Origin of the sequence: Hymenobacter qilianensis, from assembly GCF_014489555.1 — a bacterium.
Lineage (GTDB): Bacteria > Bacteroidota > Bacteroidia > Cytophagales > Hymenobacteraceae > Hymenobacter > Hymenobacter qilianensis.
Genome location: NZ_CP060784.1, coordinates 3,041,927 through 3,099,597 on the forward strand (window position 1 = coordinate 3,041,927; position 57,671 = coordinate 3,099,597).

A 57,671-nucleotide genomic window follows, 5' to 3' on the forward strand; every position below is an offset into this window, starting at 1 on the left:
TTAAACTTAACGATTAACCCCGCAAGCGTTGGGTCTGCGACACTAAGAGCACTAGGAATTAATTGATTTTGGACATTGTTACCCTTTGTTATATAGTTTTCAATGGATTCTAATACCTCGAGTTGAATTCGTGCTTCCGATAGCTCTTTATTATACCCACTGGCATCTTGCAGTGATTGGTGAATTTGTGAACTGACATCGGCTACCTCATTCTTGCGCTTGAATTCCTCAACTCCTTTTTCAACAGTTGATAACTCAATCCGCAAGCCTTTTAGTCGCTCATCAATGAATTTTATAGTATTAGAAGCTATTAAATTCTTGTCTTCGGTAGCCTCTTTGTTATAAACATCCATTAATTTATTTATAATGTCCTGTCCTTTATTGGGGACAGCATCCGTCAAACTTATAGTAACTACTGTTGATAACTTATTCACTGGATTTACCCGAAGCTTATCTACATAATCATAAGCTAATGTAGTAAGGTCATGGAATCTTACGATGATAGGTTTATTATAGGTTAGTGGCAGCCGCGCTGACGACGCAATTACCGTAAAAGTAGCGTACGGTTTTTTTATTAGTTCACCAAACTTATAAACAGATGCTTTTCCGTTATCTTCTAGTAAAAAAGTGTTGTTGTTTTTTGTTGTAATAGTGATAGGCTTTTCATATCCTTCCGGAGCTAAATTTTCTATAATTACTTCGAAAGGCACAGATTTCTTATATATTTCTTGTTCTCTAGCCCACCCCTTTATATAATAACTGGTTGTTAATGATAATTCGGCTAAAACACGCTGGACTAAGCTATGGGATTTTAAAGCTATAATTTCATTATCAATGTTTGTAGTATTGGGCATCATACCTAACTCACTTACAAGTCCGTTTTCTGAATACCGACTTACATTTCTTCCGTCCTTAATTAGCAACGTTCCGTTTACAACGTACTGCGCCGCAGAGCGATTTATATACAGAAATGCTCCCGTCAAACTCAAGGCCAGCCCAAGTAAAAACAAAGGCCAGTATTTCAAGTATTGAGAAAGCAATAGACGATAATTTGCTTCTTCAACCCCATCTAAATTGATTTTATTATCGTACATCTCATTGAATTTCATAATAACAAATTTCTAAATTTAGCAAAAAATCAAAAAGGAGCGCAACCCATACTCTTTTTTTAAGCAAACTTATGTGCAAGTGTGCTTACAAAGTGAGCTAAAATTATTTCCTTCATCCAGGTTAAGTGTTACTTGTCCCGTGAAGGAATGACTGCTGCATTCATTGTAATATTATTGGTGTATGAGTCACCTTTTTTTATCGCACAACTGCCTCATTATCCGGTGAATAAATAATTTATCATTTTCAAAAGTGTAAAGTTCCGTAGAATGGCCTAACCAAAGGCCAAACTGATCCATGGGCTGGAAAGTATAGATCAAACTTAACCCTTGAATAGGATAAGAGCAAATAATAATGCAATTGATTTGTGGTAAATTACAATAATGCAACTGTTATTAAAATAACACAAAATAAGCTTCTTTATTTACTATCGCTCTCGCTTGAATGGCTATCAAGAGTCTTACTACTCACGCAACAAACGCTAGATTAAAATTGTATTTAACAGTAGTATTTTTGTTATTAGATGAAAGGCGTAGCAAACACTCTAGATGATTCGTGGTCTTTACAAGCTAACTAATTTTAAATTAAGTGGTTTTATGGATATAAAGACAGTTAGATAAGGTTTTGTATTTTTTGCTTGTTAAGCCTCTATTGGCCCATCAAGTGAGAACCGACTTAGTACCGATCATTAACAGCTAATCGGGGGTGCTTTATAATTAAAAATACACTTAGATCCATGATTGAATAAGATTATACTTTCCGATATATGATTATAAATTTTGCTATATAGTTGCACTATTAGAATCTTTATCGATCTTTTCTACTAAAGACTCCGATAAAGTTTACTTAACAGAGGTAGCTGAAAGTCATAACCTACTGCAGGAAAGGTCAAGCAAACAAAACGGGTAGGGCGACCTGCTGTTTTGCTTTTAAGGCTTCTTGTGATTGTATTCTAACACTTAGAGCCTGAGTCGAACCGCTACATTGTGGGCTTCTCAACCCCACACTTTTTCCATCTACACCTTCTTCTGTGCGTCAGCGACTTTGGCGTAGCGCATTAGCGTTTTGAGGTCTTTGTGAGTAGTAAATTTCTGAAGTACTTCTATGGGCATCCCGCGTTCCAGGCTCTGAGTCACAAAGGTGCGCCGGCCTGTACAAAGGATAAGAGGTTATACTTTGGTACGCGCTCCATAATTCGTTTAGTGCCTTGATAATGCACCACAAGTGTTGATTTATCGAGACCACAGCGCTGTCCCAGTTCTTTCACATATTCATTGAACTTCTGCTAGGAGAGCTTGGGTAGCCCATTAGAATAGGGCTGTAGAATCGTTCGCGAGTATTGGTTAAGATCTAATCTAAGCCAGTCCCCCATTTTTATGGTGCGCAGCACTAACTGATCACTCTCAATATTCTCTGGGCGAATGGTGCTGAAGTCCGAATGCCTTAGCCCAGTGATACAACCTAAGGCAAATAGAAATAGGTCACGTACCTTGGCCAGGCGCGACTCCGCTGACAAGTCTGCTTCGAAGAGAATTTGCAGCTCGCTTTGGGTTAAGTAGATAACATCGGTCTCCGTATGCTTCAGGAGCTTGAATTTGCGGAAAGCAAGATTATCAGTCAATCCTTTTTTCCAGTGCATAACTCATCACTACTTTAACCCGCTTAAGATGGTTATTGACTGTGCCATTCGTCATCTCTAACTCTTTGGTCAGGAACTGAACAAAGTCATGGTAAAAGTTGGTGTCTAAATAAGATAGAGTCAGTTTGATGCCTCGTTTCGTCACATAGGCTTTAACGAAAGTTGAGGCTTTTTCAATGCCTCCGTATTCTAGTTTACTGCAGGCTTGTTGCCTTAGGCCCCACGATCTACAGAGCCCACAGCTCATCCCAGTTAGTAGTATAAGCCCCACTTTTAAAGTCAGCATTGCCAAGCCAGGGCACTGGCTGCTTGCCTTTGGGAATTACGGCCGTCGCAAACTGTACGGTGCCCGCCCCGAAGCGCTGATTGAGCTGGTCGAGGTCTTGCAGAAGCTTGGCGCGCGCTTCCCCTTTATTGGAGGTCGAGAACAAATTAAGCTGTTGCTGACCTGCCGTTTCCAGTCCGGCGAGCACCACCCCGGCCTTCGTGTAAGCCGAGCCGGGCTGCCAGATGCGCTTCAGGGCAATACGGGCGTGCCGTAGCAAATCGCTGGTATCATCAGTGGCTACGGGCAGGGATATAACAGTGGAAAAGGTGTAGGGTGGAGGCTCGATTCCGTACTTGTTTTTACTGATAAATACCGTCATCGTGTTGACGGCCGAGCCTTGCCGCCGCAGCTTCTCGGCAGCCCGTGAGGTGAAGGCCCCAACCGCTCCTAGCAAATCGGGGAAAGTGGAGAGGGGCTTACCAAACGAGCGGGTACAGGCAATGCTTTGACGGGTGGTTGTACCTTCATCGCAAGGTTGGAAGGCGTGGCAAGGAATACCTTGTAATTCACGCACCAAGCGGGCACCAACTACGCCGCCTACGTGCTTACGCACCCACGACTCGGAGCACCGGGCCAGCGCGGCCGCGGTCTGGATGCCGGCCTCGTGCATTTTAATAGCATACTGCTGCCCAATGCCCCACACATCTTCCACGGCAACCTGCTCCAGGGCCCACTGGCGTTTTTCTGTGGTATCGAGGCAAAAAATGCCCCCAGCTCTGGATTTTTCTTCGTTATGCGGTTCGCGAGCTTCGCCAGCGTTTTGGTGGGACCGATGCCAATGCAGGTGGGAATATGCGTGCGCCGGTAAACCTCTTGTTTGATGTTGGCAGCGTAATCAACTAGGTTGCCGCAGTAGCGCTCCATGCCGCGCAGATCCAGAAAGGCCTCATCGATGGAGTAAAGCTCGATATCCGGCACCACCGAGCTCAGGTAGTACATCACCCGGCGCGACATGTCGCCGTAGAGGGCGTAGTTGCTGGAAAATACCCGCACGCCGTGTTGTTCGAGTAGCGGCTTTACCTTAAAATACGGTTCGCCCATTCTGATTCCGAGGGCTTTGGCTTCCTGGGAGCGCGAAATGATGCAGCCGTCGTTGTTGCTGAGTACTACCACGGGTACACTTCTCAGCTTTCCTTGAAAAGCCCGCTCACAACTCACATAGAAGTTGTTGCAGTCAACGAGCGCGAACATACTGGCCGAGTTTGCCGGGACGGGTTTCGTTCACGATGTGCGTGACGACGCCCCAGACGGTGAACACGTCGGGGGTATCAATCGGGATGGCCGGGTAGGTTGGGTTATCCGGCACTAGCCACCACGACTGATCGGGGCGCTGAATGAGGCGTTTGAGCGTGTAGTCCATGCCATCCAGCGAGGCAATAACGACGTCATTGGAACGGGGCTCGAGCGTGCAGTCCACGGCCAGCAGGGAGCCGCTGCGGATGCCGTCCTCGCCGCCCATCATGCTGTCGCCATAGGCCCGAATCAGATAAGTAGCATCGGGATGAGGCAGCAATAAGGCATTCAAATCTAGGGCAGCAGATTCGTGATCCTGAGCGGGCGAGGGAAAGCCAGCCGGTACCAGACTTTGAATGAAGGGTAGCCACACGGGCTGGCGCAAAACAGAGACAACAACAAATTCACGCATAGCAACGCAGCAGTAGGTTCGCTGCAAGTATACGATGTGCTAATTAAATTAGTATAAGTATTGACAATATTTTTAGTAAAACAACTGCAACGTGTGGCAGCTAATGGCCTATAAGCCGCTTTCGCCCCGGCCCGCAGCTAGCCAACAGGCTTCACTACTGGTCTGCTTGAAGGCTGTATTCACTAAAAGAAAGATGTTACCTTAGGCGCATTATCCACTCCATTGCAACACACCAATGATGTTCAAACCCTTACAAAATGGCGCAGATTTGCCCATTACCATAAACTTGGATCAGGTCGTTGCGTTTCGCCAGACGGAGGCTGTTCCAGGCCTGATCGACGTAGCCATCATCATGACGCGCCCCGAAGCCGACATTACCATGAAAGGCATTCCGCAGGAAAAAGTGGAGAATCTGATCCGGGATATTCTGGACCGGGATGGGGAAATCAAGCCTAAACCCAAGCACATAAACTCCACCTTTTACAAAGCCGATGAGCGGTGGGAGCCGGGCGAACAGTATAATTAGCCGCCTGCCTGAGCATCTTGCCGAAATTCATCAAAAAAGCCCCCAGCGAATACCTGGGGGGCTTTTTTACGAAGTGTTTTACCACTGTGCACTTAGCCGGAAACCAATGGCAGAAGCCAGTCGAGGAGGAGTACGCCCAACAAGCCCACCACCGAAACGATGGTTTCCATGGCCGACCAGGAGCGCAGCGTATCGCGCACCGACAGGTTAAAATATTCCTTGAACAGCCAGAAGCCGCTGTCGTTGACGTGCGAAAACAGGAGGCTGCCCGCTCCGATGGCCAGCACCATCAGGTTCGGATTTACGGCTACCTGCGTCATGGTGGGCAGCATTACGCCGGCCGCCGTCAAGCCTGCTACCGTGGCCGAGCCCAGGCACACCCGAATGAGGCCCGCAATCAGCCAGCCCAGCAGCAGGGGCGGCAGGCCAGTACCTTGCAGGCCAGCCGCAATGACGGTGCCGGCGCCGCTGGCCATCAGCACTTCCTTCAGGGCGCCGGCGCCGCCGATGATGAGCAGGAGCAGGGCTACGTCGCGGATAGCGGCGCCGTAGGTTTCCATTATCTCAGGCATGCTTTTGCCCTGGCCACGGCCCAGGCTAAACGTAGCCACCAGCACCGACAGCAGCATTACGACGCCCGGATCGGCGACAAACGCCAGCACCGGGGCCAGCGGCCCGCTGGGGGGCAAAATTGCCTGCAAACTGAATACCAGCGAGAGCACCAGCACGGGCAGCAGCGAAGACAGAAAGCTGTTTAGCCGGCCAGGCAAAAGGCTGGTGGGGCGTGGCTCGCTCACAAACCCTGTCAGAGGCTGCGATACAATGCCGCGTAGCGTGCGACTATAAAAGATGCCGGCCAGGAGCACGGCCGGCACCGCCACCAGCAGCCCATAGACGAACGTGAGGCCTACGTCGGCCTTAAATAGCACAACCAGCGCGGTGGGGGCGGGGTGAGGAGGCAAAAAGCCGTGCAGGACAGACAGCGCGGCCAGCAGCGGCAGGCCCACGAACAGGGTTGGGAGGCGGTATTGGTAGGCTACGGAGAAAATAAGCGGGATGACCAGCAGAAAGCCCACGTTGTAAAACAGCGGAATACCGATGATAAAGCCCGTGGCCATCATAGTCCACTGAATATTTTTGGCCCCCAGCCGACCAACCAGCACGGCGGCAATTTGCTGGGCCGCGCCACTTTCGGCCACCAGTTTGCCCAGCATGGCGCCTAATACCACCACCAATACTACCGAGCCCAGGGTGTCGCCCAGACCTTTTTGCACGGCCGCCAACACCTGCCCCGGCCCGAGCCCCAGGGCCAGCCCCGCGGGAATGGTAACCAGCAAAAAGGCCAGAAAGGCATTCACCTTACCCCAGTTGATGAGGGCGATAAGCGCCAGCACCGCCAGCAGAATGATAAGTAGGGTCATGGGGGCAAAATAAAATGAGCGGACAGAGGAAAACTACTGCTGTCCGCTGGCTTTCGAACCTTTGACAATGAGTAAAAGCCCCACAAGAGGAGATTTTGCTGTTTTACTTACATTCCTACAGCTTATGTGAGGCTCGCCAGCAGAGCGGGAAATATCCGCCCACTTTAGCTCACTTCGCCGCGCAGCACTTCCAGCGGTGGGCGCGTCAGCACGTCGCGGCTATTGAGCAAACCGATAAGCGCGGTGAGCGCCGTGGTAAGCAAGGCCAGCAGGAGCAGCGGACCGATCTGGGGGGCAAAAGGCACCTCAAAAACGAACGCACCCAAGGCCCAGGCCGCCATTACCGCCAGCCCTAGTCCGGCCACCGCCGAGAGCAGACCCAGCAGCGCATATTCGACCAGCGTAATGCGCAGAATCTGGGCCCGGCTGGCGCCGAGCGTGCGCAGCAGCACGCTTTCCCGCACCCGCTGGTAGCGGCTCACCACCACTGAGCTCACCAGCACCAGCAAGCCCGTGGCCATGCTGAACAAGGCCATAAAGCGGATTACAAAGGAGATTTTGGTGAGAATCTCGTCCAGGGTTTGCAGAATCAAGCCCAGATCAATGGCCGATACATTGGGATAATCAGCGACCAGCTCGCGCTGCACCAAGGCCAGCGTGGCGTTGTCGGGCACGCGGGTGAGCAGCACGTGAAACTGCGGGGCCGGCTCTAGCACGCCCTTCGGAAAGACCACCAGAAAATTGGTTTGGACCCGGCTCCAGTCGACGGTGCGGGTGCCGCCCACGATGGTGACCAGCGGCGCGCCCTGCACGTTGAAGGTCAGCGTATCGCCGATTTTAATCTTGAGACGCTCCGTAAAGCCGTCATCGAAGGAAACGCGCGGAATACCATCCGGGCCAACAAACGGAGCCTTGCCAGCCGCCAGCGTTTCGGAGCTAATGAGAGAATCGCGGTACGTAACGCGGTACTCCCGCCCCAGCGCGCCCTTAGAGACACCGCTGGCCGTATCCTTTTTCAGCTCCGCCGCCGAGCGCCCGTTGATGGCCGATAAGCGCATCGTCACAACCGGAACTTGCTGCAATACGGGTAGTTTATTGCGCTTTACGAGCTGAGTGACGCCTTCGCGCTGGGCCGACTGGATATCAAACAACACCAGATTCGGCTGCCCATTGGTAGACGATATTTCCACCTGACTCAGCAGCAATCCTTGCAATAAATACAGCGTTGCGAGCAGAAATACGCCCAGCCCAATAGAAACAGTGAGCAGTAGCGTCTGATTATTAGGCCGGTACAAGTTGGCCAAGCCCTGCCGCCACACGTAGCTCCAGGAGCTGGGGAAGTAGCGCCGAACCGCCCGCCGCAACCCTTCGCCCAGCCCGGCCAGCACCGCAAACGTGAGCAATAAGCCCCCGCGAAGCCCAAAGCCAGCTTCCAGTCGCGGGTTTGCAGGTAAGCGAAGCCGGTGATAAACAGGATAATGAGCCCGTACACCAAGCCCCGCAGCGGATCAGAGCCGGCAGTGTCTTCTTCCAGCGAGGCCCGCAGCGTACGCAGCGGCGACACCCGCCGAATGCTCAGCAAGGGGAGCAAGGCAAATAATACGGCCACAAATACGCCCGTCAGAATCCCTTCCGCCACCGCCGACCACGAAATGCCCACGCTCACCGTGACGGGCAGAAAACCTTCCACCACCTTCGGGAGCAACAACTGCACGCCGGTACCCAGAGCAGCGCCCAAAATGGCCCCAGCAACCCCATTAGCGCCGTTTGAAGCAAATAAATCAGGACGGCCTGCCAGCCGCTGGCACCCAGGCAGCGCAGCACAGCCACGGCGGCCACCTTCTCGCGCACATACAAACTCACGGCACTGGCCACGCCCACGCAGCCCAACAACAGCGCCACGAAAGCCACCAGATTCAGAAAGCGGGTGACGTTGGTAAAGGAACGACCGGTCTGCCGCTTGCGCTCGGCCACCGTGTCGCTGTCGATGTTGGCTTGGTCGAGGCGGGCCTCCAGGGGCTTAATAGTTTGGTCGACGTTAGTGCCGGGCGCAAACTGATAATATGTACGATACTGCACGCGACTGCCGCGCTGCAACAGGCCGGTTTGCTCCACCAGTTCGCGGGGAATAAAAACCGTGGGCGCCACGGAGGCGCTAAAGCCAGATTGGCCCGGCGTCTTGCGCACCCGCCCCGCAATGCGGAAAGTCAGCTCACCTACTTTTATAGAATCGCCGGGGCGGGCGGCAAACTGAGCCAGCAGCGCATCATCGACCAGTGCCACGCGTTGGCTATTGGCACCTGCTTCCCGAAACGCGGCTACGGCAGTGGTCGGCTCCGTAAGCCATTCGCCGTAGTACGGAAAGCCCCCGTAAGGGCCCGCACCTGCGCCAGCCGCACGCCCTGACCTTTGGGAAACTGCACCAGCGAAGCAAATGCTACTTCGTCGCTGCGGCGCTGGCCGAGTTGACGCAAAGTGGTTTGGAGCGTAGAGTCGAAGGGCTGGTTGGCGGAGAGGACCAAATCGGCCCCCACCAGCTCGCGCGCCTGCTCGTCGATGCTGCGGGCCAGGTTGTCGCCGAAGCCGTTGATGCCCACCAGCGCCGCAATCCCCAGCACAATGGCCGAGGTAAATAGCAGCAACCGGGAACGACTGCGGCGGCTGTCGCGCCACGCCATGCGCCAAAGCCAGGGAAGATTAGACATGAGATAAAAGGGAAATTAGTGTTTGCAATAAGATAGGCGTTCCTATACTAGAACGTCATGCAGAGCGCAGCGAAGCATCTCGCTCGCGGTCGTTGCCACACATCAGGCGGTCATGCTGAGCGAAGTCGAAGCATCTCTCCTGCTTCGTTGAGCACCGATTGGAATTAGTCACAGTAGAGATGCTTCGACTCCGCTCAGCATGACGTTCTTCTTGGTTGAGTTTAGTAACCTCTCGTCAGCACGCGAGATGCTTCGCTGCGCTCTGCATGACCGCCTTTATAAAATGGCCTTTGTGTGCTCCCTATATTTCCACCCGTGCACCTACCTGATTAACCGTATCTGACACGACAGTGCCGCCTTTGATGCGGACGATGCGCTGGGTGCGGGCGGCTAGCTCCAGGTCGTGGGTGACGAGCACGAGTGTGGTGCCGGCTTCGCGGTTTAGCTCAAATAGCAGCTCTACTACCGTGGCGCTGGTGTCGGCGTCGAGGTTGCCGGTGGGCTCGTCGGCGAAGAGGATTTTGGGCCGATTAGCAAAGGCACGCGCCAAAGACACGCGCTGCTGCTCGCCACCCGAAAGCTGGGTAGGGTAGTGGTGACCGCGCCCGCCCAGGCCCACGCGCTCCAGTAGCTCCAAAGCCGTTTTTGTGCCCCGCGCACGCCGCGCAGCTCCAACGGCACCAGTACGTTTTCGAGGGCGGTCAGAGAGGGCAGGAGCTGAAAATTCTGGAAAACAAACCCTACGTGCTCGTTGCGCACGGCGGCGCGCTGGTCTTCGCTGAGATTGTCCAGCTGAATTCCGTTGAGCCACACGCTGCCCGCACTGGCCCGGTCGAGGCCGGCGCACAAACCCAGCAGCGTGGTTTTGCCGCTGCCCGAGGGCCCTACAATAGCAAACGTGTCTTGCGGCTGTAGTTCAAAGCTGACAGCCTCCAGCACCGTGAGGTCGCGGCCACCGCTGGCGTATGATTTGGTGAGATTTTCTACTTTAAGCACGAAGGATGGGCGTATGGATTGTTATGAAAGAGGCAATAAAATGAAAATGGGCGGTCATGCAGAGGCGAAGCCGAAGCATCTCGTGTGTTTATCAGGTTTAGTAACCCTGCGTCAGCAGGCGAGATGCTTCGCTCTGCTCTGCATGACGTTCTGAATACATTCTAAACGACGTTTTAATCTTTATAATACTTTCTGTCGTTACGCATATACTTCAAAAAGGCCCCCCACGCATGAAAACCCTGTTGTCCGTATTTAGTTGCTGTCTGCTCCTCGCGCTGACCAGTTGCGGCTCCGATTCGCAAACCGCCACGTCGGTGGCTACGCCGCCGGTTGCTGCTGATAAAAAGCCCCCACGGCACGCTCCCGCACCATTCTGTTCTTCGGTAATAGCCTCACAGCGGGCCTAGGAGTAGAGCCGGAAGAGGCGTTTCCGGCGCTGGTAGGGCAAAAGATTGACTCCGCTGGCCTGGGTTATACCGTGGTAAATGCCGGTTTGAGCGGCGAAACAACCGCCGGCGGACGCAGTCGTGTGGGTTGGGTATTGCGCCAGCCCGTGGATGTATTTGTGTTGGAGCTGGGGGGCAATGATGGCCTGCGCGGCCTGCCGCTCACTGACACGCGCCGCAACCTGCAAGCCATCATCGACACGGTGCGCCGCATTAGTCCGCAAACCCAGATTGTGCTGGCTGGCATGCAGATTCCTCCCAACCTCGGCGCTGATTACGCCACCCAATTCAAGCAGACCTACATTGATCTGGCCCGCGAAAACAAGCTGGTGCTCATTCCTTTCCTGCTCGAAGGCGTGGGCGGCGTGGCCAAGCTCAACCAGCCCGACGGAATTCATCCAACGCCCGCCGGCCACCGCCTCATTGCCCGTACCGTTTGGGATATTTTGCAGCCATTATTAAAGCAGCCAGTGGCAACAAAGGCATTGTAACGTGACCTCACCCGCGGCCCGGTTCGCTTGATGCGCGAAGCCTCGGGGAGAGGGGAGCCAGACGATACTTAACTAGGCCATTGGTAAGCAAGGCTCCGCGCAAACGCTTAATGCGCGTTACCCCGAGGTGAGAGGCCGCGGGTGAGGTCACGCGCTAGGTTCTGGCACATGCTTCCTCACCAATTTCTCCGCCCGAAATAAATCGTCGCTGGCTTGCAGAATCTTCGCTTTGAGCTTCGGATTGTACTTGGGATTTTTCGTGATAAATGCGCGAACCGTGCGGGCCGCCGCTGGCGACTGATAGCTCCCGAATGTGGCTTGCAACCAGGAATACGGAAAGAAAATATCGCCCGTCTGCTGAATTTCAGCCAACAGGTTCAGGCTCTCCGGTAAATACTTCTCCGACGATTCAGCGCGCAGCGGATGGTGCAGATAGCCTAGCGCGGCCACTACCCAAGCTTCCTTGCTGCGGTTCTTTTCTTCTTTCAAAGAAGCAAAAAACGCATCTCTGGTTTTGACGTCCGCGGATAGCGCAGGCATCAGAAATTCCATGCGCTTTTTGCGGTCTTCATTCTTAATTCGGGTCAGCTGCTTCCGCAGTATTTCGCCGTCGGTGCCGTAGTCGCGCACGGCTAGCGCCAGGGCCAAAGCGGTGTAATCATCCTCCGTTAAGTTGACGCCAGCAGGAGATTTTTCCGTAGCCCACACCTCGTATAATTTGGCTTGCGCGGCGGGGGTTAGCGCCAACGATTGATAGGCCTTAAACAGCTGCTTTTTGGCGTTGCTATTGGGGATTTGCTGCATCGCCTGCCAGATCTCATTTTCCAGGGCCGGAGCCAGCTCAGGACGTTTTGTGGGGGGCAAAAATTTCCAGAAAATATCGCCTAGCTGGCTGGTCAACAGCTTCAGATTCAGCTCTTCTTTTTCCTGCGTAAGCCCTTGTCTGGTTAGCGCCAACAGCTGCAATGGCGTTGCTACGCGGCCATTGAGCATATTCTCGTACAAATTCACGTAAGCCGCCGCCCGCGCTACTGGGTTTTTGAGTGCAAACACGCTGGGGGGCATTTTTTGATCTACCGGAAACAGACCGTAGCCCAGCCCTGTCGAATTGAAGAGAATATACGTCGGTGCGGGCTCGCCTTCCACGGCTTTTAGCGCCACTTCGCGCTGGTCCATGGTCACGGTAAACTCCTTCGTAGTGGTAGGATAAACCAGCGTTATTTCGAATAGCTGCGGCCAGAGGCGGTCCGACTTATCCTCGGCTTTTTGCGTCAGGGTTAAGCGTGAAATTTTGCCCCCCAGCGTCTGCAAATCATACCCGAATACGGGGCGGCCGGGCTCATTTACCCACACCTGATTCCAGGCCTGCAAATCGGCCGGTGTGCGCGCATCGAGCAAGCTGATCAGGTCGGGCCAGGTGGCGTTGCCGAAGGCGTATTTGCGCAGATATTCCTGCAAGCCCAGCTGAAATTGTTCGGGTCCCATCAGACGCTCCAATTGGCGCATCATAATGGGCGCTTTGTGGTAAATAATGTTGCCGTACAGCGAGCCCGCATCCTGCAGATTCTCCAGCGGCTGCCGAATCGGGTTGGCCCCTTCGGTGCGGTCGATGCCGTAGGCGGCCGGGAAATGATCCAATACAAATTTGAGGTCGTAGTTGGAGTTCTTGACGGCAATCTGGGTGATTTTGTCAGCCATAAAATTGGCAAATACCTCCTTCATCCACACGTCGTTAAACCACTGCATGGTCACCAAATCGCCGAACCACATATGAGCCGTTTCGTGGGCGATAAGGTTGGAGCGGCCTAGCTTCTGATCCTGCGTGGCGCCTTCGTCCAAAAACAGCGTGGACGCTTTATAATCGATAGCGCCCACGTGCTCCATACCGCCATATTGAAATTCGGGAATAGCCACGAAATCAAACTTTTGGAACGGGTACGTAATGCCGGTATACGTCTGCATAAATGCCAGCGCATCGCCGTGAATCTGGAAGATCGGGTCCAGACTTAGCTTCAGTTTATTGGGGTCCGTTTCGCGGTGCAGAAACTGCATGACGCGGCCCTTTTCGGTGCGCGAAATGCGGTCGAACTTACCGGCCGCGAAGGAGAATAAATAGGTGCTGATAGTGTCGGAGGGCGCGAAACGATACGTATTGCTGGCCGCGGTTATGGTAGAATCCCGCAACGGTCCGTTGGCTATAGCTTGCCACTGTTTTGGCAAAGTCAGAGTAAGCTGAAAAGTAGCTTTTAAGCTAGGCTGATCGAAGACCGGAAACACCGTGCGCGCCCGGTCAGGCACCAGCAGCGTGTACAGAAAATCGTCGCTCCGATTCAGCGACAAATCACCGGCGATAAACTCAATGTTAATCTGATTTTTGCCCTCTTTTAAACTTGTCGCTGGGATAATGATGTGCTCATTGCGGTGGTCAATATCAACCGCCTTTTCATTGACCGTAAGACGCTTGAGATGGTTGGTATTTTCCTTGAAATCGAGCTGTAGGGGGCTTTTATTTTCATTCAGATTAAACGACACCGATTCAGTAGCCAGAATAGGTTCTTCCTTAGCCACCTGAATCGTAAAGTGCAGCACATAAGCCAGATTTGACACTACCCGGCTGCGATATGCCGCCAGCTGTTGCGAAACGCCTTTTTCCACTGCTATATCGGTTGTTTTCACTGCCTTATTGCAACAAGCCAGCACAGCCGCGACGAATAATAGTAAACCAAAATGAGCGTACTTATTGAACCTGTTTTTCATAAAGGGAATGCAGCGAGAGAGAGCCACAAGATCAAACTAAATCGCGGATCGATGACCAAAATAGTTCGTTTGTCTTACGTTGGCTTTGAAGTTGATTCGGTTAGCCAAAACGTGGTTGAGACGCAAGATTTTGCGCCTCCTCGTTGAAGAATTAGTGCCGCGCCGTTCAGTCAAACAACAGTAGCAAGGAGGAGACGCAAAATCTTGCGTCTCAACCACGTTCTGATCAGTTACAGCTTAACACGAAAGCTTAGAAGCATTTGCGTTAAGTAACAAAACAAAAAGCCCCGTTGGGATGGCACTGAGTACCATCCCAACGGGGCTTAGCTTATGAGGCTAACGGCTAGCTTTGCTTTTCAGCCAGTCGCTTTAGCTTGTCATATGTTTGCTGCGACTGCGTGTGCTGGCGCTCTACTTCCTGACGCAGTGCGCCGGTTAAGCTCTTGTCGCTGAGGGCTTCTTTGTAGGCTTTCAGCGCCCACATCTCACCGTGGATATTGGTAGCCAGAATCGTCTTTTCGCTGTGGCCGGTTACTGCGGATGTAGCCTCCATGAAGCGACGATAGATTTTGCCCTTCACCGTAGTGCCGTCTTCCCGCTCGCCGCCTTGCAGGCGCAAGTGGTTATTCAGTTCGCTGGCAAAGCGTTGGCTCTGACTTACCAGCTGCTTGTAGTAGCCCTGCAGCTCTGGGTCCTGGCTTTCGTCAGCGGCCTTTTTGTAGCCTTCAATGCGGTCATTGACGAAGAGCAGCAGCTCATGTAAGGTGTCGGCTTTCTTGTCGCCGGTGCCTTTTTTACGGTTCGTAAGCAACAAACCTACGCCTAGCGCAATGGCTGCGCCACCAACTACTTTCTGAGTGGTGCTGAGCTTGTTATAGCCGGTAGTGGCTTTGGTGCCCAAATCTTTTACCGAGTTGGGTAACTGGCCAAGCAAATCGGATACGTTGCCTTTGTTGAGCAGTTGCTTTGCTTGATCGAGTAGCTGGCCTGCGCCTTGCGACTGCGTGGAGGTGCTATTTTGCGGAGATGATTGCTGTGATTGGTCCATGACGTAATAAGTGTTATAGTAATGATATCCCTTACGGCGGTATGGGGCAACTAGTTAAGTTGAGCTTGCTTAATCAATGAGATGCTTCAGCGCTAAGCCCGATATTTTTGTCGATTTTCACCTGCAATTCCAAGCTTCTAACAACTGTATAGATGCCTGCTAGCTAGCCAAGCACGCCAAATAACTGGCTGTGCAGCGCTGGAGCCGGACGAGCCAAGCACAGATTCCGGCGACAAATTTCGCCGACAAAAGAGAGTTGAATTTATTTAATCAGCCGATGCAAAACCAACGTAGGGGGCAAATTCAATGGTCGCAGCCCCAGATCTATCCGTTGGGCGACTCGGGCATCGTGCTGCAATTCAGCCGCGTCTACAACGCGGAGGTTCAGCAGCGTATTCGGGCCTGCTGCACCTACCTCGACCAGCTACAAGTGACGGGGCTGCTGGAATATGTGCCGGCCTATACAACACTCACGCTGTACTATAACCCCTGGCTGGTGAGCGAGGAAGGCCGCCTCGACCCGTACGCCCGCATGACCGAAATTGTGCAGGCCATGCTGGCGCAGGTGCACACTCCTCAACCGGAAATGGCCCCCACGCTGGTAGAAATACCGGTGTGCTACGGCGGCAAATGGGGCCCCGATATAGAAGAAGTAGCCCGCTATGCAGGCTTGTCGGAGGCGGAAGTGGTGCGGCTTCATGCCGAGGCGGAGTATGTGGTGGCCATGGTGGGGTTCGCCCCCGGATTTCCTTACTTAGCCGGCCTGAACAAGCAGCTAGCCACTCCGCGCAAGCACCAGCCCCGTACATTGGTGCCGGCCGGATCAGTGGGAATCGCCGGCCAGCAAACGGGCGTATATTCCATTCCTACGCCGGGCGGCTGGCAGCTGATTGGCCGCACGCCCCGGCGGCTTTTTCGTCCGCGCCAGGAGAATCCGAGCTTGCTGCGGGCGGGCTATCAGGTACGCTTCGTGCCCATCACGGCCGCGGAGTTTGAGCAGCAGAATAGACATGAGTCTTAGCATCATCAGCCCCGGCCTCCTGACTACGATTCAGGATTTGGGTAGAATAGGCTACCAGAAAGAAGGCATTATTGTGAGCGGGGCGATGGACGCGCTAGCGCTGCGCGTGGCCAACCTGCTGGTAGGCAACCCGGAAAATGAAGCCGGCCTGGAAGTCACGCTGCTCGGTCCTAAAATCCGGTTCGACGAGGATCAGCTTATCGCGCTTACCGGCGCCAATCTGGCGCCCACCATCAACGGGCAGGCGGTGAAAATGAACCGGCCTGTGTTTGTGTGCCAGGGCAGCGTGCTGCAATTTGCCCCCCAGGGCTCGGGTTGCCGCACCTATATGGCTATTGCGGGCGGCCTGAGTGTGCCTACGGTGCTGAGGTCGCGCTCCACGTATTTGCAGGCCGGCATCGGGGGGCGGCAGGGGCGGGCCTTAAAAACCGGTGATGTAATTGCCTGCCCCGGACCATCAGCAGTAGCTAAGCAGTTTTGGCAAAAAATGCTCGCTGCTACTCCCCACAAAACCTGGCTGCAGGCAGCCTGGACGCCCAGCCCCGAGCTGTATCAGGGGCCGCAGGCTAACCCCAGCATTCGGGCGGTGCCGGGGCCGGAGTATAGCCTGTTCTCAACGGATTGTCAGCAGAATTTCTGGGCCCAGGAATACACCGTGACGCTGGCCTCCAACCGCATGGGCTACCGTTTGCGCGGCGACGGCACGGCACTGGCCTTGATGCAGCCCGAGGAAATGCTTTCCAGCGCCGTGAGCTTCGGCACCGTGCAAGTGCCCGCCGAGGGCAACCCGATTGTCTTGCTGGCCGACCACCAAACGACGGGCGGCTATCCGCGCATCGCTCAGGTAGTTACGGCTGACTTTTCCCTGCTGGCGCAAGTGCCGCCGGGGGGCAAAATCCGCTTTCGGGAGGTGTCGCTGGCCAAAGCGCAGCGCTTGTACTGCCAGCAGGAGCTGAATATTAGGCAGCTTCGGCAGGCGTTAAGACTTAAAATGCGTTTGTGATAGACATTAAGAATGAGCCTCTAGACGGTCATGCAGAGCGCAGCGAAGCATCTCGCGTGCTGACACAAGATTACTAATCCCACTAAACACGCGAGATGCTTCGCTGCGCTCTGCATGACAACCGTTTTTGAGCCATAATCAAGGAAACACTATATGACCCAACCGTTTACCGTTGACTTAAATTGTGACATGGGGGAAAGCTTCGGGGCCTATCAGCTGGGCAACGATGCAGCCATTCTTCCTTATATCACCTCCGCCAATATTGCCTGCGGCTTCCATGCCGGCGACCCAGCAGTGATGCGCAAAACGGTGCGCCTCGCCCTCCAGCACCAGGTTGTCATTGGTGCTCACCCTGGCCTACCTGATATAATGGGTTTTGGCCGCCGTGAAATAGCTGTTTCCTCAGAGGAAGCCTTCGACATGGTAGTATATCAAATTGGAGCGCTGGGGGCTTTTTGGCCGCCGAGGGAGGCACGCTGCACCACGTAAAACCCCATGGCGCCTTGTACAATATGGCAGCTGTAAGTGCGCCGCTGGCTGAAGCTATTGCCGAAGCCGTGTACCGCGTGAATCCGGAGCTGGTGCTCTACGGTCTGGCGGGCAGCGAGCTAACCAAATCCGGCACCAAGCTAGGTCTGCAAGTAGCCCACGAGGTATTCGCCGACCGCACCTACCAACTTGATGGCACCCTTACCTCCCGCCGCCTGCCCAATGCCCTGCTCACCACGTCCGAAGAGGCTGCCCGGCAAGTAGTACGCATGGTAAAAGAAGGCCAGGTTTGCGCTCAGCAAGGCACCGACGTAGCCATTCGGGCCGATACCATCTGCATTCACGGCGACGGTGCTCACGCCCTCGAATTTGCCCGCCATATTAACCAAACCCTGCAAAACGAAGGGGTGAGCTTGCAGGCGTTTACCAAAGCCGCCCAATGAAGCAGGCCCGAAACTGGAGTGTGCTATTGGGGGCTGGTTTTCTAATGGCTACGTCGGCGGTGGGGCCGGGCTTCCTCACCCAAACGACCGTTTTTACTCAAGCGCTGGGAGCCAGTTTTGGCTTTGTCATCCTGACTTCTATCCTGATTGATCTGGGCGTGCAGCTCACCATCTGGCGGGTAATAGCGGTGTCTGAAATGCGGGCTCAGGATATTGCTAATACGGTGCTGCCGGGCCTGGGGGGCTTTATTTCCTTCCTGATTGTGCTCGGCGGCCTAGCCTTCAATATCGGCAACGTGGGCGGCGCCGGGCTCGGTCTGCAAGTGCTATTCGGGATTCCCGTGGAGGTCGGGGCCGCTTTGGCCGCCGCCCTCACCATTGCCATTTTTCTGGTTAAAGAGGCCGGCAAAGCCATGGACCGTTTTGCCCAGCTCATGGGCCTGCTCATGATTCTGATCATCGTGTACGTGGTTTTCACGTCGGAGCCGCCGGTGGGTGAGGCCTTGGTCAGAACTTTCGCGCCAACCAAGCTGGATGTCATGGCTATCGTTACGCTGGTGGGCGGCACGGTGGGCGGCTATATCACCTTTGCCGGCGGCCACCGGCTGCTCGATGCCGGCGTGAAGGGCCCCGCCGCTCTGCCCCAGGTAATGACCAGCGCCGTAGCGGGCATCACAGTCGCTTCCGTTATCCGGGTACTGCTGTTTCTGGCGGCCCTGGGCGTCGTAAGCCAGGGCCTAACCATTGCCGCCGATAATCCGCCAGCTTCGGTTTTTCAGCTGGCTGCCGGCAACTTTGGCTACAAGCTATTCGGCGTGGTGATGTTTGCCGCGGCCGTTACCTCCGTAATCGGGTCGGCCTACACGTCGGTTTCCTTCATGAAATCATTTCATCCCAGCATCAATCGGCACGAAAACCGACTCATTATCGGCTTCATCATCGTTTCTGCCCTCATCTTCATCACCATCGGAAAGCCCGTCAGCCTGCTTATCCTGGCCGGGGCTCTGAACGGCTTTATCCTGCCCATCACGCTGGCCACCATGCTGGTAGCGGCCTACCGCAAAAAAGTGGTTGGCGAGTATCGGCACCCGCTGTGGCTGGCCGTGGTAGGCGTGCTGGTAGTGCTGGTGATGACGTGGATGAGCGCCCAGGTTTTCACCCAGCAGATTGGGGGGCTTTTTAGCTGAACTTCATACTGCTGAAAACCAAAGCGTTTCGATTAGTAGAATCAACAACTGTTAGGAGGTCATGCAGAGCGAAAGCGAAGCATCTCGCTCACGCATTCAGATTAGTAATCCAGCATCAGCACGCCAGATGCTTCGCTTTCGCTCTGCATGACGGGCCAGTGACATAGATGCTAGGTTAAGCATTGCCTATGATCCCTCATTGGTAGCTATTCCTTGGAGAAGGCATTACCTTGCTACTTGTTCTTTAAAGCTCATTCATGCTTCCTGCAACGTGGTACGGTTTGATCGGTGTGCGCACGACCGAGGTCAAAACGGTGTGGCTATTCTTTCTGCATAACTTTCTGCTGGGCATCGGTACCATCCTGGTGTACGTGTCGGCCAACGTTATCCTGCTCGAAAACAACCCCGAGCGCAACCTGCCGCTGGCCTACGGCATCGCCGCGCTGGCCATGATGGCGGCGGGCAAGGCCTATACTTATTTCGAGCATCACTTGCCCTTGCAGCGCCTCGCCGTGCGGGTATTGCTGGTCGTGGTGGCGTTTACGGGCGTGATAAGCGTGCTGGTGGCCGTGGGGCATTCGGTGGCGGCGGCCGTGGCTATTATGGCTGGCTACCGGGTTATCTACCTGCTTACCAATTTGGAGTTTTGGGGCGTATCGGCGGTGGTGTTCGATGTGCGACAGAGCAAGCGCTTGTTCGGCCTTATTGGGTCGGGTGATATGCCGGCGAAGGCGCTGGGGGCCATTTTGGCGCTGCTCGTCCACGCCCACACTGATCTGCTGTTTCTGCTGTTGCTGGCGCTGGGGCCTATTTGGGAGCTTTGTACACCTTGCGCGCCACGCTACGCTCGCATGCGGTAGAGGCGCGGCCTACATCCCGTCCGCAGCGCCTGGCCAGCTTGGCGCCAGGGTTGCAGCGCTGGTTCGGCGACAGCCAGCTGGTGCTGTCTACGTGCCTGAGTATTACGGCTATTGCGGCGGTAACGGCGGGCGTGGAGTATTCATTCTTCGTCAACGTCAAGCACAAGTTCCACGACCAGGCCACCGTGATGCGCTATGTGAGTAGTGTGCTGGTAGTCACGTATTTGCTGGCGATGATCTTCAAAATGCTGCTCACTCAGAAAGCCCTGGAGCAGGTTGGCATTCGTCGGATGCTGGTGGCGCTGCCTGCGGCTTTGTTGGCTGGGCTGCTGCTATTTGGCGGCTTATGGCTCGTTGGGTCCGACGATTCGGTGCTGCTGCTTTATTTCTACGGCTTGTATCTGGGCTTGGAAGTGCTGCGCCGCGCCGTATTCGACCCTGTGTTTCTGGTGCTGTTTCAGCCGCTTTCGCCGCCCGAGCGACTGCGGGCCCACACACGGGCCAAAGGATTTTATGAGCCGCTGGGAATGGCGCTGGGGGGCTTTTTATTGTTTGCCCTGCACGATTTGCCCGGCCTGAATGAGTGGGCGCCGTTTGTCTGGATGAGCCTGTTTGCCGCGGGGGCGCTGTTCTTCCTGCACCGCACCTACGACCACTATATGGCCGAGCTGCAACACGCCCTCGGGCGCCGCTTTGGCGGCTCAGCGGAAACGGTAGTTGTAACAAGTGAATTTCTCGCCGAAGATCAATTGCCAGCGAGTCCAGCAGAAGTGCAAGCCCTGATTGAAGCGCTGGAAGACAGAACCCAACGCCGGGCTGCCACGGCTCAGCTGCTACAGCTGAGTTCCACGGTCTTGCCCGAACTGATTCAAACCCTGGAATCACCGGCCGCCAGCGATGCTCTGGTGCGGCGCGTGGCGCAGCTGTGCGCCCGTCAGTCGGTGCCCTCCAGCCGTGAAGCGCTCGTGGCGCTGGCCCGCCGCCCCAACCTCCACCAGCGCGAAACCGCGCTACGGGCCCTGCGCCACTTGGAGCAAGTAGAAACCGACGCGCCCATCTTTCAGGGCTTGGTGCAGGAGGAAATGCGACTGGCGCAGCAGCTGTTGCAGGGCATTGCGGCCTTCAGCCACGACGAGCTGCGCCGCTGCCTTTCCTACGAGCTGGCGAAGGGGCAGCAACGGATTTTTGGTCTACTTTTCCAGCTCTACCCCCCGCATATCATTGCCGATGCCCAGCGCGGCGTAGACCACGCGGCCCGCGAGCGCCAAGCCAACGCCCTCGAAATTCTGGACAACATCATTCCGCGCTCCTTATATCAGGGCCTGCAAGCCTTGCTCGACGTAGCGCCGGTGGCGGAAAAAGTGCGTGTATTTGATCGGCTGCTGGGGCCGCTGAGCCAGCCCGCGCGCGTGGTGCCGTTTATTATTGAGCAGGGGGAAGCTGCTTTTTCCGACTGGACCATCAGTGTAGCTTTGCGTCACTGGCATGCCGAACCCCACACAATCAAGCAGTTATTACCGTATATACATAGTTCCAACTACCTTATTCGAGAAAGTGCCTTCTTTGTGCTGAAAAAGCTGTCGGAGCGCCAACCCGAACTCTATGAACAGCTTACGGATGCCGAGCCTGCCTTACCTGCCTTGCTTATGAGCCACACCCACGCTACCACCGCCACCATTTCGGCCCGCGACCGGGTGCATGTCCTTCAGCAAACGGCCTTGTTTGCCGAGACGCCCGAAAACGTGCTGAGCAGCATTGTGCCCATTATGCGGGAAGTGAGCTTCCGCGACGGGCAGCAGATTTTTGCCAAAGGCGACCTGGGCACGTCGCTCTTCATCGTGTACGGGGGTGAAGTTGGGATTTTCAACGGCACCCAGCACCTCACTACCTTCCGCAAAGGCGACTTCTTTGGCGAGCTGGCCCTGCTCGATGCTGAGCCCCGCTCCGCCTCCGCCGTTGCCCAAGGCGAGGTCGTCGCCTTCCGCCTCGATCAGGAAGACTTCTACGATGTGATGGAGGAGCGCAGCGAAGTATTGCGCAACATTATGAAAGTGCTCTGCCAACGCCTGCGCCGTCAGAACGAGAAGATGCAAACGCAAGCCCCACTCAGCAATCCGGCGTGAGGCTAGTCTCACCCCCGGCCCCCTCTCCCAAAAAGAGGGGGAGCCAAGCGCCCGGCCTACGCGGCCACGTCGGCTTGCGCCTCCGCAACCGCTACCGTGCGACTCGCTTTAGCTTAAAAAAGCCCCCCAGATGTGTATCTGGGGGGCTTTTTTTCAACTCTTTACTTCCTGACGAAAGCGGTAGCCGTACTGGAGGCGCGAGCCGAAAGTGCGGCGTAGAACAACTCACGTCAGGTTCCCCCTCACCCTTTGGAGAGGGGGCCGGGGGGTGAGGCCAATCTCAGGTTGCTATTCCAACTTAAACGCAGCTTCCTGTACGTCGCGAGAATTGCCCCCCACAAACACTTGAAAGTCGCCGGGCTCCGACACAAACTTCAGGTCGGTGTTGTAGAACTTCAGATCGTCGGGGGAGAGGCGGAAGGTGAGGGTTTTGCTTTCGCCTTTTTTCAACGCTACCTTCTGGAAGCCTTTCAGCTCCTTTACGGGCCGGGTAATAGAGCCTACCATGTCGCGGATGTAGAGCTGGGCGGTTTCCTCGCCGTCGTAGTTGCCGGTGTTGCGCACAGTCACGCGTACTTCGAGGGGCTCATTTTGCTTAATCGACGTTTTGCTTAGCTCCGGCTTGCTATAGCTGAAGGTGGTGTAGCTCAGGCCGTAGCCGAAGGGGTAAAGCGGCTCATTGCTCACGTCCAGGTAGCGCGACTTATACTTGTCGAGCTTATCGGTGCCATTGAAGGGGCGGCCGGTGTTTTTATGGTTGTAGAAGATGGGCACCTGGCCTACAACCTGCGGAAAAGTAGCCGTGATTTTGCCCGATGGGTTGTAGTCGCCAAACAGCACGTCGGCAATAGCATTTCCGCCCTGCGTACCCGAAAACCACGTTTCTAGGATGGCATCCGCGTTTTGGTTTTCCCAGCTCAGCGCCATAGGCCGGCCGTTCATGAGCACCAATACCAGCGGCTTACCCGTTTTCTTAAGCGCTTTCAGCAATTCCATCTGCGGAGCCGGAATACTGATATCGGCGCGGCTGGCCGCTTCGCCCGTCATGCCCTGGCTCTCACCTACGGCGGCCACAATGACGTCGGCACTCTGGGCAGCTTGCACTGCTTCCTGAATCATCGCCTCGGGGGTGCGTTTGTCGATGTTCAGGTCGCCGCCGTGAGCATTCAGGCGCTCAATCATCTGCTGATCATCGGTGATGTTGGCGCCTTGCGCATACACTACTTTCACGCCACCGGCCACGTTTTTGATGCCTTGCTCCAAGGAAACGGCCTGCTTCCAATCGCCGGCGCCGCTCCAGCTGCCAATCATGTCGCGCTGCCGGTTGGCTAAGGGGCCTATCAGCGCAATCGTGCCGGTCTTTTTGAGGGGCAGCGTGTTCTTGTCGTTTTTGAGCAGCACCAGACTCTTGCGGCTGATGTTGCGGGCATCGGCGATGAACTCCTTCTTCATCATGGTAGCCTTGGCGCGCTTCTCCGTCACGCCGCGGTAGGGGTCTTGAAATAGGCCGAGCTTGTATTTGGCCTCCAACACGCGGCGGCAGGCCAGATCAATCTGCTCCTGCTTCACGGTGCCGTCTTTCAGGTTCTGCGCCAGATTTTTCAGGAAAATCTCGCCTACCATATCCTGATCAGTGCCCGCATTCAGCGCCAGCGCCGACACTTGCGCGTCGTTGCCCATGCCGTGCGCTGTCATCTCATTTATGGCGGTGTAGTCGGTGGCCACGAAGCCATTAAAGCCCCACTGCGTGCGCAGCAAGTCGGTCATAAGCCATTTGTTGCCAGTAGCAGGCACACCATTTATGTCGTTGAACGAGGTCATCACGGAGCCCACGCCGGCTTCGATGGCGGCCTTGTAGGGGGCAAATATTCGTTGTACATGCGCACCAGGCTCATGTCGGTGGTATTGTAGTCGCGGCCAGCTTCGGCGGCGCCGTAGAGGGCGAAGTGCTTGAGGCAAGCCATCACGTTGGTGGGCTTGCTCATGTCATTGTCGGGGCCCTGGTAGCCGCGCACCATGGCGCGCGCAATCTGGGAGCCCAGGTATGGGTCTTCGCCGGCACCTTCGGCAATGCGGCCCCAGCGCGGGTCGCGGGCAATATCCACCATGGGCGAGTACACCCAGTTGATGCCATCAGCAGCCGCTTCCTCGGACGCAATGCGGGCGCTGCGTTCCATGGCCGTAAGGTCCCAACTGGCGGCCATGCCTAGCGGAATCGGGAAGATAGTGCGGTGACCGTGAATAACGTCGTAACCCAGAATCAGCGGAATCTTGAGGCGCGATTCCTTCACGGCCAACTCTTGCAGCTTGCGTGCCGCCACGGGCGTGTACGTATTGAGCACGGCACCCACATTGCCTTTCCGGATGTTGGCATCCACGTCTTTGCTGACCACGGGCCCAGTCACGTCGAAGCCCACCGACACGAGATTAAGCTGACCGATTTTTTCGTCCAGGGTCATCTTCTTCATCAGTGCTTCCACAAACTGATTCATCTTCTGCGTATTGACACTGGAAGGCGGAGCAGGAGCTTGCTGAGCTTGCAGCGTCGGGCTCAGCAAAAGCCCCAGAGACAGAAGCAAGGTAGTGCGGAACGTTCTTTTCATGTGGGAAAGGATAGGTTGGGATTGGAGCGCGAAAGGGAGGTGAAAAAGCCCCCAGCAGTAATACGAGTGCTGAGCTTAGGCAGCCGGTTGTTCAAAAACGTTTGTCATGCAGAGCGGCAGCGAAGCATCTCGCGTGCTGACTCAAGATTAGTAATCCCGCTAAACACGCGAGATGCTTCGGCTCCGCCTCTGCATGACGTTCTATTGCTGATGGGTGACAGTGTTGTTCAACGAGGAGACACAAATATGTGTCTCTACTTCGCTGTTACGACGGGTATTCGGGTGGAAATGCCGTTTTCGTTGATGGCTTCAATGGTGAAATAATAGGGGAGGTCTTTGTCCATGCCTTTGAAGTAAAACTCAGGGGAGCCGTGCACCATGATGCAATTGTAGAGCTTATCAGGGCTGATGCCCACATGAATATTGTAGGCATAGGCATTGTCGACGGCCTTCCATTTCAGCCAGGCGCTGCGCTTGTCTTTTTCAGTCCGTAGCACAATGAAGTTCTGTACTGCCTCGGGCACTGAGCCGTTGCCTTTGCCAAATACCCGCAGGCCGCTGATGGCAAATTTGCCGGTGGGCATATGGATATTTTCGAGCTTGAGGTAACGCGTTTTCAGCGGCTCGGTCAGCTCGATGTAGTCGTGCGGGACATCGGTTTTGTTCTGGCTTTTATCCACCAGCATCTTCCATTTTTTGCCATCCAAGGAGTGCCAGAGCTTGTACTGATGATAGGTGCCCTGCTGCTTGCCCAGGAATTCCGCGTCCTGATCGGCGTAGTTTATCTGGATGGCGTGCACGGTGCTTAGATTGCCCAGATCCGTCTGGAGATACTCGCCCTTATTACCGGTGGCGGCGCTCCAATAGGTTTTGATGCTTTCATCAACGGCGAAGTTGGGCAAAAAGCCCCCAGCGTGCTGGACACCTGCACCGGCTTCTGATAATTGAGCAGCATCCAGCCCGCGAAGCGACTTTTGAGGTGGTCGGCGGGGCCGGTGGGCAGGTAGTGTGGGTAGTCGCCAAACATGGTGTTGCTGTACAGCACGCCGTCTTTATCGAAGCCCGCGGGCCATAGCCCCAGGCGCCGCTCGAAGTTGTTTTTCACCGATACAACCATCGTGGAGAGGTGCCACCAGTTGCCGTAGGTGTCCTGAAAGGTGTTGCCGTGGCCGGCACCGCGGGCAAAGCCGCCGGGCTTGTAGGCAAACGGATTGTGCGGCTGCGGCGTGAAGGGGCCCAGGGGCTTGTCGCTTACCTGCACGCCGTCGGCGTAGCCGCTAAATTCGGTGCCGGGCGCGCCGTACTGGAGGTAGTATTTGCCGTTGTGCTTGTTCATCCAGGCACCTTCCATAAACGGGTCGAGGAAGGTGTTGTCGAGGTATTCGCCGAAACGTTGCCAGCCAAACCGCTCGTCATTCAGCCCAAACATCTCTTTTGGCTGCCCAATCGGCTGAAAGGTTTTGCGATTTATTTGCTGCCCATAAAGCGGAAATTCGTTGCTGCTACCCCAGTACAGGTAGAGCTTGCCATCATCGTCCAGAAAAAAAGCAGGGTCCCAGGCGCCAATCTGGAAGGGCTCCACGGCTTCCTTCCACTCGTTGGCCTTAGGATTAGTGCTCATCCAGATGGGGAAGTTCTTCTCGTGCGTCGAGCCAAATACAAACAACGTATCGCCCATTACCCACACAGCCGGCGCGCACAAGTCGTCATATACCTTATGATGAGGCTTGAGAAAGGAACGCGACACGAACTTCCAGCCGTACAAGTCTTTGCTGTGCCAATAGCCCCATTGGTTGGTGGAGAAAAGGTAATAATCGCCTTTAAACAAAGTGATAACCGGGTCAGCCGTAGCGCGGTGTCTGCCCGAAACTGAAAAATTAGGGATGGGCGTGTAGCCATAGTCCAAGTTCAGCGGATTGCAATATGTCCGCTGCCCCGGACTGGCAGTGGGCTGAGCCTGAGTAACTAAACTCAGCAACACAGCAAAGCAAAAGAGCAGAGTTCTGAGCATAATTAAACTATAAAACGTGTGTCATGCAGAGCGCAAGCGAAGCATCTCGCGTGCTGACGAGAGATTAATAATCTCACTAAACACCCGAGATGCTTCGCTCCGCTCTGCATGACGGTCTTTTAGTGTTGTTACTTCTTAATCTGTGGGCTTTCGAAGCCTAGCTTGGTGAGGCCGCGCTGCACGTCGGGGCTGCTCATAAATAGCTTCCAGAGCAGGCCGGTGCGGTGGTTTTCAATCATGACGATGATGGGGCCTTGATCAATGGCGAGGTGGGACTTGGCGTACCAATCATGGTGCTCACTGAAGCCATCCACAAAGCCGTATTCGCTCCATATTTTGTCCCCCAGGTCGTTGTAGAAGTGCTTCAGTGCCGCCATTGACTCCTTCGGTGCGTAAGGCATGGCTGACAAGGCGGCAGTGGGCGAAATTACGCCCAAATCCTCGGTGGGCGAGTGAGCCGCGTAGCCTTTGTGGCTATCCGAGGCGGTGAGGCCCCAGCTATTTGGGCCGTAGCCTTTGTATTTCTTCGGGTTATCGACGCAGTAAGCATAGTTGATTTGAGTGTGCGCCTGATTTTGCTGCATGTAGTCGGCGTACTGATCTTTGAGGCCGCGCGGGTCAATACCCATGAAAGAGTAGTGCGAGAAAAACAGCGGCCCGCCGTAGTCAAAGCCCAGCGGGAGCTTGGTTTTGTAGAACTCCTTGCCATTCTTGAAGTAGTCGCCGGTGGCCCAGCCTTGGTCATACACCTTCTTGTCGATGGCATACTTTGGTGAGGAGGCCGCCATGACATAGGTAATTAGGCACTCATTCCAGCCATGAATCTGGTGGTTCATGCTCCAGCCGTTGTTGGGGCTCCAATGCCAGTAGAGTACATTTTGCCCCCCTGAGTGTGCCAGTTCCACTCCACGCCTTCCCACATCCACAGAATGCGGTTGCGCAGCTCCTGTTCGGTTTTGTTTTCTTGGGTGAAGTATTGGCGGGCGCAAATCAGACCCTGAAACAGGAAGGAAGTTTCTACTAAGTCGCCGCCGTCGTCCTTTTGGCTGAAGCGGATAACCTTGCCGGTTTCCCCATTCAGCCAGTGCGAATACACGCCGTGAAACGAATCAGACTTCTCCAGAAACTTCACAATTTTGAGAATGCGCGCCGCCGCTTCTTCCCGCGTTATCCACTTCCGCTCGGCCGCCACGATGATGGCCATAATGCCGAAGCCTGTGCCGCCAGTCGTTACTACCTCGCCGCCATACTCGTAGGCCACGTTGCTCCGCTCGCGGGCCATGCCTGATACCGGATGCCCAAAGTCCCAGAAGTACCGAAACGTTTGGCGCTGAACCAAGTCCAGCAACTGCTCATCCGTGAGGTTGCGCGGACGCTGGCGCGGGTCGAATTTGGTGGTCTGGGGGGCTTTTTTTGCCGCTGGCTTTTGTTGGGCAGTCAGGAAGCCCGGCAACAACAGACACAGGAAAAAGAGGAGTTTTACTTTCATAAGTCAGCCTATGCGACAGTTTAGCTAGAGTTAGTTTCCCTGCTCAGTTGAGGAGGGAAACTAACTCTAGCTCTGGTCTATTTTTGTTTACCAATGATTGGTTAGTAGCCAGGGTTCTGCGTGAGCTGGCCGCCGCTTAAGTCAATTTGGGCCTGCGGAATGGGGAAAAGCTCATGCTTGCCCTTCACGAAGGTCTTGCCCTGGGCGGCGAAAATGGGAACAATACGACCGGGCTGTACACTTTCCTGACGAACCAGATCGAAAAAACGGTCGTGTTCGAGAGCCAGCTCCACGCGGCGCTCCTGCCATATTTGCTCGAGGGTAGGAGCCGGAATAGCGGCTAGGCCTGCCCGACGACGCACCAGATTGAGGCTGGTAGCGGCGGCAGCGGTGTTGCCAATTTGCCGGGCTGCCTCAGCATTTATAAGCAGAATCTCGCCGTAGCGCAACACCCGGATATTCTTAGGCAGGTAGTCGTTGTTGCCGCAGTTGGCTTCCCGGGTGCGGCTGTGGTAGGCCTTATAGCTATAGCGGAAGTTTTCTACCGAATCTTTGCTCGGAATCCGGAAGCCATCCCAGAGTACGGTGCCGGTAGAGCGCTGGCCGGCGGGGGCTGTTGGCTGAATGAATATAATACTAGCCGCCCGGCGTACGTCGTTGGGCTCGTATGCATTTACTAAGGATGTGGTAGGGTTATTAAAACCAAATCCAAGGTCAGCCCAACCGCCACGGCCACCTGAGCGTGGCCCTTGTGAAACGGTGTACAGCTCTACTGCCGAGTTATTGCAGGCAGCATTAACGCCAGTCTGCACCTCAAAGATGGATTCGGGTCCATTGGCGCCTGCTGTACGCCAAATATCCGCGTAGTTATCCTGCAGGGCATACGTCCCCGAGCGGCCCTGTATAATCTCATTGGTCAGCTCATAGGCCTGCTGATAATTTTTGCGATATAGGTACACCTTAGCCAGCATACCTTGCGCGGCCGCCTTGGTGACGCGCCCCGTCTGGGTGGCACCTTTCAGCGGCAGATTATCGGCAGAAAACTGTAAGTCGCTGATGATGAATTCGTAGATCTGGTCAGCAGTAGCGCGCTGCTGAAACTCCGGGCTGTTAATCTCAGAGGTCTGAGGTACCCGATCAAGTAAGGGCACGCCACCGAATAGACGTACTAAATTGAAGTAGAAATAAGCCCGCAGAAAGCGAACCTCACTGATCTGGCGGTTCTTATCTGCCTCTGGCGCAGGACTTAATGGAATTTTATCAAGAGCTTGATTAGCCCGTGCTATGCCTTGGAAATAGCCATTCCAGACGTTATTGGGGGTGCCATTGCTCGAGGTTAGAGTGAAGTTGTCGATGGTAAGGGCATCACCATAATCGGTTGGAGTGCTGCCTTTATCGGCGTCGTCGGAGGCAATATCCGTCATGATAACGTATTGCAAGCCATGTACATCGGCGCCAAAGCCCCCAGATACATCACGTTATACACTCCATCCACTAGCTTTTGGGCGGCGGCAGGGTCGTTCCGAATGGCATCTTCACTAAGCTGGCCTTGCGGAGCCACATCAAGAAAATCTTTGCAGCCGCTGACAAGCACGAGAGTCAGGGCCAGGGCAGCCGTGCCGGCGCGGCGCGGGAAGGAAGAAGGAATAGAGAAATACATCGGCGTAGCTTATTTGAAGTTGACGTTCAGCCCCAGCGTGATTGTGCGGCTAATAGGGTAGCTATTAAGTTCGATGCCTGAGTCGAGGGGACCACCGGCCAGCTCTGGCGTGAAGCCACTGTAGTTGGTCACCGTAAACACGTTCTGGGCGGCTGCAAATACGCGGAATGAAGTCATGCGAAAACGCTCCAGCGCAGCCACCGGCACCGTATAACCCACTACCACGTTGGTGAGGCGCATGAACGACCCCGACTCCAGAAAATAAGTTGAGTTGGGCATGCTGCTTATCAGGGCCCGAGGGTCGGAGTTGGTAGGGTTGGTAGCCGTCCACCGGTCATCAGCAAAGCTGGCTTCAACGTTATCGGTGCTGGCGTTGCGGGCCTGCTTTTTGGCGTTATACACCTTATTGTTCAGGTTGCCCGAAAACACAAAGGAGAAGTCCACATTGCGGAAATTTAGCCCCCCATTAATACCGTAGTAAATAGGTGGCTGATACGAGCCAAAGTAAGAGCGGTCTAGTAAGTCAACTACGCCGTCCCCGTTTTTGTCGGCATACTTCAGGTCGCCTACCTTGGGGTCAAATGTGGAGCGGGGTCCGCTGACGATTTCATCGGCCGATTGGTACACGCCGATAGCATCGAGCAAGTAGAAGCTGCCCGCAGCCACGCCGTTGTCGGAGCGGGTTACAGTGCCGTTAACGCCACCGGCAAACAAGGCCTGCCCACCGTTTAGCTCGGCAATGCGGTTTTTATTGAAGGTGGCATTCACCCCGATATTGTAACTCCAGTCGGGGCTTTCGCCTATGTTCGTGCGCCAGTTCAGGGCCGCCTCTACACCTTGGTTGGTGATGTCGGCGGCGTTAGTGATGAACTGGTTGTTTGGGTCACCCAGGATACCGGGAATATTGATCGGAATCAGAGCGTCGGAGGTGGTCTTGTCGTAGTAGGTTACTTCGCCGGTCAGGCGGTTGTCGAGCAAGCCAAACTCTACCGCGAAGTCGTACTCCGTGGTGGTTTCCCAGCGCACGTCCTGGTCCTTGATGTCCGTGATGGTGGCGCCCAGCACCGGCTGGCCGTTGAACACGTACGGAATGTTGGCGTTGGCCGTCACGATATAGGAGTTGGCCGGGATCTGGTCATTACCAAGCTGCCCGTAGCTGGCGCGCAGCTTCAGGAAGTTCAGTATGGTGTTGCCTTTCAAAAAGGCTTCATCTGAAATCACCCAGCCTAAGCCCACCGAAGGAAAGAAGCCGTTGCGCCGGTCGCGGTTAAACCGAGAAGTAGCATCATGGCGCAGGTTGGTCGTGAAGAGGTAGCGGTCCAGGAAAGCGTAATTGATGCGCCCCAGGTACGATAGCCGACTGTCCTTCGACGCCTCAGATGCATTCACCGATGAGTTTGGGTCGCCAGCGTTCAGGTACCACTGATTGGGGTCGACGGGTACATCGCGGCGCGCTGCCGAAAACTGATTATCAAAACCTTGCTCTACCACGGTGCCTACCAATACCGTCAGGTCATGCTTGTCGAGAAAGCGCTGCTGAAACGTAGCTGTGTTTTCCCACAGGTAGCGGAAATTATTGTTCTGCGTTACGTTCAGGTTGCTGCGATCTACGCGCTGGTTGCCGCCGGAAGTCAGGAACGTGACTTCGTCGTTGCGGTACTGGTAGTCATACACGCGGCGGTTGTTGTAATTCAAGTCGAGGTTGATGGCCGAGCGGAGCGTAAGCGCGGTAACAGGCTTTACATCAACTGCAAAGGTGCTCTGCAAGCGGTTTTCCAACGACTTGTTGTTGTTTTTTTCAATGTCCAGCAGCGGGTTACCCACGTTGCCGAAAGCGGAGGTATTACCATATCGGTCGCCCATTTTAGCCGCAATAATAGGCGACGCTCGGTAAGCGTTGCCATAGGCCGCTCCTATGTTCACATCGCGGGTGTTGGCGTGGCTGAAGGATGCCTGGGAGCTGATGGTTACCTTATCCGAAAGGTCGAATGCGGTGTTGGAACGCACGGTCAGACGCTTAAACCGGTTGTTGATGACGATACCATCATCCTGAAGCAAGTTGCCTGAGAAGTAATAGCGCACGTTCTCGCTCGCCCCCGATACAGCCAGATTGTGGTTCTGGAAGGTGCTGCGGCGCAAAATCTCATCGTACCAGTTCGTAGTGCCCGAAAAGTCAGGAATGTTGGTGGTCGGCGAAACATCGCCCAGATAATTTACATACTGGTCGGCGCTGGCCATGTCTACCAAACGAGCCGCCTGCTTAAAGCCCCCGTTGCGCTGTAGCTCAGTACGGGCTTGCCCTCTTTGCCCTGCTTGGTGGTGATAATAATGACGCCATTTGCCCCCCGCACGCCATAAATAGCCGCTGCCGAGGCATCTTTCAGTACGTCGATGGTCGCAATGTCGGCGTTGCTGAGGTTACGGATATCGGTGGTCTGTACTCCGTCTACTACATACAGTGGGTTGGCCCCAGCCAGCAGCGTACCCGTGCCCCGAATCCGTACGACGGGCTGGGAGTTGGGCGCGCCATTATTCGTGATCTGCACCCCGGCAATTTTGCCCTGCAAAGCCTGCGTAGCAGTCTGTACGGGCTGGTTTACAATCTCGGTGCCTTCCACGCGGGCTACAGCGCCAGTGAGGTCGCGCTTGCTTTGCGTACCATAGCCCGTTACGACTACCTCACCGAGAGCCTGCGTATTGGGGGCCAGATTAATGTCGATGGTGGTGCGGCCCCCGATGGCTACCTCCTGCGGGTTGTAGCCCACAAAGGAGAAAACCAGCGTGCCGTTGTCGGGGGCGGTGATGGTGTAGCGGCCTTCGGGGTCGGTGCTGGTGCCGTTGCTGGTACCTTTTACCACTACGTTTACACCGGGCAGGCCCCCGCCCGTTTCGTCAATCACGCGGCCGGTTACGGTGATGTCGGCCGGCGTTTGGGCCAGAGCGGCAATAGCTGCAGACTCAGCGGTAGCGTAGGCCGGGGCGCTGCCGGCGCACAAAACGGCCCCCAGCCCCGCCAGGGCCGTAAGCTGTTTAACACACCTAGGAAGCCCAGGGAAATGTAGAAGAGAGACCATATAAACGAAGGGTTTTAGGTGGGAGATAAGAATCAGGGGAATGCCTCAGATGCAGGGAGGTGCCCGGAAGCGGGTCAGCCGTGCATTACTTGTCAGTTGTGTAACTGCAGTCAGATCAGGAAGAAAGCGCAATCGTTTGCGGGTCTTTTCCAAAGTCGGATTTAACCAGGTAACACGTAGTACTAAAAACGACGAAATCAATTATTGGCCTGCGCATGATGATGCAGCAGCAATTTTGAGCGGGCCTCCTTCACACGGAGGTTACTAGTGAATCGAGAAAACACGCGACCATTACTCAACAGCTAAAAGGGTCGCGTCAGGCCGGACAGGGGGCTTTTCGAATAGCCTGGCTCTCTGTCGTCTTTCCTTATCCAGCAGATCGGTACTAGCAAGCGGCTATGTTTGTTTACGACAAAATCGGCAAATAAACGCAGTCGTAAAAGCTGTACTGTTCTATAATGGCTAAGGTTGTGTTCGGATAATATAAAATGGCAGCTGACAGGGCACAAAAAAGGTTGGCGAGTTCATCGCCAACCTGTGTTCTTTCTGACTTACCAGCTTTGCGCACTGATAATCAGGATTTAAGGCTAAAAAAGCCCCCTAGCTTGGCTGAGGCTACCGTTCCAGCTTAAAATCTTTGTCTAAAGCAGGGCGCTCCTTTTGGTTGGCTACTGCCCAGCCAGTTAAGTAAATCCAGCGCGTGACACCGGCCAGCTTCGCAATGTTGATGCGCTCGGGCTCGTCTTCGGGCGTGTGATAATCCTTGTGCAGCAGCGTGGTGTAGCAGATGGCCGGAATATTAAGGCGGGCGTAGGAGAGGTGGTCGGAGCGGAAATACCAGCCTTCCGGGTGTGTGGGCTTGTCCCAGAGCGTGTCCAGCTTAAACTGAGCGCTGGCCTGGTTGGCCGCCAAAGCAGTGTTTACCAAACTCAGGGAGTTGCGATGGGGCAGCTGCGAGCCCAGCAGCGCCGCGCTATCTGGGGCGTTGCGGCCCAGCATTTCGGCATTGAGCACCGCTACGATAGACTCACGGGGCACCGTAGGATTGGCAGCGTAGTAGCGCGAGCCCAGCAAGCCGCGCTCCTCAGCCCCGTGAAACACAAACAGCGCAGTGCGCTTAGCTGGCTTTTGCTTGAAAGCACGCATGGTAGCCAGTAAAGCGGCGCAGCCGGTCGCGTTGTCGTCGGCGCCGTTCCAGATAGAGTCGCCGGCCACGATTTTGCGCACACCGTCGTGGTCCTGGTGGGTGCTGAAGAGCACGTTTTCCTTCCTTAGCTGCGCATCGGTGCCGGGCACGGTTGCCACAATATTTACCGATGGATACGCGAAGCTTTCGACCTTGAGGGTAGCCGTCAGCTGCTGGCCGGACTGGCGCACCCAGGTAAGCGCTTCGGCTGGCAGCCAGATAGTTGGGGCCTGTCCCACTACTTTGGTCGTAGCTTCGCCGGGCAGGCTGTAGCGGCCGCGCTCGTAGCTGGTAGTCCAGTTTTCGTACAGATTTTGAGCCCGCGCATCCGACACGAACACCACGGCCACGGCACCCGCCTTCACCAGCTCCGCTGACTTGTCGCGCATGGTTTGCCCCACAAACCGGCGGTAGCTCAGATCGGCCGATGGCGCTCCCGAAAACAGAATAGCCACTGCTTTGCCTTTCACATCGATGTTGGCCATTTCGGCGGCGGTTCCAGTGCCCACAAATAGCAGGGGGGCATTTATGGTGGCCACGCCGGGGGCCAGAATCATGGCGTCCTTGCCATGGGTGAGCTGGTGAGTGCCGATGCGCAGCTGGCTGTCCTTGGTAAGGCGAGTGCGCTGAATATGAAAGAATTGAAAGTAGGTGCCATCGTCGCCGGCGGGCTGGAGGCCGATGGCGCGGGCCTGCTCAGCTATCCAGACGGAGGCTTTCAGCTCGTCCAAGGTTCCGCCCTCACGGCCCCGAAAATGGTCGCCACCAATGGCGAACAAGTCGCGCTTTAAGTCTTCTTCCTTGATGGCAGAGCGCTTATCGCCGGCAAACGGGCTGCGCTGGGCATTTGCGCCGTTGCTGGTGAGTAGCAAAGCCAGCAGACTGCCGGGAAGAAGGAAGCGAGAAAGTATAGCGTGTTTCATAGAAGGGAGAGGAAGATTTTTTAACCAGGTTTTCACGAAAGAACGTCATGCAGAGCGGTAGCGAAGCATCTCGCTCGCTTCGTTGGAGTTACCGTTGCAACGAAGCGAGCGAGATGCTTCGCTACCGCTCTGCATGACGTTCTATTGATTGATAAAAATGTAGTTTCTAAGCCACGACCTCATAGGTCATGATGGGTTTCGACTTGTTTTTGAGGCTTACTTCACCTACCTGCTGGCACTGAAACGATTCTTTTATCTTGTTGTAGGTCGCTTCGGTCACGATAATCTGGCCGGGCTGGGCCGCGCCCTGAAGGCGCTGGCTTACGTTCACGGTGTCGCCTATCACGGTGTAATCCAGGCGCTTAAGGGAGGCGGAACCGATGTTGCCGGATACCATTTCACCGGTGTTGATGCCGATGGAAACCTGGGGCTGGTAGGCCGAGCCATCGGGGAGAGTGCCGGGGCTGGCGGCTATCAAGCTGCGCACCGAGAGGGCCGCATCGATGGCGCGGTCGAGGTGGTACTCGCCCCGGAATACGGCCATTACGGCGTCGCCCATAAACTTGTCGATGTAGCCGCTGTGGGCGATAATCTCGCGCACCATCTGGTCGAAGTAGGTATTGAGCATGTTCACCACGTCGCCGGGGGGCAAAACTTCCGACAGCGAGGTGAAGCCGCAGATATCAATGAAAACCACCGTAGCCTCAATGCTTTCACTGGCCAGCAGCTTGTTCTCAAAGTCGGGGCGGGCCATGAAGTTGAGCACCGTCTCGTCCACGTACATCTTCAGGATATTGTTTTCCTGAATTGCCTGAAGGGTTTCGCGCAGCTGCTTTACCTGCGCAATGGTCTTCTCGATAGTCAGCTCCAAATCGTTGAAATCGACGGGCTTGCACACAAAGTCGAAGGCGCCCCGGTTCATGGCCGTGCGGATGTTCTGCATGTCGCCGTAGGCCGACACCATCACCGTTTTGATAGCCGTATGCGCCTCGTGCAGCTTGGTGAGCATGGTGAGCCCATCCATCACCGGCATATTGATATCAGACAGAATGATGTCCGTATCGGGGTTTTCGGCCACGCGGGTGAGGGCCTCCTGTCCATTGCTGGCAAATAGAAACTCGTATTGGTTTTCCCGAATTTTGCGCCTGAATTTCTGCTTGATCAGCAGCTCCAGATCGGCTTCGTCGTCAACAACTAAAATCTTTGTTTTCATGCCTTTTCCATGGAAATCAACCTTTCCTTTAGGGCGGTGAAGTCTACTGGTTTGGTAAGGAAATCGTTGGCTCCCAGCTGCATAGCTTGGCGATGACTTTCCTGGTCCGCGTAGGCCGTAATCATCATAACCGTGGGCGGGGGCGGCGTGGGGTGCTCCTGCTTGATGCGCCTAAGCAGCTCCAAGCCGCTCATGCCGGGCATATTGATATCAGAGAGAATGAGAACAACCTCCGAAAAATGCTCATTCAGGTACTTTAGGGCCTCTTCGCCGGAGTAGGCAAAATCGAAGGAGAAAGTGCCATTGCGGATTTCTCGCCGAAAACGCTGCTCAAATAGCTGGCGCACGTCTGGCTCATCATCAACTACTAATATTTTCATCATGGCGAAGGTAGTACTACTGGAAGATGATTTTGTCTTTAAAGCGGCAAATAACCTAGCCATCAAAAGTAAGCTTCTGACATTAGTAAATAAGCTGTCTTTTGGCTAAGCCGCTACAACTGATTTGAACGGTATAAATGCGGAATGAGATTAAGTAAAATCAATACGAAACAGAGTGAAGCACAGACGGTGCTAATGGTTGCAGGAATGATAGGATAAACGGTTGTATAATAATAAATAAGAACGTCATGTAAATAAGACCGTCATGCAGAGCGCAGCGAAGCATCTCGCTCGCGGTAGGGGGATTACTAATCTGACTAAACATGCGAGATGCTTCGCTGCGCTCTGCATGACCGCCATTTGGTGGCATTAAAGGATTGCACTTAAGGAGAGCTTCGCAACAAAAAATTAACTAACCGCAGGTGCCGGATTCTGGTCGGGGAGCGGCGTGAAAGGTGGCGCATCCAGAGAGGAAGTAAGGGCGGGGCGGAGTGGTTTTGGCGGTATTGCTCCAGGGCTTTGCGACCCAGCAACCGGAACACAACCGGCGTGACGATAATATCGAGCAGGGTGGAGGATAAAAGCCCCCAAGTATGACCACGGCAACCGGATACAGGATTTCCTTGCCGGGCGCATCTTTAGCCAATGTCAGCGGCACCAGTGCCAGAGCTGCTACCAAAGCTGTCATCAATACAGGCACCAAGCGCTCTAGGGAGCCACGCATAATCATCTTGTCAGAGAACGATTCGCCTTCTTTTTCCACTAGATGGATGTAATGGGAAATCATCATAATGCCGTTGCGCGAGGCAATGCCGGTGAGCGTGATAAAGCCGACCAGCGAGGCAATGCTGAGCGTGCCGCCCGTGAGCAGCACCGCCGCTACCGAGCCGATGAGCGCCAGCGGAATGTTGAGCATAATCTGGGCGACGAGCAGCCAAGATTTGAAGTGGGCATACAGCACCAGAAAAATACCCCCAACGAGAACAAGCTCAGCCACAGGATCTTACTGCTGGCTGCCTGCTGGCTTTCAAATTGCCCCCATACGTGAGGTAGTAACCCGTAGGCAGCTTTACCTGCTCGCGGATGCGCTGTTGCATTTCCTGCACCGCGCTGCCTAGGTCGCGGCCGGCTACGTTGGCGGAGATGGTGATGCGGCGCTGGGTGTTTTCGTGGTTGATGGTATTAGGGCCGGGCTCGTAGCTGACGTCGGCCACGGCGCTGACCGGCACGAAGCCGCCGCTGGGCGTTTCGAGGCGGGTGGCGGCAATCTGGTTGAGGTCGGCGCGCAGGGAGTCGGGCAGCTTCACGATAAGCTCGAAGCTTTGCTGGCCCTGCAAAATGCGCGACACCACGGCGCCCTGAAACAGGGTTTCCAGATCCTGCACTACCTCGCCGCGCGGCAAACCCAGGGCTCGGATAGCATCTTCGCGGGGCCGGATAAGCAGTTGCGGCACCTGCACTTGCTTCTCGACCTGCAAATCGACTACCCCCGGCACCGTGGCGGCCACGTCGCGGACTTCATTAGCGAAGCGCCTCAATTCCAGCAAGTCATTGCCAAAAACCTTGATGGCGACCTGTGCCCGCACGCCCGACAGCAGGTGGTCGAGGCGGTGGGAGATGGGCTGGCCCACGTTCACGCTGACGCCTTGCAGCAGGCTCAGGCGCTGGCGCAGATCGGTTAGAATAACGTCTTTTTCGCGGCGCTCCAAGCCTTGTTTCTCCAACTCTTCGTCGGTTTTGAAGGCTACCTCAATCTCCGAGTTGTTCACCGATTCGGCGTGCTCGTCCAGCTCGGCGCGGCCGGTACGGCGGGCGGTGTAAGCTACTTCCGGCACTTGCAGCATCTGCTTTTCGGCAATGGTGCCGAGGCGGTTCGACTCGGCCAGGGACGTGCCAGCGGGGGCCGAAAAGTTGACGGTAAGCGAGCCTTCGTTGAAGGGTGGCAAAAACTCGGTTCCGAAGAAAGGCACCGTGGCTGCCGCCAGCACAAATAATAGTCCTGTTGTGCCCAGAATCAGCTTGGGATGCCGAAAGCCGAAGCTGAGCAGCCGCGTATCCTTCGCCTTCAGCCAGCGCACCAGACGGCTGTCCTGCTCGGCGTGCATCTTCATTTTGGGCAATAGATAGTAGCACAGCACCGGCGTCACGGTGAGCGAAACGAACAGCGACGCGATGATGCTGGTAATGTAAGCCACGCCCAGGGGGGCAAAAATCCGCCCTTCCATGCCGGATAGCGCAAACAGCGGCAGGAACACGAGCACCACGATAATGGTGGCGTACACGATGGAGTTGCGCACCTCCGAGGAAGCCTCATAAATCACCTGCAAAGCCGGCCGTGGCTGGGGTAGTAGCCGGTTCTCGCGCAGGCGCCGGAACACGTTTTCCACGTCTACAATGGCGTCATCGACCAGCTCGCCGATGGCAATGGCCAGGCCGCCCAGCGTGAGCGTGTTGATAGAAATGCCCCCCAGCTTAAAAACTAGGGCCGTAACGAGCAGAGATAACGGGATGGCCGTGAGCGAGATAAGCGTAGTGCGCACGTTCAGCAAAAACGCGAACAGCACAATCACCACTAGAATAGCACCGTCGCGCAGGGCTTCTTCCACGTTGGTGAGCGAGGCGTTGATGAACTCAGCCTGCTGAAACAAACGGGTATTAAACCGCACATCGGCGGGCAGGGAAGGCTGCAAGTCGGCGAGGGCAGCTTCGATCTGGCGGGTGAGCTCGGGGGTGCTGGCGCCGGGCTGTTTTTCGATGCTGAGAATAACGGCCGGCTGGCCGTTTACGCTGCCGTCGCCGCGCTTAAAACGCCCCCCAAACTGCACCGTGGCCACCTGCTTCACCGTGACCGGCGAGCCGTTGCGGTAGCTCACGATAATGTTCTCGATATCCTCCACCGAGCGCAGCCGACCCAGGTTGCGAATGAGAACTTCGGAGCCGTTGCGGTCGAAGAAATTGCCCGTAGTGTTCAGGTTCGACTGGCGCAGGGCTTCTTCCAGCTGATTAATAGTCAGGCCGGTAGCATTAAGGCGGGGCAAATCAACCAGCACTTGATACTGGCGCTGCTCGCCCCCAATTGGGATGACCTGAGCTACGCCGGCGATGCTGAGCAGGCGCTGGCGCACGGTATAATCGGCGAGGGTGCGCAAGTCGGCGGCGGAAGTGCGTTGTTGGGGCGTTGATGGGTTCTGGGGGGCAATTGTGTCCTTTTTGGTGGGCTGCTCGTAGCCGCTGGTGAGGCCGACGAGCATAATCTGGCCCATCACGGAAGAAATAGGACCCAGCACTGGCGAAATTCCCTCGGGTAATTGCTCCTGCACGGTTTGTAGCTTCTCGCTCACAATCTGGCGGGCCGTGAAAATGTCGGTGCCGTAGTTGAATTCGATGAACACCATGCCCAGGCCCACGGCCGAGTTGGAGCGCACCGCCTCCACGCCGGTGGCGCCGTTCAGGGCCGTTTCGACGGGCCGCGTCACGAGAGCTTCTACCTCTTCCGGTGCCATGCCGGGCGCCTCCAAGAATACCGTCACACGGGGACGATCCAGGTCGGGTAGCACGTCCACGGGCAGGCCGCGCAGGGTAGCAAAGCCCCCCACAAGCAGCGCCAGCGCGAAGGCCAGGGTGAGCAGGCGGTTTTCGAGAGAAAAACGAATGATGCGGTCGAGCATAGTAGGAGGACGAGTTATTCTGGCGGGGCCTCACCCTCGGCCCCTCTCTTAGGGGAGAGGGGAGCCACGACGGTTTGGGGTTTAGAGGGAGTTTGTATTCAAACAGGTGGTCATGCAACGCGAAGCATCTCGCTCGCGGTCGTTGGAGTTACCGCTGCAACATCAGCAAGCGAGATGCTTCGCGTTGCTCTGCATGACCACTTGTTTGGAGTGTAAATATTCTTACTGGTTCAAGTACACGGACTTGAGCTGGTAGGTATTCTGGGTGACTACCCGCTCGTTTTCGGTCAGGCCTTCAGCAATGGTGGTTTGCTGATCATCGGCGGCGCTGGGGCGGATGTAGCGGAGCTTGAAGACCTCGGGGGCCGTGTGCACGAATACCGCCGGGCGGCCCCCAACGTCGGTGACGGCGCTGGTGGGCACGGTAAGCTGGGCTTCGGCGCCGCGGGTTTGCACGCGCACATTCACGCTCTGGCCGGGTCGGAGCGCGGAGCTGCCTTGCACAGACAGCACCAGTTCGCGGGCCTGATTCACGGGGTTGACCACATTGCTAAACGACACTAAGCGAGCCGGAGCTGAGACTCCATCTTGCAGACCTTCAATGACAAAGCGGCCGGCTTCATTGACCTGCTTCATGTCGGCGGCGAATACCTGCGCCTGCACATACAGCTGGCTGGGGTTGATGACGCGCAGCAGCTCATCGCCCTGGTTTACCTGCTGCCCCACAGCCAGCCCGAATACATCGACGGTGCCAGTAATGGGCGCCCGCAGCTCGACGCGGCGCTGGCTGCTTTGGTTGTTCAGAATGCCAGCATTCTGGCGGGCCTGGCGCAGGCGCAGCTCGGCGGATACTACGTCTTTGCGGGCCGCTATGTCCTCGATGCTTTTGAGGCGGGCGTAATCCTGTTGGGCTCCGCGCAATTCGGCCTGGGCGTTGGCGCGGTCGGTGGCCAGCCCGATTTGCTCGGTGGCTGCCAGCGTCTGATCGAGTATCGCCAGCACTTGGCCGGCCTTCACGTTCTGGCCCACGCGCACATTCAGGGTTACTAAGCGCCCAGTTTGGGGCGCTACCACGCGGCCTTCGCCACCGGGCGCCGCCGTGACCTGGCCGAGCAAAGTACGGCGCGTGAGCAACGTATCAGAAGCAACCAGCTGGGTGCGAATCTCAAACAAAAACTGGCTTTCCTTGGGCATAATCACCTCATCGGGAGCGCCCGAGCTAACACCGGACGCACCGGCGGCGGTTTCGCCGTGGTCTTCGCCGCCGTGGGCCGCCAGCGGGCGCGGCGGGGCAGAAAAATTGCGAATAGGCCGCAAAGCAGCGTTGTCAGCAGCAGGCTGGCCGCTTTCCAGTGGCGGAAGGATGATTTGGGGGGCGTTTTCATGAGTGTACCAAGGGCGGTTGAGCGGTGGTGACGCGAGTGCGGCGGCGCAGGAGCAGGGCCGTGAGGGCGACGCCCGCCAAAAAGCCCCCCAGTAGCAGCAAACCCATTTTACATGTCAAGAAAGGTTCGGCAGTGAGCACTGCTGCAACGGGCAGTTCCTTACCTACTTCGATGCCTTTAAGGAGCATCAGATCGGCTCGCTTATCGGCTACTATATTCACCGTGAGGCCGTAAGCCTTGTTGGCAGGAAACTGACCTTCCACCAGATACTCGCCGGGGCCTTGGGGAGTGGCCGCGAATTGGAGCTTGTCGTTTTCGGGAACCGTGAAGGTGAGACGGGCGCCGGAAATGGGCGCGTTGGTGGCAAAGTCCGACACGAATAGGCGCAGGTGAGCCGGCTCGCCGGCCTTTATCGGCTCGTAGCGCAGCAGCAACTCAAACTGCGCCGACTGGCTCGTAACCGAGAAATACTGTGCGCCTGCCGCCGTGGCCGTGGCGGTTTCGCCATGGTCTTCGCCACCGTGGGCAGTGGCTGCGGGCGCCCCGAAACCGAGAAGGCCAAGCAGCAGAAAGACAAACAGATACGTTTTCATTGGCCGCGTAAAAAGTTGAGTTGAATAAGCGCTTCCTGGTAGCCGCGCACTGCGTCGAGGTAGTCGGTGCGGATTTGGAAGGCCTGATTAACGCTCTGCACAAACAGGTAGTAGCTCACTTCCCCGGCCCGAAACAAGCGCTGGGCCGTGCTGACGATCGTTCTGGACTGGGGCAAGCCAGTTTGCTGAAAATAGCGCACACTGGCCTCGAACTTAGCTACGTCGGCCAGAGCCTGCTGGTACTCCCGGCTGACTTCCAGCGTGGTAGCGGCGCGCTGGGCGAGCGAAGCCTGCAAGCGGGCATCGGCGGCCTGCACCTGCGAGCGGTAGGTCCAGAAGTACAGCGGCAGCGACAAGCCCGCCTGAAAACGGTTCCGGACCGGCGAATCCCGCTCGCCCTGATTCTGGTAGCCAAGCACCACACCCGGCAGCGCCCGTGCCCGCGCCAGCCGCAGGTTCAGCCGACTCACCTCAATGTTTTGTAAAGCAAACGCCAGCTGCGGATTGGCTTGCAGCTGCGCGCTATCGGGGGCGCTACAGCGTTGGTGGGGGGCAAAACTACGGTGCCTAGGGCCATCAGGTCGGGACCGGTGGCCAGCTCGGCGGTGGGCTGGCCCAGCAATAAGCCCAGCCGGGCCTGGGCGGCGCGGCGGTCGGCGGTGGCTTGCTGGAGGCGGTTGGCGGCCTGCCGCGACTCAGCCTCGGTGCTCACGCGCTGCAAATAATCGACTTCGCCGGCGTTGTAGAGGCGCTCCGAGGCGGCGGCGAGCGTACGCAGCAGGCTATCCTGACTGGCAAGTTGGCGCTGCTGGGCTTCAGCTATTTGCAGGGCCAGATAGCTCAGGCGCACCTCGCGCTGCACGGTATTGCGGCTGATCTGCTGGTTGCGCTGGGCCAGCGTCACTTGCGCCCGCCCCACCTGGGCCTGGCGCGTGTAGACGGTTGGAAACTCGAAGGTTTGCTGAGCGCCCAACGTGTAAAATGCGCCCGTGGGACTTTCCACGATAACCCCGGATTAATCAGCGAAAAAGCCCCCCGACGCAAGGCCTCCTGCTCGCGCTGCTCCGCCCCCGACTGCCGCAGCGCCGGGCTCACCCGCAACGCGCCCGCCAGGGCGCTATCAAGGCTGAGCACTTGCTGAGCGTGCGCCGGTAGCGTAAGCGCTACAACTCCAAGCGCTAAGAGCACCTTTAGTTGCAGGAATTTTGATGGATATGTTAGGAGATCTTTCACTGAGAAATGAGCCTACTGTTACTTCTTATCCCTGTCTTTGATTCCCACCCGTTCGTCATGCAGAGCGGTAGCGAAGCATCTCGCGTGCGGTCGTCTGAATTAGTAAATCATCCAAATAGAACGTCATGCTGAGCGGAGTCGAAGCATCTCTACTAGTTACTAATCTCAACGAAGCGGCAGAGATGCTTCGACTCCGCTCAGCATGACAATACCGTTGCAACCAAACACGCGAGATGCTTCGCTCCGCTCTGCATGACGTTCTAGCGGCTTAGCTTTTCTTCACTAAGTCCATGTTGCAGACGGGGCACTTGCCGGGCTGGGTGCTGGCGCTGCCTTCGCACTTCATGGGGCATTCGTAGGTAGCGGCCGCTGTGGCGCCAGCGGCTGGGGCTACGTTCACGGTGAAGTCGGAGGTATGGATTTGCCCCCATGATTAAACTGGAGGAACACGCGGTACACGCCAGCTTGCTCGAAGCCCGTTTGAAAGCCCACGCTGGGGCCGCGGCTAGTGCCGGCGTCGCCGGGATGCACGTGCAGGTACTTTTCCGTGTCCTCGCTGATAATGACCATGTGGCCTAGGGCGCCAAGGTAGTTGTCGAGGTTGGTGACGGGCTGGCCGTTGCGGCTAATGTTTACTTGCAGAGCCAGGGGCTGACCAACCTTCACAGACTTGTCGAAGGATAAAACGGCCTCATAACCATCTTTCTGCCAGCGCATTTGGTCTTTCGTAAACTTCACAGGCGCTTTCTTCGTGCCGGCTACAGTTAATTGCTGGCGACCCAGTTGATGGGCGCCGCCCTCGGGCTGATAGTCTTGGTAGAGCACGTAGTCGCCGCCGGTTTTGAAGGTGAAGGGCACGTTGTACTTGCCATCCGCCGTGAACTCGGGGTGTTCGTGGAAGAACTCCGACAGGTCTTTGCTCACGATAATGAGGTGCATTTTCTTCTCGTGCACTACAGCCAGCGGCACGGGGGCTTTTTCCTGCCCTTCAATCTGAGGCAGAAAGGACAGCGTGACGGGCTGCCCGGCGGTGGGTTGCGCGGGCTGAGAGGAAAATACCATGCGGTAGGTTTTGCCGTCGTTGTTGGCGCCGTCGGTGTGCTCCAGGTTCATGCCGCACTTGGGGCATTTGCCGGGCTCGTTGCTCACTACTTCCGGGTGCATGGGGCAGGTGTATTGGTGCTCGCCGGAGTGGGCGGCACCGGCTTCAGCCGCATGGTCATGATCGTGGCCATCGGCGGCGGTTTGGGAGCCGGTGGAAGGCTTGTCGGAGCAGCTGGTGGTAGAGAATGTTAGGCCGGCCAGGAGCAGGCCTAAGGGGAACAGGGTTTTCATAAAGAGAGGTTTGGGTAAGCGAAACAGATTGCCCTGGGGGGCTTTTTTGAAGCAGTAATAGACGGGATGGGGGCGTTAAGATGGCGAAGCCGAAGGCCGGAAAGGCACGCAAAAAGGTCCGCGCCAACCCACGGCTAAGCCGGGGCAGCGCGGACCTTTGCAGACGCGAAACCTTAAATTGTGAGCGAACCGATAAATACTCGGATATCCGGAATCTTGGGCTTGAGGTGGGCAGGCGGCACCAGCAAAACCGGCATCGTGCGGTCCCAAGCCTCGAAATGAGCCAACGCGAAGCTGCTGGCCGGCGGCAGCGCCAAATACAGCGGCGACATAGCCTTGTCGAGGCTAAGCTTGGGCGGGTGTGTTAGCGACGCGAAAAACGTCGAGGTTTTGTCGCGGCAGCACTCGTCTTTCTGTCCTTGCTCGTCGCCTGAAGCTTGGTCCTGATCGTGATGATGAGCTGTGGCTTTATGCTCGTGCGTGTTGTGGCTATGAGCTGACGTACCAGCCGCGTGGCTGTGCTGCTCCGCGGCGACCGCCAGATGCTGGGGCAGACTACGGGCCTGCACGCCGAAGCACAAGCACAGAAACTGCACCGCGAACACGCTCAGAAAGACCCCCAGCAAGCTGGCGGCCACTCGGCGACGAACGGGGGCAGTGAGTTTGTACATAGCGAATACCTAACGACAAACTTACGTCAGTTGTTCATTGACAAGCAAATCAATCTCCTTAGCTGGCCTCGACGGGAATGTGAGGCTGTAAGTCAGCTTTTTCGCGCAATTAGCTGCTTACAACGGAATTCAGACGTTGCCCGCGGCTCAGGAACCTCTGACTCCTGTGCCGCGGGCCATAGTTCTATAATCTCAGAGCCTAATTATGAACCTGCGAAAAGCTGTTAGTCACTGGAGTTTAAACTCAAGACGGTCATGCAGAGCATTCTGCGCCTCCAGCAGCGACGAAGTATCTCGCGTGCTGATGTAAGAGTGGTAACTCAACTAAACACGCGAGATGCTTCGCGCTGCTCTGCATGACGTTTTACTTGTTGGGATTAGTACTCTAGCGTCAGCACGCGAGATGCTTCGTCGCTGCTGGAGGCGCAGAATGCTCTGCATGACCGTCTTTATTAAAGCAACAACCGCAAGCCAGATGCTCCGCGTTGCTTTGCAGGACGGACGGAATACGTAGCTAGAGTACAACCCACGCCGCGAGAACATAACTCTGTACCTCCTAATGCGAATTGCGCACCGCTATCTGGACCTGACTAACGTTAATTTGAATATCGGTTTGGACGTTTTTAGTCCCGGCTTTTGTTATCAATAAAATTACCTATTCTATGAATACTCCGTCAGCACCACTGCCGCATGTGCCGACTCCCGGTGAGCCGGTAAATTTGCCCCTCAGCGCCGGTACGGAAACCGCGACGCTCAATATTGAGGGCATGACCTGCGCTTCCTGTTCCAATTTCGTGGAGCGGGCGTTGAGCCGCACGCCCGGTGTGCAGCGTGCCACCGTGAATCTGGCCAGTGAAAAAGCGACCATCGACTACCTGCCCGCTCAGATAGATCGGGCCGGGCTGCGCGCGGCTGTGGAGCAGGCGGGCTACGCCGTGCACGAGCCCGTGGCGCCAGTGGCAGCCGGTGTGCTAGGCTCCGACGAAGAGCTAGCTCAGCGCAAAGCCGCCGCTTACCGCAAGCTGCTGCGCCGTTTTTGGGTGGCAGTTGCCTTGGCTGCCGTTATCATGCCGCTGTCCATGATTATGCTGTGGCCGGCGCTGATGCAGCGCGTGTCGATGCCGGTGCTCAACTATGTGCAATTGCTGCTCACGCTACCCGTACTCTTGTATAGCGGGCGCGAGTTTTACGTGTCGGCCTGGAACGGGCTGCGCCACCGCACCGCCAGCATGGATACGCTGATTGCCGTGGGTACGGGCGCGGCCTTTTTGTACAGCCTCGCCGCTACGTTGGTGCCGGACTGGTTTATGCGCCAGGGCCTGATGCCGGAGGTGTATTACGATACCACGGCCACCATTATTGCTCTTATTCTGCTGGGTAAAGTGCTGGAAAGCCGGGCCAAGCAGCGCACCTCGGCGGCCATTCGGGCGCTGATGGATTTGCAAGCCAAAACCGCCCGCGTAGTGCGCCATGGCCAGGAAGTAGATATTCCGGTAGAGGAAGTGCGGCTGAACGACATCGTAATCGTGCGGCCCGGCGAGAAAGTGGCCACTGATGGCGTCATTACCGAAGGACGCTCAGCGCTGGACGAGGCCATGCTAACGGGCGAAAGTCTGCCCGTAGAAAAGAAGGTCGGCGACCCTGTATTTGGCGCTACGCTAAATAAAACTGGCTCCTTCCGCTTTCAGGTTACCAAAGTAGGCAAGGAGACGATGCTGGCTCAGATTGTGAAGCTGGTGGAGGAGGCCCAGGGCAGCCGCGCGCCCATACAGCGCCTCGCCGACAAAGTAAGCGCGGTGTTCGTGCCCATCGTGGTCATGATTGCCATTGCGACCTTTGTGGTTTGGTTTCTGGCGGCGCCGGAAGCTACTCGCTTGCCGCTGGCGCTGGTCAATTTTGTGGCCGTGCTTATCATTGCCTGCCCCTGCGCGCTGGGGCTAGCCACGCCCACGGCCATCATGGTAGGTACGGGCAAAGGCGCGGAACACGGCGTGCTTATCCGCAACGCCGAAGCGCTGGAAAAAGCCTATCAGGTAAATACCGTCCTGCTCGACAAAACCGGCACCATCACCCGCGGCGAGCCCGCCGTGACCGACTTTATTCCCCTGAATTTGCCCCCCAGCGCTGATCAGACTTCCGTGCTGGCTATGCTAGCGGCGCTTGAGCGGCAGTCGGAGCATCCATTGGCCGAAGCCGTGGTGCGCTACACTGATGCGCAGGGCGTGGCGTCATTGCCAGCCACAGATTTTCAGGCTCATGAAGGCCGCGGCGCCGGTGCCACGGTAGAAGGTCAGCAAGTGCTTATCGGTAACCGGCGGCTACTGGAGGAACAAGGTGTCTCCGTTTCGGGCGCTACCACACAAGCCGCCGACCAGTTGTTGGAAGAGGCCAAAACAGTGCTTTATGCGGCCGTTGGGGGGCAAATTGTAGCCTTGTTTGGCGTGGCCGATACGGTACGCGAGACGTCGGCGGCCGCTATTCGGGAGCTGCAACGACAGGGTTTGGAAGTGGTTATGATGACCGGCGACAACCAGCAAACCGCCGCCAAAGTAGCGCAACAAGTAGGTATTACGCGCTTCTTCGCTGAAGTATTGCCTCAGGATAAAGCCAGCAAGGTAAAGGCCCTGCAAAACGAGGGACGCACCGTGGCGATGGTCGGCGACGGCATCAACGATGCGCCCGCTCTGGCCCAGGCGGATTTGGGCCTAGCCATGGGCGGCGGCACCGACGTGGCGATGGAAGCAGCCGGCATCACCCTCATGCGTTCTGACCTCAACGGCGTTGTCACGGCCCTTCGCTTGTCGCGCCTCACCATGCGCGCCATTCGCCAAAACCTGTTTTTCGCATTTATCTATAATACTCTTGGAATTCCAATTGCTGCTGGCCTGCTGTATCCCTTCACCGGCTGGCTACTTTCGCCCATGATTGCGGCGGCGGCTATGGCCCTCAGCTCAGTGTCTGTGCTTACCAACTCGCTGCGCTTGCGCGCCGCTAAGGTGTAGCTGGCGAGCTTTTTCAATCAGGATGTCATGCAGAGCGGAGTGAAGCATCTCGCGTGTTTAGCAGGATTAGTAACCCTGCGTCAGCACGCGAGATGCTTCGCTCCGCTCTGCATGACATCCTGAAGTATTCATCACAACTTGAAAATCATGGACACAACTGAAATCATCGTTTTACTTGGTGGCGTGGCCTCTCTTGGCTTTGTGGGGTGGTTTTTCTTTATGGCCCCGCACCAGGTAGCCACGGCCGTATCGTCGAGCAGCGGCGTGCAGCAGGTCGATATTGTGGTGAAAGGCGGCTATTCGCCCGATGTGATTGAGGTAGAAAAGGATAAGCCCGTGCAGCTCAACTTCTACCGCGACGAAGACAACAGCTGCTCCGAGGAACTGCTGCTGCCCGACTTTCAGATCCGCCGAGAGTTGGCACCCTTCCAGACGACGGCTGTGGAACTGCTGCCCCGGCAGGCGGGTACTTTTGAGTTTACCTGCGGCATGCATATGCTGCGTGGCCAACTCGTTGTTAAATAAACGCTTACAGGTTTAGGCTGTTCGGCTGCGGCCGGCGGTATTTTATATTCGACCTTATTTGCGAAGCTGGGGGCTTTTTTTCGACCTTGGGGGGCATAATTAAGTAACTACGCCGGAGCTATCCATCGTATGCTACTGTTACAAAGCCATGACCGAAACCGACCCCTTCCGCCGCCCCGATCTGCTGCGCCTGCCCTACGATGATTACCGCGCCCTGCCCGCCATTGCTAATTCCGACCTCTCACGGCTGCGCGATGCCCTGAACGGCCGCTACCAGAAGCCGGCTTCCATGTCGGGCGCTTTGGGCTTGGGAACGGCATTTCACACGGCCCTGCTGGAGCCAACGCTGTACGAGCCCGGCCTGCCCGGCATCAACGATACGCTGGTGTGGTGGATGGTGGAAGGCGTGCAGCTCAACCCTGAGATAAAGCAACTGCTGGCCACCGGCGTACCCGAGCCCAGCTGCATTTTCACCGAGCCCACCACCACCACCGTCTGTAAGCTCCGCGCCGACCTGGTAGTGCCCGAAACCGACCGTGGCTACACCATCATCGACTTCAAAACCACCAACGCCCGCGACTACGACCACTTCCTGTGGCAGTGCTCCGGCTACGACTACGACCGCCAGGCCGCCTTTTACCTCGATGCTCTCCACGCCGATCGGTTTTTGCTGGTAGGCGTGCAAAAAGTGGAGCCTTTCAAACTCTTCACGGTAGAAGTGTCGCGGACAATGCTGGGGGAAGGCCGGGCCAAATATCTGCGCCTGCTGCACCTGCTGCAACCCAAAGCTGAAGTACCCGCTCATTTGTCGGAAGCAGTGCGTGATATTACCGAAGGCTTGAACGGGGTGTAGGGTACTAGAAATACTGCTACGTCAGATAGGACAATTTTTATAAGGCTGTCATGCAGAGCGGCGCGAAGCATCTCGCGTGCTGACGCAGGGTTACTAATCCTGATGAACACGCGAGATGCTTCGCGCCGCTCTGCATGACAGGATGAATGCTATGAGCGCATATCGTATTGCGCTTAATGACGAACATCAGGTTTTACTGCGGCTGAAAACGTGCTTCAGCTTCTGAAGCCACTGCGGCTCTTGCATTTCGTCTTCCAGCAGAAACGCGTAGGGGTGCAGGGCGGGCACATGAGAGCAGATAATGCGAATGATGGCAAAAAGCGGCTCGAACAGAATCATGCCGGGCACGCCCCAAATCAGCTCGCCCAACACGATGGCAACAATGGTGAAGATGGGACTCAGATTCAAATTGGCCCCCATCACCAGCGGCTCGATAATATTATTGTCGATGACCTGAGCGGCCACCATAATCCCGACCGTCGGCAGCACCTGGCCCGATGAGCCACCTATCAAGGCCATAATCAGTGGAAAAAGCCCCCCAACGAAGGCGCCCACATACGGAACGATAGTAGGGAAGGCGGCAATAAGACCCAGCAGTACAGCATTTTGAAGGCCGATGATGGAAAAGCCGATGCCGTAAAACACAGCCAGAAAAACAATGGAAATCAGGCGACCCACTAGGTACTGACCCGATACCTGCCTGATCTGGTGCAGCATTCGGGCGTACTCGGAGCGATTTTCGGCCGGAGCCAGCCGCAGCAAAAACTCCCGAAACTTGCCGCGCTGCCACAACAGAAAAAACAGATACAACAGTACCAGCACAAAGCCCCCTAACAACCCGAAAATGCCTTTCAGGGAAGTAGTGAGGTAGCGGTTGGCCGACTGCGCAATCTTGCTGATCTGCTCCTGCACAAACTCGATCTGGACTTTCGGCGTCACGCCAAACTCCCGCTGAATCAGCTGTTGGCCTTGGTTGAGAAGCTGCTGGAGCTTGGCCTGAATCTGGGGAAGCTGCTCGGATATGTTGGCGGCCTGCTCACCAATGGCCCAGCCCATGGCAGCCAGCACCAGCAACAACAGCACAAGGCACAGGAAAGAAGCAAATCCGCGCCCCAGCCCCCAGCTTTCCAGCCACCGACTGACGGGCGACAGCAGCATGGCCAGCACAATGGAAAACGCCACCGGAATCAGAAACAGCCGGCCGTAATAAAGCAGGGCCAAAGCCAGCAGGGCGAGCAGCAGCAAACCATTGACACGGGCCAGAGAAATGCTTCGCATGTACTATAAGTTAGTGGCAGGTAGAGCGCACCCGCTGGGAAAGACTCGCCTTCAATACGTTGCCCGGCTGGCAGCGTTTATCGGTGTCAGCTGGTTGATTTTGCCCCCAAGAGCGTCTGTACCTACTAGCCCGTTTGAACCGTGATATTCTGCACCGAAAAACCCGCCTCCAGCAAGGCTTCGCGGATATCATCCTGCCCGGGCGAATCGGGGTGGGTGACGGCTACTTCTACTTCGCCGGGCTCTATCCGGTCTACGAGGAGCTTTAGCTCGGTGAGCAGCTGGCGCACCTGCCCGATGCTGTCAGTATCCTGCATTGCATCAATTTGGACGACGTAACGGACCAGCTGGTTCGGGTTGACGTTGGGGGGAGGAATAGCCATGAGACTGGACAGAATAGGGAAGACAAACCAGTACGCTTACTGCATCAGCCGGGGATGTGTTATGTTGAGCTTGGCATGAAGCTGACGCTCAGACATCGTACGTAATAGCGGCTATTTCAACTACTTCTTCTTTCGGCCCGAGGTGCAGCGCCACGTGCTGGCCCAGCTTTGCTCCCTGCACAGCCCGCGCAATGGGTGCTACAAAGGCGATTTTGCCTTCCGCAATGGAGGCTTCATCAACGCCCACCAGCATAAACTTTCGCTTCATTCCAGGCTTGCCGCCACTCACGGTGCGCAGCGTGACGGTTGCGCCAAAACGCACCTCATCGGCGGGCTGCTGGCGTGGGTCTATCACTTTGGCGCTGGCAATGCGTGCGCTGAGGTCGCTGAGGCGGCCGTTGAACAGGCTAAGCAAGCGGGTGCGGTCGGCGTCGTTGTCGCGGTTAGATTCGGCTTGGGCGCGTTCCGCTTCCAGGGCCGTCAGCTCGGCGCGGAGCAGCTCCAGGCCGTGGGGCGTCACGTAGTTGGGCGTGTCGGGTGGCAGGGCCGCCCGGGGCGGAATAATTGGCGGCTGCTGGGCGTCGTCTTCCTTGGTAAATGCTCGGCTCATGTTGCTTGATAACGCAGGGCCAGGAAGGGGGTTGCAACGCGTATTCTGGGGGGCAAATACTGGGGTTCGCAGCTCGGCTCGGTGTTGGCTGGGTTGGCGGAAAGTTGCTCAAGCAGCTGGGCCAGCAGACGCCCACAGGTTAAAGTGAGTCTGCCTTTTTCGCGGGCGGCACAGAATGGTATTCTGTAGGAAAACCCGATTGAAAAAAGCCCCCCAGTCGATGAAACTGGTGAAGGGGCATTTATTTACTGAAGATCGGTCGGAGCGATGCACAGGCTCATACAAAGAAGCTCAGCCGCATCCTGCAATCATTCTGACTGTAAATCACGATCATATAATTATTTTAATGTGGAGCCGTGGTACTTGGTGAATTTGCTAGCAACTTTGATCCTGTATTTTTTATATAAAACATTTCATGTATTTAGTTAAACGAGCTACTATTTGGTTAGTAGGGTTTTTAGCGCCCGGTATGGCAGTGGCGCAAACTTCAGTTTTTCAACCCGGGTACGTAATTCGTGCAGAAGCCCCCGCTGATACCATCCGCGGCTATGTTGATACGTTCTTTGCCGTTGAAAAGAAGGGTGTGATCATGTTCCGCACCACGCAGGACGCGGCTACAGCGCAAACGTTCACAGCCGCCCAGTTGACAGCTGCCGGTACTGGCACTCAGGAAGTGTACGTGACGCGACAAATTCCCATTGGCGACAGTCTGCAACCTCGGTTTTTGCGGGTAGTAGTGCGCGGAGAAGCCTCTTTATTTATAACTGAATCGGGTGAGCAACGAGCACGCTTTTTTATAGAGCGTCAAGGTGGACAAGCTATGCCCTTACGCCGGGGCCAACAACTTCAGGTGCTAAACAGTGTGTTAGCAGGATGTCTCGCTTTAGATTTTGCTGATACCCCGGCCAATAATAGGGCTTACAGATACCAACTTGACGATTTTAAGCAGGCAGTACAAAAGTATAATGCATGTAAACCTGCCCAGCAGCGTGAACAACTATTTAGTGGTCCGCCTAAGCCTGGCAACCAAGTAGGCATGCGACTGGGAGTACAAAATAGCCAGCTTTATTATCCCGATGAGCCGATTTTTTACAATCAAAAACCTACTTCCGGATTATCTCCAGCACTTGGGGTTTTTGTAAAATTTAACTTGGGGCATCGTGTAGCAATAGTGCCTGAACTACTATACGGTAGGAGCAATAACTCTTTTAGTGTGGTAAAACGGGTTGGAGCTACCAGTTTTTATTACACCAATACAATGGAAACACAGGCTTCATATGTGCGGTTGCCACTCACGCTGCGCTATACCTTTAGCCGCCCAGGTCGTCTGCTACGGCCTTACATAGAAGTCGGTGGCGCAGGCGGCCTAGTATTTGGTGCTCAGTCTCTGTTTATACTAGTTAATTCTGAACTGGCAGGTGGTACCTTAGGACGAACGCAGAAATATTCTGTTGGCCGAAATTTATTAGGCTATCACGGAGGTGCTGGTGTGGATTTTTACTCTCCCATAGGTATTTGGGGATGTCAGTCCGTATGGAGAAACTATTTCTTAAGCACTCCTACAAAACGGAAGATTTCAGTGTTGACAATCGTTTCAATATCGACAATCAGCTCCTAACATTTACTTATTCATGGTTTTAAGTATCTGCCACCATACTTTTTTATAATAATCTTTGAATGCTAGTTACGTTGCCAGGCATAAAAGCCAACCGCCACGCCTGCTGCAAGCGCCGCGCCCAGCCATGCTCTACTACCTGTTGAATTCGAGTAGCCACGGTGGCCGCCCGTAATTTCGGTGCCGTGGGGGGCGGGCTGGGGGCAAATATGCTGCCTTCGCTTACCGGCGCCGGGTCGGCATTGCGCTGGGCAAGCTTAAAAAAGCGCAACATAGACCACTGCGTCACATTCGGCGCCACCGCCCGCAACACCCGCATTACCCTACCCGACCAGCCCACCATCACGCTGGGGCGGGGCCGCTGAGCCAGGGCCACCAACGTATCAGCGACCTGCTGGGGGGCAAATATGGGCGGCGCGGGCTTTACCACCTTGCCTGAGTAATTGGCGCCGTGCTGAAAGCCGGGCGCATCCACAAAAGCCGGATATACGCTGCAAACGTGGATATCGGGCGAGTCGAGCAGCTCGGTGCGGAGCGCTTCGGCCATGCCGCGCAGCCCAAACTTACTGGTGCTGTAGGCCACCGAGTACGGCATCGGCACCCAGCCGCCCAGGGAGTTCATAAAGATCAGAATGCCATGCTGCTGACGCTTAAAGTACGGCAGCACGGCATATGCCCCGTACAGGTTTCCCAGGATGTTAACCCGCAACACCTGCTCGTGCGCTGCCAGCGGGGTTTTGTCGAATTCGCCGACCGCACCCGTGCCCACGTTATTTATCCAGACGTCAATTTGCCCCCCAAAAGCGGCTGCGGCTTCCGCGAGCTGCGCTACGGCCTGGGCATCGGTTACGTCGGTGGGTACGGGGAGGGCGGCGGCTCCTAGGCGTTGGCACTCGGCGGCTACTTCCGTGAGCACCTCAGCGCGCCGTGCCGCCAGCACGAGGCGGGCGCCGTGCCGGGCAAACGTGAGGGCCGCAGCCCGGCCAATACCGCTGGAGGCGCCCGTGATAACCACCGTGGCGCCGCGTAGACTACGCTTTTTCATAGCTGGAAGGAATAGGAGGGAAGCAGCCTGAAGTTTAACGGTCCTCAGTAGCCGGAGTTATAGCTCAGCTGGGTGCAAAAAAGATTACTTGCGCTTGCCTAAAGCATACTGAATGCCCCCCAGAACATGCCGCAGAAACAACGGCTCCTGGTAGCTCTCATTGGTGTGGCCGCCCGCCGTATAAAAAGCCCGGCCGCCGTCGAATTCATGGTACCAGGCAATGGGATGCGTGGTGCCGTTGGTGCCGCCGGTATAGCTGCTTTCATCCAGCGTAGCCAGCACCGTAATGGTCGGCTGAATATCCTTGAAGTTGTACCACTCATCGGTGCGCGGCCAGGCATCAGGCAGGAAGGAAGTGGAGCTATGGGCCTTGTTTGTCACCCGAATGACGGCCGGCTGAATGGCCGGATGACTGCTAAAATAAGCCCCCACCAGCCGGTTGTACCACGGCCAGTCATACTCGGTGTCGGTGGCGGCGTGAATGCCTACAAAGCCTTTTCCGGAGCGGATATATTGCTCAAAAGCTGCTTGTTGCGCGTCGTTGAGCACGTCCTGGGTAGTGCTCAGAAACACCACGGCATCGTACTGCTTTAAATTATCAGCGGTGAAGGCGCCGGCATTTGCTGTGGTATCGACTTTTATTCCGTTCTCCTGCCCCAACTTCTGAATGGCAGCCCGGCCAACAGGAATAGATTCGTGCTTAAAGCCGGCTGTTTTATAAAAAACCAGAATGGTGGGTGCAGCCTCTACGGGTGGCGTTGGGTTGCTGGTCGAGGAACAGCCAAACGCGCCCGCCAGCGCGAGAATCGGCAAAAGCAGTAGTCGGATCATGGATATGAGATTGGGTACTTTGCTGTCTAGCTAGGAAGAACTTGTAAGGCTGAACGCGCCCGCTTGCTAAAAAGATACAACGCACAACCGCCTAAGCGTTTAGGCTCTTCGCTGCACTGTCCGACGCGGCTTGTGCGCTGTGTTTTTGGGGCCGGGTGCGCAGAGCGTGCGTCTGGGTGCAACCAAATCGCGTCAGTAGCTTTCTCGTTACCTTCGCTTCTTCTGTTTGTTTTCTTATTCCACCCCTCGCATGCCTTCATTCTTTCGTGCCGCCGCCCTGGCAACCTTGCTGGCCGCAGCTCCGGCCGCCCTTCAGGCTCAATCCGTCAAGGAACTCACCTATACCGTCACGATGGACCCGGCGGCCAACAGCAACGAGTTTCAGGTGAAACTTCAATTGCCCAAGCTCAAGAGGTCGCAGGATATCTACCAGTTTGCGGCCACCGCGCCCGGCACGTATCAGGTCATGGATATGGGCCGCTTCGTAAGCAAGTTCGAAGCGTTTGATGCCAAGGGCAAACCATTGGGGGCCAAAAAGTTGTCTGTCAATCAGTGGCAGCTCGATAACCCCAAGAAAACCCGCGAAATCCGCTACACCATTGCCGAAACCTGGGATACGAAGGTGGAAGAACACCCGATTTACCTCATGTGCGGCTCGTCGCTGGAAACTGACCACGCCCTGCTCAATGGGCAGACCATTCTGGGCTACCCCGAGGATATGCAAGGCAAGCCCCTGCGCCTCAAGCTGGAGCACCCCAAGGAGTGGAAAGTAGGAACAGTGCTCGTGCCTGATGCCCAAGGCTACTACCGCCTCGATGACTACGACCACGCCGTCGATTCGCCTATTTTGCTGGGTCGCCTCACCGAAGCCAGCACCAAGCTCGGCGACGCCGACGTGGCTCTGTACTGCTACTCCGCCACCGACCAGGTGCAGGCCGAGCCGCTGCTGGGCTACATGCAGAAAATGCTGAATGCCGCTCAAAGCTTTCTGGGGGGCAATTTGCCTGTGAAGCGCTACGCTTTCCTGTATCATTTCGCCGATAAGTCGGCTGGGGCCTGGGAGCATTCTTACAGCTCAGAATATGTACTGCGCGAAACGCCGCTCACGCCCGAAACCGCCCAGGGCGTAGTCGATATTGCTGCTCACGAGTTCTTCCATATCGTGACGCCGCTGAATATTCACTCCGAAATCATCGAGCAGTTCAACTTCGTAAACCCCACCGGCTCGGAGCATTTGTGGCTGTATGAGGGCGTAACGGAGTGGGCCTCCCATACCATGCAGCTGCGCGGCGGCCTTGTTTCGCTCGATGATTACTTGGAAACCCTGCACGACAAAGTCGTTTACAACCAAACCCGCGCCGACACCACCTATAGCCTCAGCAAATTGGGTTTGAACTCGTTCGGTGATGAAGGGCAGAAGCAGTACGGCAACATTTACCAGCGCGGCGCCCTCACCGCCACCTTGCTCGACTTGCGCCTCTTGGAGCTGAGCGGCGGCAAGCGTGGCCTGCGCGAAGTGCTGCTGGAGTTGGCCAAAAAATACGGCCCCAACAAGCCCATCAGCGAGAAGAGCTTCTTCCAGGATTTCACCCAGCTTACCTATCCCGAAATCGGCGACTTCTTCGCCCGCTACATCCAGAAAGCCGAGCCCTTGCCCTTGCAGGAGTACTTCGCCAAAGTGGGCATTCGCTACGACCGTGCCCTACGTACCGGTCGTCAGATCGCTACCATCGGCCAGGCCTCTTACCAGGTGCGCGGCGATGAAGTGTACGTAACCGAACCGAGCGAGCCACAAAAAGCCGCCGGCATTCGAGCAGGCGACCAGATAGCAGGTGTTGACGGCACCTTCGTAGATCGGCGCAACTTCGCT

At 56.0% G+C, this 57,671-nt stretch carries 47 protein-coding genes and 5 pseudogenes (2 of these 52 running past the window's edge); 14 read left to right on the forward strand and 38 right to left on the reverse strand.

Annotated features, from left to right (window positions below; translation table 11 throughout):
• The 6 genes from H9L05_RS14025 to H9L05_RS14045 all read right to left on the reverse strand — a co-directional run.
• On the reverse strand, positions 1 to 1,109 hold the 5' portion of the coding sequence (locus H9L05_RS14025) for a GumC family protein (protein WP_187731493.1). The gene continues 1,228 nt to the left of window position 1, outside the view; the window shows 1,109 of its 2,337 coding nt (coding positions 1-1,109); it begins with the start codon at positions 1,107 to 1,109; its stop codon lies off the left edge, out of view.
• Between the two features lie 1,014 nt (positions 1,110 to 2,123).
• Positions 2,124 to 2,243, reverse strand: a complete 120-nt coding sequence (locus tag H9L05_RS26915) for a hypothetical protein (RefSeq protein WP_223284436.1) — start codon at positions 2,241 to 2,243, stop codon at positions 2,124 to 2,126.
• A gap of 477 nt (positions 2,244 to 2,720) precedes the next feature.
• Entirely contained in the window at positions 2,721 to 3,032 is a 312-nt protein-coding gene (locus tag H9L05_RS26920; RefSeq protein ID WP_394368434.1) for a phage integrase SAM-like domain-containing protein, read from the reverse strand.
• Entirely contained in the window at positions 2,974 to 3,726 is a 753-nt protein-coding gene (locus tag H9L05_RS23775) for a DinB/UmuC family translesion DNA polymerase (RefSeq protein ID WP_223284438.1), read from the reverse strand. Before H9L05_RS23775 ends, H9L05_RS26920 begins: the two co-directional genes overlap by 59 nt.
• Positions 3,612 to 4,265 carry a Y-family DNA polymerase gene (locus H9L05_RS23780; RefSeq protein ID WP_223284439.1) on the reverse strand — a complete coding sequence of 218 codons (654 nt, stop codon included), beginning with the start codon at positions 4,263 to 4,265 and terminating at the stop codon, positions 3,612 to 3,614. The genes H9L05_RS23775 and H9L05_RS23780 overlap by 115 nt, the downstream gene beginning before the upstream one ends.
• The gene (locus H9L05_RS14045; RefSeq protein ID WP_187731496.1) at positions 4,249 to 4,719 is read right to left on the reverse strand and encodes a LexA family protein; all 471 of its coding nucleotides are present in this window, start codon (positions 4,717 to 4,719) and stop codon (positions 4,249 to 4,251) included. Before H9L05_RS14045 ends, H9L05_RS23780 begins: the two co-directional genes overlap by 17 nt.
• Before the next feature lie 268 nt (positions 4,720 to 4,987).
• On the opposite strand from H9L05_RS14045, the gene H9L05_RS14050 reads away from it, so the two are divergent.
• Entirely contained in the window at positions 4,988 to 5,245 is a 258-nt protein-coding gene (locus H9L05_RS14050; protein ID WP_187731497.1) for a hypothetical protein, read from the forward strand.
• Between the two features lie 92 nt (positions 5,246 to 5,337).
• On the opposite strand, the gene H9L05_RS14055 is transcribed toward H9L05_RS14050, so the two are convergent.
• From H9L05_RS14055 to H9L05_RS26930, 4 genes and pseudogenes are all read right to left on the reverse strand, one after another.
• Positions 5,338 to 6,666, reverse strand: a complete 1,329-nt coding sequence (locus tag H9L05_RS14055) for a gluconate:H+ symporter (protein WP_187731498.1) — start codon at positions 6,664 to 6,666, stop codon at positions 5,338 to 5,340.
• Positions 6,667 to 6,830: 164 nt separating this feature from the next.
• A pseudogene (locus tag H9L05_RS14060) lies at positions 6,831 to 9,344 on the reverse strand (ABC transporter permease).
• A 328-nt stretch (positions 9,345 to 9,672) separates the two neighbouring features.
• Positions 9,673 to 9,921, reverse strand: coding sequence for a hypothetical protein (locus H9L05_RS26925; RefSeq protein ID WP_394368505.1), 249 nt, complete (start codon positions 9,919 to 9,921; stop codon positions 9,673 to 9,675).
• Between the two features lie 6 nt (positions 9,922 to 9,927).
• Positions 9,928 to 10,367, reverse strand: a pseudogene (locus tag H9L05_RS26930) (ABC transporter ATP-binding protein); the annotation flags it as partial.
• A gap of 230 nt (positions 10,368 to 10,597) precedes the next feature.
• On the opposite strand from H9L05_RS26930, the gene H9L05_RS26225 reads away from it, so the two are divergent.
• Both H9L05_RS26225 and H9L05_RS14075 read left to right on the forward strand, forming a co-directional pair.
• Positions 10,598 to 10,774, forward strand: coding sequence for a hypothetical protein (locus tag H9L05_RS26225; protein WP_187731499.1), 177 nt, complete (start codon positions 10,598 to 10,600; stop codon positions 10,772 to 10,774).
• Complete coding sequence (locus H9L05_RS14075; RefSeq protein ID WP_317175190.1) at positions 10,741 to 11,304, forward strand: arylesterase; 564 nt, start codon at positions 10,741 to 10,743, stop codon at positions 11,302 to 11,304. The genes H9L05_RS26225 and H9L05_RS14075 overlap by 34 nt, the downstream gene beginning before the upstream one ends.
• 147 nt (positions 11,305 to 11,451) lie before the next feature.
• Here the strand turns inward: H9L05_RS14075 and H9L05_RS14080 are convergent, their stop codons facing one another.
• Entirely contained in the window at positions 11,452 to 13,980 is a 2,529-nt protein-coding gene (locus H9L05_RS14080; protein WP_308422037.1) for a M1 family metallopeptidase, read from the reverse strand.
• Positions 13,981 to 14,404: 424 nt separating this feature from the next.
• A complete protein-coding gene (locus H9L05_RS14085; protein ID WP_187731501.1) occupies positions 14,405 to 15,109 on the reverse strand; it encodes a PA2169 family four-helix-bundle protein in 705 nt (234 codons plus the stop codon).
• A 277-nt stretch (positions 15,110 to 15,386) separates the two neighbouring features.
• Here H9L05_RS14085 and pxpB point away from each other — a divergent pair, with 277 nt between their 5' ends.
• From pxpB to H9L05_RS14110, 6 genes and pseudogenes are all read left to right on the forward strand, one after another.
• Positions 15,387 to 16,130: a 5-oxoprolinase subunit PxpB gene (gene pxpB / locus H9L05_RS14090; protein WP_187731502.1), complete on the forward strand. Its 744-nt coding sequence runs from the start codon at positions 15,387 to 15,389 to the stop codon at positions 16,128 to 16,130.
• Positions 16,120 to 17,133, forward strand: coding sequence for a 5-oxoprolinase subunit C family protein (locus H9L05_RS14095; protein WP_187731503.1), 1,014 nt, complete (start codon positions 16,120 to 16,122; stop codon positions 17,131 to 17,133). The genes pxpB and H9L05_RS14095 overlap by 11 nt, the downstream gene beginning before the upstream one ends.
• Positions 17,134 to 17,322: 189 nt before the next feature.
• A pseudogene (locus H9L05_RS14100) lies at positions 17,323 to 18,065 on the forward strand (LamB/YcsF family protein).
• The gene (locus tag H9L05_RS14105; RefSeq protein ID WP_187731504.1) at positions 18,062 to 19,252 is read left to right on the forward strand and encodes an NRAMP family divalent metal transporter; all 1,191 of its coding nucleotides are present in this window, start codon (positions 18,062 to 18,064) and stop codon (positions 19,250 to 19,252) included. The pseudogene H9L05_RS14100 and the gene H9L05_RS14105 overlap by 4 nt, the downstream one beginning before the upstream one ends.
• 257 nt (positions 19,253 to 19,509) lie before the next feature.
• Complete coding sequence (locus H9L05_RS23785) at positions 19,510 to 20,112, forward strand: hypothetical protein (RefSeq protein ID WP_223284440.1); 603 nt, start codon at positions 19,510 to 19,512, stop codon at positions 20,110 to 20,112.
• A complete protein-coding gene (locus H9L05_RS14110) occupies positions 20,082 to 22,235 on the forward strand; it encodes a cyclic nucleotide-binding domain-containing protein (RefSeq protein WP_223284441.1) in 2,154 nt (717 codons plus the stop codon). The genes H9L05_RS23785 and H9L05_RS14110 overlap by 31 nt, the downstream gene beginning before the upstream one ends.
• A 288-nt stretch (positions 22,236 to 22,523) precedes the next feature.
• Here the strand turns inward: H9L05_RS14110 and bglX are convergent.
• The 21 genes and pseudogenes from bglX to H9L05_RS14190 all read right to left on the reverse strand — a co-directional run bounded on the left by bglX (position 22,524) and on the right by H9L05_RS14190 (position 45,659).
• A pseudogene (gene bglX / locus H9L05_RS14115) lies at positions 22,524 to 24,838 on the reverse strand (beta-glucosidase BglX).
• A gap of 254 nt (positions 24,839 to 25,092) precedes the next feature.
• On the reverse strand, positions 25,093 to 25,740 hold the full coding sequence (locus tag H9L05_RS23790) for a discoidin domain-containing protein (protein WP_223284442.1): 648 nt from the start codon (positions 25,738 to 25,740) through the stop codon (positions 25,093 to 25,095).
• Positions 25,644 to 26,849 carry a family 43 glycosylhydrolase gene (locus H9L05_RS14120; RefSeq protein ID WP_223284443.1) on the reverse strand — a complete coding sequence of 402 codons (1,206 nt, stop codon included), beginning with the start codon at positions 26,847 to 26,849 and terminating at the stop codon, positions 25,644 to 25,646. Before H9L05_RS14120 ends, H9L05_RS23790 begins: the two co-directional genes overlap by 97 nt.
• Before the next feature lie 128 nt (positions 26,850 to 26,977).
• Positions 26,978 to 27,685, reverse strand: coding sequence for a glucoamylase family protein (locus H9L05_RS23795; RefSeq protein ID WP_223284444.1), 708 nt, complete (start codon positions 27,683 to 27,685; stop codon positions 26,978 to 26,980).
• A complete protein-coding gene (locus H9L05_RS23800; RefSeq protein WP_223284445.1) occupies positions 27,682 to 28,338 on the reverse strand; it encodes a DUF3131 domain-containing protein in 657 nt (218 codons plus the stop codon). Before H9L05_RS23800 ends, H9L05_RS23795 begins: the two co-directional genes overlap by 4 nt.
• Before the next feature lie 101 nt (positions 28,339 to 28,439).
• Positions 28,440 to 29,762 carry a RagB/SusD family nutrient uptake outer membrane protein gene (locus tag H9L05_RS14130; RefSeq protein ID WP_223284446.1) on the reverse strand — a complete coding sequence of 441 codons (1,323 nt, stop codon included), beginning with the start codon at positions 29,760 to 29,762 and terminating at the stop codon, positions 28,440 to 28,442.
• Positions 29,759 to 29,998 (reverse strand): hypothetical protein, encoded by a 240-nt coding sequence (locus tag H9L05_RS23805; RefSeq protein ID WP_223284447.1) that lies wholly within the window; start codon positions 29,996 to 29,998, stop codon positions 29,759 to 29,761. Before H9L05_RS23805 ends, H9L05_RS14130 begins: the two co-directional genes overlap by 4 nt.
• A 9-nt stretch (positions 29,999 to 30,007) precedes the next feature.
• Positions 30,008 to 32,251: pseudogene (locus H9L05_RS14135) on the reverse strand (SusC/RagA family TonB-linked outer membrane protein); the annotation flags it as partial.
• A complete protein-coding gene (locus H9L05_RS14140) occupies positions 32,239 to 33,072 on the reverse strand; it encodes a carboxypeptidase-like regulatory domain-containing protein (RefSeq protein WP_187731505.1) in 834 nt (277 codons plus the stop codon). The pseudogene H9L05_RS14135 and the gene H9L05_RS14140, both read right to left, overlap by 13 nt.
• Positions 33,073 to 33,687: 615 nt before the next feature.
• The gene (locus H9L05_RS14145; protein WP_187731506.1) at positions 33,688 to 35,181 is read right to left on the reverse strand and encodes a M28 family peptidase; all 1,494 of its coding nucleotides are present in this window, start codon (positions 35,179 to 35,181) and stop codon (positions 33,688 to 33,690) included.
• A gap of 166 nt (positions 35,182 to 35,347) precedes the next feature.
• A complete protein-coding gene (locus tag H9L05_RS14150) occupies positions 35,348 to 36,394 on the reverse strand; it encodes an adenylate/guanylate cyclase domain-containing protein (RefSeq protein ID WP_187731507.1) in 1,047 nt (348 codons plus the stop codon).
• Positions 36,391 to 36,774 (reverse strand): response regulator, encoded by a 384-nt coding sequence (locus H9L05_RS14155; protein ID WP_187734280.1) that lies wholly within the window; start codon positions 36,772 to 36,774, stop codon positions 36,391 to 36,393. The genes H9L05_RS14150 and H9L05_RS14155 overlap by 4 nt, the downstream gene beginning before the upstream one ends.
• 412 nt (positions 36,775 to 37,186) lie before the next feature.
• Entirely contained in the window at positions 37,187 to 37,771 is a 585-nt protein-coding gene (locus H9L05_RS25105) for an efflux RND transporter permease subunit (RefSeq protein ID WP_262892533.1), read from the reverse strand.
• Complete coding sequence (locus tag H9L05_RS14160) at positions 37,764 to 40,442, reverse strand: efflux RND transporter permease subunit (RefSeq protein ID WP_262892534.1); 2,679 nt, start codon at positions 40,440 to 40,442, stop codon at positions 37,764 to 37,766. Before H9L05_RS14160 ends, H9L05_RS25105 begins: the two co-directional genes overlap by 8 nt.
• Positions 40,443 to 40,664: 222 nt before the next feature.
• Positions 40,665 to 41,759: an efflux RND transporter periplasmic adaptor subunit gene (locus tag H9L05_RS14165; protein ID WP_187731508.1), complete on the reverse strand. Its 1,095-nt coding sequence runs from the start codon at positions 41,757 to 41,759 to the stop codon at positions 40,665 to 40,667.
• A gap of 64 nt (positions 41,760 to 41,823) precedes the next feature.
• On the reverse strand, positions 41,824 to 42,420 hold the full coding sequence (locus tag H9L05_RS14170) for a hypothetical protein (protein ID WP_187731509.1): 597 nt from the start codon (positions 42,418 to 42,420) through the stop codon (positions 41,824 to 41,826).
• A complete protein-coding gene (locus tag H9L05_RS14175; protein ID WP_187731510.1) occupies positions 42,417 to 42,890 on the reverse strand; it encodes a TolC family protein in 474 nt (157 codons plus the stop codon). The genes H9L05_RS14170 and H9L05_RS14175 overlap by 4 nt, the downstream gene beginning before the upstream one ends.
• Entirely contained in the window at positions 42,887 to 43,423 is a 537-nt protein-coding gene (locus H9L05_RS14180) for a TolC family protein (protein WP_187731511.1), read from the reverse strand. The genes H9L05_RS14175 and H9L05_RS14180 overlap by 4 nt, the downstream gene beginning before the upstream one ends.
• Positions 43,424 to 43,921: 498 nt before the next feature.
• Positions 43,922 to 44,053 (reverse strand): heavy metal-binding domain-containing protein, encoded by a 132-nt coding sequence (locus H9L05_RS23810; protein ID WP_223284448.1) that lies wholly within the window; start codon positions 44,051 to 44,053, stop codon positions 43,922 to 43,924.
• Positions 44,050 to 44,988: a heavy metal-binding domain-containing protein gene (locus H9L05_RS14185; protein WP_187731512.1), complete on the reverse strand. Its 939-nt coding sequence runs from the start codon at positions 44,986 to 44,988 to the stop codon at positions 44,050 to 44,052. The genes H9L05_RS23810 and H9L05_RS14185 overlap by 4 nt, the downstream gene beginning before the upstream one ends.
• Before the next feature lie 173 nt (positions 44,989 to 45,161).
• The gene (locus H9L05_RS14190; protein WP_187731513.1) at positions 45,162 to 45,659 is read right to left on the reverse strand and encodes a hypothetical protein; all 498 of its coding nucleotides are present in this window, start codon (positions 45,657 to 45,659) and stop codon (positions 45,162 to 45,164) included.
• Between the two features lie 662 nt (positions 45,660 to 46,321).
• Between H9L05_RS14190 and H9L05_RS14195 the strand changes: the two genes are divergently transcribed.
• From H9L05_RS14195 to H9L05_RS14205, 3 genes are all read left to right on the forward strand, one after another.
• The gene (locus H9L05_RS14195; protein ID WP_187731514.1) at positions 46,322 to 48,661 is read left to right on the forward strand and encodes a heavy metal translocating P-type ATPase; all 2,340 of its coding nucleotides are present in this window, start codon (positions 46,322 to 46,324) and stop codon (positions 48,659 to 48,661) included.
• 147 nt (positions 48,662 to 48,808) lie between these two features.
• Positions 48,809 to 49,186, forward strand: coding sequence for a cupredoxin domain-containing protein (locus tag H9L05_RS14200; RefSeq protein ID WP_187731515.1), 378 nt, complete (start codon positions 48,809 to 48,811; stop codon positions 49,184 to 49,186).
• Between the two features lie 148 nt (positions 49,187 to 49,334).
• Positions 49,335 to 50,039, forward strand: a complete 705-nt coding sequence (locus tag H9L05_RS14205; protein WP_187731516.1) for a PD-(D/E)XK nuclease-like domain-containing protein — start codon at positions 49,335 to 49,337, stop codon at positions 50,037 to 50,039.
• A gap of 186 nt (positions 50,040 to 50,225) precedes the next feature.
• Here H9L05_RS14205 and H9L05_RS14210 read toward each other — a convergent pair whose 3' ends face one another.
• The 3 genes from H9L05_RS14210 to H9L05_RS14220 all read right to left on the reverse strand — a co-directional run bounded on the left by H9L05_RS14210 (position 50,226) and on the right by H9L05_RS14220 (position 52,310).
• Complete coding sequence (locus H9L05_RS14210) at positions 50,226 to 51,317, reverse strand: AI-2E family transporter (protein WP_187731517.1); 1,092 nt, start codon at positions 51,315 to 51,317, stop codon at positions 50,226 to 50,228.
• Positions 51,318 to 51,442: 125 nt separating this feature from the next.
• Positions 51,443 to 51,700: a hypothetical protein gene (locus H9L05_RS14215; protein WP_187731518.1), complete on the reverse strand. Its 258-nt coding sequence runs from the start codon at positions 51,698 to 51,700 to the stop codon at positions 51,443 to 51,445.
• 88 nt (positions 51,701 to 51,788) lie between these two features.
• On the reverse strand, positions 51,789 to 52,310 hold the full coding sequence (locus tag H9L05_RS14220; protein WP_187731519.1) for a GreA/GreB family elongation factor: 522 nt from the start codon (positions 52,308 to 52,310) through the stop codon (positions 51,789 to 51,791).
• Between the two features lie 415 nt (positions 52,311 to 52,725).
• Here H9L05_RS14220 and H9L05_RS14225 point away from each other — a divergent pair, with 415 nt between their 5' ends.
• A complete protein-coding gene (locus tag H9L05_RS14225; protein ID WP_187731520.1) occupies positions 52,726 to 53,928 on the forward strand; it encodes a porin family protein in 1,203 nt (400 codons plus the stop codon).
• 43 nt (positions 53,929 to 53,971) lie between these two features.
• Here H9L05_RS14225 and H9L05_RS14230 read toward each other — a convergent pair whose 3' ends face one another.
• Together H9L05_RS14230 and H9L05_RS14235 are read right to left on the reverse strand one after the other, a co-directional pair.
• Entirely contained in the window at positions 53,972 to 54,970 is a 999-nt protein-coding gene (locus H9L05_RS14230) for an SDR family oxidoreductase (RefSeq protein WP_187731521.1), read from the reverse strand.
• A gap of 84 nt (positions 54,971 to 55,054) precedes the next feature.
• On the reverse strand, positions 55,055 to 55,801 hold the full coding sequence (locus H9L05_RS14235) for a ThuA domain-containing protein (RefSeq protein ID WP_187731522.1): 747 nt from the start codon (positions 55,799 to 55,801) through the stop codon (positions 55,055 to 55,057).
• Positions 55,802 to 56,051: 250 nt separating this feature from the next.
• Between H9L05_RS14235 and H9L05_RS14240 the strand changes: the two genes are divergently transcribed.
• A protein-coding gene (locus H9L05_RS14240) for a M61 family metallopeptidase (protein ID WP_187731523.1) crosses the window boundary here: on the forward strand, positions 56,052 to 57,671 show its 5' portion. Its footprint extends 195 nt past the window's final position; 1,620 of the gene's 1,815 nt are visible here — the first part of the coding sequence; it begins with the start codon at positions 56,052 to 56,054; its stop codon lies beyond the right edge, outside the window.

Bases quoted from the DNA above. Each gene is read 5' to 3' on its own strand.
- H9L05_RS23805 (WP_223284447.1), bottom strand. From the start codon at position 29,998: ATGTATTTCTCTATTCCTTCTTCCTTCCCGCGCCGCGCCGGCACGGCT.
- H9L05_RS14200 (WP_187731515.1), top strand. From the start codon at position 48,809: ATGGACACAACTGAAATCATCGTTTTACTTGGTGGCGTGGCCTCTCTT.
- H9L05_RS14195 (WP_187731514.1), top strand. From the start codon at position 46,322: ATGAATACTCCGTCAGCACCACTGCCGCATGTGCCGACTCCCGGTGAG.
- H9L05_RS23785 (WP_223284440.1), top strand. From the start codon at position 19,510: ATGCTTCCTGCAACGTGGTACGGTTTGATCGGTGTGCGCACGACCGAG.
- H9L05_RS14210 (WP_187731517.1), bottom strand. From the start codon at position 51,317: ATGCGAAGCATTTCTCTGGCCCGTGTCAATGGTTTGCTGCTGCTCGCC.
- H9L05_RS14045 (WP_187731496.1), bottom strand. From the start codon at position 4,719: ATGCGTGAATTTGTTGTTGTCTCTGTTTTGCGCCAGCCCGTGTGGCTA.
- H9L05_RS14230 (WP_187731521.1), bottom strand. From the start codon at position 54,970: ATGAAAAAGCGTAGTCTACGCGGCGCCACGGTGGTTATCACGGGCGCC.
- H9L05_RS14055 (WP_187731498.1), bottom strand. From the start codon at position 6,666: ATGACCCTACTTATCATTCTGCTGGCGGTGCTGGCGCTTATCGCCCTC.
- H9L05_RS23780 (WP_223284439.1), bottom strand. From the start codon at position 4,265: ATGTTCGCGCTCGTTGACTGCAACAACTTCTATGTGAGTTGTGAGCGG.
- H9L05_RS14130 (WP_223284446.1), bottom strand. From the start codon at position 29,762: ATGACGGATATTGCCTCCGACGACGCCGATAAAGGCAGCACTCCAACC.
- H9L05_RS14170 (WP_187731509.1), bottom strand. From the start codon at position 42,420: ATGAAAACGTATCTGTTTGTCTTTCTGCTGCTTGGCCTTCTCGGTTTC.
- H9L05_RS14185 (WP_187731512.1), bottom strand. From the start codon at position 44,988: ATGAAAACCCTGTTCCCCTTAGGCCTGCTCCTGGCCGGCCTAACATTC.
- H9L05_RS14085 (WP_187731501.1), bottom strand. From the start codon at position 15,109: ATGGACCAATCACAGCAATCATCTCCGCAAAATAGCACCTCCACGCAG.
- H9L05_RS14120 (WP_223284443.1), bottom strand. From the start codon at position 26,849: ATGCTCAGAACTCTGCTCTTTTGCTTTGCTGTGTTGCTGAGTTTAGTT.
- H9L05_RS14140 (WP_187731505.1), bottom strand. From the start codon at position 33,072: ATGGTCTCTCTTCTACATTTCCCTGGGCTTCCTAGGTGTGTTAAACAG.
- H9L05_RS14205 (WP_187731516.1), top strand. From the start codon at position 49,335: ATGACCGAAACCGACCCCTTCCGCCGCCCCGATCTGCTGCGCCTGCCC.
- H9L05_RS14160 (WP_262892534.1), bottom strand. From the start codon at position 40,442: ATGCTCGACCGCATCATTCGTTTTTCTCTCGAAAACCGCCTGCTCACC.
- H9L05_RS14095 (WP_187731503.1), top strand. From the start codon at position 16,120: ATGAGTCTTAGCATCATCAGCCCCGGCCTCCTGACTACGATTCAGGAT.
- H9L05_RS14150 (WP_187731507.1), bottom strand. From the start codon at position 36,394: ATGAAAACAAAGATTTTAGTTGTTGACGACGAAGCCGATCTGGAGCTG.
- H9L05_RS14215 (WP_187731518.1), bottom strand. From the start codon at position 51,700: ATGGCTATTCCTCCCCCCAACGTCAACCCGAACCAGCTGGTCCGTTAC.
- H9L05_RS14155 (WP_187734280.1), bottom strand. From the start codon at position 36,774: ATGAAAATATTAGTAGTTGATGATGAGCCAGACGTGCGCCAGCTATTT.
- H9L05_RS14190 (WP_187731513.1), bottom strand. From the start codon at position 45,659: ATGTACAAACTCACTGCCCCCGTTCGTCGCCGAGTGGCCGCCAGCTTG.
- H9L05_RS14145 (WP_187731506.1), bottom strand. From the start codon at position 35,181: ATGAAACACGCTATACTTTCTCGCTTCCTTCTTCCCGGCAGTCTGCTG.
- H9L05_RS14105 (WP_187731504.1), top strand. From the start codon at position 18,062: ATGAAGCAGGCCCGAAACTGGAGTGTGCTATTGGGGGCTGGTTTTCTA.
- H9L05_RS14220 (WP_187731519.1), bottom strand. From the start codon at position 52,310: ATGAGCCGAGCATTTACCAAGGAAGACGACGCCCAGCAGCCGCCAATT.
- H9L05_RS26225 (WP_187731499.1), top strand. From the start codon at position 10,598: ATGAAAACCCTGTTGTCCGTATTTAGTTGCTGTCTGCTCCTCGCGCTG.
- H9L05_RS14225 (WP_187731520.1), top strand. From the start codon at position 52,726: ATGTATTTAGTTAAACGAGCTACTATTTGGTTAGTAGGGTTTTTAGCG.
- H9L05_RS23800 (WP_223284445.1), bottom strand. From the start codon at position 28,338: ATGAAAGTAAAACTCCTCTTTTTCCTGTGTCTGTTGTTGCCGGGCTTC.
- H9L05_RS23795 (WP_223284444.1), bottom strand. From the start codon at position 27,685: ATGAACCACCAGATTCATGGCTGGAATGAGTGCCTAATTACCTATGTC.
- H9L05_RS14235 (WP_187731522.1), bottom strand. From the start codon at position 55,801: ATGATCCGACTACTGCTTTTGCCGATTCTCGCGCTGGCGGGCGCGTTT.
- H9L05_RS26920 (WP_394368434.1), bottom strand. From the start codon at position 3,032: ATGCTGACTTTAAAAGTGGGGCTTATACTACTAACTGGGATGAGCTGT.
- pxpB (WP_187731502.1), top strand. From the start codon at position 15,387: ATGCAAAACCAACGTAGGGGGCAAATTCAATGGTCGCAGCCCCAGATC.